General features: G+C 38.6%; 47 protein-coding genes and 1 riboswitch (2 of these 48 only partly in view). Of the genes, 8 read left to right on the top strand and 39 right to left on the bottom strand.

All coding sequences use genetic code 11. The annotated features are described in order from the left end of the window. From ACFQRG_RS11820 to refZ, 7 genes are all read right to left on the bottom strand, one after another. Window positions 1-1,224 carry the 5' portion of an amidohydrolase gene (locus ACFQRG_RS11820; protein ID WP_380966157.1) on the bottom strand. 375 nt of this gene lie to the left of the window's left edge, so 1,224 of the gene's 1,599 nt are visible here — the first part of the coding sequence; its start codon is at window positions 1,222-1,224; the stop codon falls past the left edge of the window. Window positions 1,225-1,367: 143 nt separating this feature from the next. Further along, window positions 1,368-2,939: an acyl-CoA synthetase MbcS gene (mbcS, locus tag ACFQRG_RS11815; RefSeq protein ID WP_380966156.1), complete on the bottom strand. Its 1,572-nt coding sequence runs from the start codon at window positions 2,937-2,939 to the stop codon at window positions 1,368-1,370. A 169-nt stretch (window positions 2,940-3,108) separates the two neighbouring features. Then, a complete protein-coding gene (locus ACFQRG_RS11810) occupies window positions 3,109-3,315 on the bottom strand; it encodes a small, acid-soluble spore protein, alpha/beta type (protein WP_380966155.1) in 207 nt (68 codons plus the stop codon). 287 nt (window positions 3,316-3,602) lie between these two features. Further along, window positions 3,603-4,808, bottom strand: a complete 1,206-nt coding sequence (gene thiI / locus ACFQRG_RS11805; RefSeq protein WP_380966153.1) for a tRNA uracil 4-sulfurtransferase ThiI — start codon at window positions 4,806-4,808, stop codon at window positions 3,603-3,605. Between the two features lie 5 nt (window positions 4,809-4,813). Then, window positions 4,814-5,956, bottom strand: coding sequence for a cysteine desulfurase family protein (locus ACFQRG_RS11800; protein WP_380966152.1), 1,143 nt, complete (start codon window positions 5,954-5,956; stop codon window positions 4,814-4,816). 172 nt (window positions 5,957-6,128) lie between these two features. Further along, window positions 6,129-7,805 (bottom strand): septation ring formation regulator EzrA, encoded by a 1,677-nt coding sequence (gene ezrA / locus ACFQRG_RS11795; protein WP_380966151.1) that lies wholly within the window; start codon window positions 7,803-7,805, stop codon window positions 6,129-6,131. Window positions 7,806-8,154: 349 nt separating this feature from the next. Continuing rightward, window positions 8,155-8,829 carry a forespore capture DNA-binding protein RefZ gene (gene refZ, locus ACFQRG_RS11790; RefSeq protein ID WP_380966150.1) on the bottom strand — a complete coding sequence of 225 codons (675 nt, stop codon included), beginning with the start codon at window positions 8,827-8,829 and terminating at the stop codon, window positions 8,155-8,157. A gap of 144 nt (window positions 8,830-8,973) precedes the next feature. Here refZ and ACFQRG_RS11785 point away from each other — a divergent pair, with 144 nt between their 5' ends. After that, on the top strand, window positions 8,974-9,453 hold the full coding sequence (locus ACFQRG_RS11785) for a GAF domain-containing protein (RefSeq protein ID WP_380966344.1): 480 nt from the start codon (window positions 8,974-8,976) through the stop codon (window positions 9,451-9,453). 233 nt (window positions 9,454-9,686) lie between these two features. Beyond that, window positions 9,687-10,289 (top strand): 30S ribosomal protein S4, encoded by a 603-nt coding sequence (gene rpsD, locus ACFQRG_RS11780; RefSeq protein WP_380966149.1) that lies wholly within the window; start codon window positions 9,687-9,689, stop codon window positions 10,287-10,289. A gap of 89 nt (window positions 10,290-10,378) precedes the next feature. Here the strand turns inward: rpsD and ACFQRG_RS11775 are convergent, their stop codons facing one another. The 12 genes from ACFQRG_RS11775 to ACFQRG_RS11720 all read right to left on the bottom strand — a co-directional run bounded on the left by ACFQRG_RS11775 (window position 10,379) and on the right by ACFQRG_RS11720 (window position 27,075). Continuing rightward, on the bottom strand, window positions 10,379-11,788 hold the full coding sequence (locus ACFQRG_RS11775) for an amino acid permease (protein WP_380966148.1): 1,410 nt from the start codon (window positions 11,786-11,788) through the stop codon (window positions 10,379-10,381). A gap of 273 nt (window positions 11,789-12,061) precedes the next feature. Then, on the bottom strand, window positions 12,062-13,345 hold the full coding sequence (gene hisD / locus ACFQRG_RS11770; RefSeq protein WP_380966147.1) for a histidinol dehydrogenase: 1,284 nt from the start codon (window positions 13,343-13,345) through the stop codon (window positions 12,062-12,064). Between the two features lie 76 nt (window positions 13,346-13,421). Further along, window positions 13,422-14,660 carry an ester cyclase gene (locus ACFQRG_RS11765; RefSeq protein WP_380966146.1) on the bottom strand — a complete coding sequence of 413 codons (1,239 nt, stop codon included), beginning with the start codon at window positions 14,658-14,660 and terminating at the stop codon, window positions 13,422-13,424. A 554-nt stretch (window positions 14,661-15,214) separates the two neighbouring features. Next, window positions 15,215-17,101 carry an amidase family protein gene (locus ACFQRG_RS11760; protein ID WP_380966145.1) on the bottom strand — a complete coding sequence of 629 codons (1,887 nt, stop codon included), beginning with the start codon at window positions 17,099-17,101 and terminating at the stop codon, window positions 15,215-15,217. A 446-nt stretch (window positions 17,102-17,547) separates the two neighbouring features. Then, the gene (locus ACFQRG_RS11755; protein ID WP_380966144.1) at window positions 17,548-18,453 is read right to left on the bottom strand and encodes an AEC family transporter; all 906 of its coding nucleotides are present in this window, start codon (window positions 18,451-18,453) and stop codon (window positions 17,548-17,550) included. Window positions 18,454-18,555: 102 nt separating this feature from the next. Next, complete coding sequence (locus tag ACFQRG_RS11750) at window positions 18,556-19,443, bottom strand: class II fructose-bisphosphate aldolase (protein WP_380966143.1); 888 nt, start codon at window positions 19,441-19,443, stop codon at window positions 18,556-18,558. Between the two features lie 12 nt (window positions 19,444-19,455). Beyond that, entirely contained in the window at window positions 19,456-20,190 is a 735-nt protein-coding gene (locus ACFQRG_RS11745) for a GntR family transcriptional regulator (protein WP_380966142.1), read from the bottom strand. Next, window positions 20,171-21,343: a diphosphate--fructose-6-phosphate 1-phosphotransferase gene (locus ACFQRG_RS11740; protein WP_380966141.1), complete on the bottom strand. Its 1,173-nt coding sequence runs from the start codon at window positions 21,341-21,343 to the stop codon at window positions 20,171-20,173. Before ACFQRG_RS11740 ends, ACFQRG_RS11745 begins: the two co-directional genes overlap by 20 nt. 23 nt (window positions 21,344-21,366) lie before the next feature. Then, on the bottom strand, window positions 21,367-22,707 hold the full coding sequence (sftI, locus tag ACFQRG_RS11735) for a sulfoquinovose isomerase (RefSeq protein ID WP_380966140.1): 1,341 nt from the start codon (window positions 22,705-22,707) through the stop codon (window positions 21,367-21,369). A gap of 126 nt (window positions 22,708-22,833) precedes the next feature. After that, window positions 22,834-24,873, bottom strand: a complete 2,040-nt coding sequence (locus ACFQRG_RS11730) for an alpha-glucosidase (RefSeq protein ID WP_380966139.1) — start codon at window positions 24,871-24,873, stop codon at window positions 22,834-22,836. Between the two features lie 52 nt (window positions 24,874-24,925). Next, window positions 24,926-26,314, bottom strand: a complete 1,389-nt coding sequence (locus tag ACFQRG_RS11725) for an MFS transporter (protein ID WP_380966138.1) — start codon at window positions 26,312-26,314, stop codon at window positions 24,926-24,928. A gap of 92 nt (window positions 26,315-26,406) precedes the next feature. Then, a complete protein-coding gene (locus tag ACFQRG_RS11720) occupies window positions 26,407-27,075 on the bottom strand; it encodes a DUF4867 family protein (RefSeq protein WP_380966137.1) in 669 nt (222 codons plus the stop codon). A 313-nt stretch (window positions 27,076-27,388) separates the two neighbouring features. On the opposite strand from ACFQRG_RS11720, the gene ACFQRG_RS11715 reads away from it, so the two are divergent. Together ACFQRG_RS11715 and ACFQRG_RS11710 are read left to right on the top strand one after the other, a co-directional pair. Continuing rightward, entirely contained in the window at window positions 27,389-27,958 is a 570-nt protein-coding gene (locus ACFQRG_RS11715) for an HD domain-containing protein (RefSeq protein WP_380966136.1), read from the top strand. Between the two features lie 348 nt (window positions 27,959-28,306). After that, complete coding sequence (locus ACFQRG_RS11710) at window positions 28,307-29,749, top strand: MDR family MFS transporter (RefSeq protein WP_380966135.1); 1,443 nt, start codon at window positions 28,307-28,309, stop codon at window positions 29,747-29,749. 85 nt (window positions 29,750-29,834) lie between these two features. Here ACFQRG_RS11710 and ACFQRG_RS11705 read toward each other — a convergent pair whose 3' ends face one another. The 10 genes from ACFQRG_RS11705 to ACFQRG_RS11660 form a co-directional block, all read right to left on the bottom strand. After that, on the bottom strand, window positions 29,835-30,602 hold the full coding sequence (locus ACFQRG_RS11705; protein ID WP_380966134.1) for a 3-oxoacyl-ACP reductase: 768 nt from the start codon (window positions 30,600-30,602) through the stop codon (window positions 29,835-29,837). A 14-nt stretch (window positions 30,603-30,616) separates the two neighbouring features. Beyond that, complete coding sequence (locus tag ACFQRG_RS11700) at window positions 30,617-32,086, bottom strand: acyl-CoA reductase (protein WP_380966133.1); 1,470 nt, start codon at window positions 32,084-32,086, stop codon at window positions 30,617-30,619. Then, window positions 32,083-33,177 carry a LuxE/PaaK family acyltransferase gene (locus tag ACFQRG_RS11695; RefSeq protein ID WP_380966132.1) on the bottom strand — a complete coding sequence of 365 codons (1,095 nt, stop codon included), beginning with the start codon at window positions 33,175-33,177 and terminating at the stop codon, window positions 32,083-32,085. Before ACFQRG_RS11695 ends, ACFQRG_RS11700 begins: the two co-directional genes overlap by 4 nt. Continuing rightward, window positions 33,161-34,522: a solute carrier family 23 protein gene (locus ACFQRG_RS11690; protein ID WP_380966131.1), complete on the bottom strand. Its 1,362-nt coding sequence runs from the start codon at window positions 34,520-34,522 to the stop codon at window positions 33,161-33,163. The genes ACFQRG_RS11695 and ACFQRG_RS11690 overlap by 17 nt, the downstream gene beginning before the upstream one ends. Window positions 34,523-34,590: 68 nt before the next feature. Next, window positions 34,591-34,686, bottom strand: a riboswitch (TPP riboswitch). Between the two features lie 155 nt (window positions 34,687-34,841). After that, window positions 34,842-36,023: a D-alanyl-lipoteichoic acid biosynthesis protein DltD gene (dltD, locus tag ACFQRG_RS11685; protein WP_380966130.1), complete on the bottom strand. Its 1,182-nt coding sequence runs from the start codon at window positions 36,021-36,023 to the stop codon at window positions 34,842-34,844. Continuing rightward, entirely contained in the window at window positions 36,020-36,259 is a 240-nt protein-coding gene (gene dltC, locus ACFQRG_RS11680; protein WP_380966129.1) for a D-alanine--poly(phosphoribitol) ligase subunit DltC, read from the bottom strand. The genes dltD and dltC overlap by 4 nt, the downstream gene beginning before the upstream one ends. 352 nt (window positions 36,260-36,611) lie before the next feature. Next, window positions 36,612-37,763 carry a D-alanyl-lipoteichoic acid biosynthesis protein DltB gene (gene dltB / locus ACFQRG_RS11675; RefSeq protein ID WP_380966128.1) on the bottom strand — a complete coding sequence of 384 codons (1,152 nt, stop codon included), beginning with the start codon at window positions 37,761-37,763 and terminating at the stop codon, window positions 36,612-36,614. Next, window positions 37,760-39,286 (bottom strand): D-alanine--poly(phosphoribitol) ligase subunit DltA, encoded by a 1,527-nt coding sequence (gene dltA, locus ACFQRG_RS11670; protein WP_380966127.1) that lies wholly within the window; start codon window positions 39,284-39,286, stop codon window positions 37,760-37,762. The genes dltB and dltA overlap by 4 nt, the downstream gene beginning before the upstream one ends. 15 nt (window positions 39,287-39,301) lie before the next feature. After that, window positions 39,302-39,448, bottom strand: coding sequence for a teichoic acid D-Ala incorporation-associated protein DltX (locus ACFQRG_RS11665; RefSeq protein ID WP_380966126.1), 147 nt, complete (start codon window positions 39,446-39,448; stop codon window positions 39,302-39,304). Window positions 39,449-39,657: 209 nt separating this feature from the next. Then, entirely contained in the window at window positions 39,658-40,902 is a 1,245-nt protein-coding gene (locus tag ACFQRG_RS11660; protein WP_380966125.1) for a serine hydrolase domain-containing protein, read from the bottom strand. Window positions 40,903-41,303: 401 nt separating this feature from the next. Between ACFQRG_RS11660 and ACFQRG_RS11655 the strand changes: the two genes are divergently transcribed. Then, window positions 41,304-43,316, top strand: a complete 2,013-nt coding sequence (locus ACFQRG_RS11655; RefSeq protein ID WP_380966124.1) for an FUSC family protein — start codon at window positions 41,304-41,306, stop codon at window positions 43,314-43,316. Window positions 43,317-43,359: 43 nt separating this feature from the next. On the opposite strand, the gene acsA is transcribed toward ACFQRG_RS11655, so the two are convergent. Beyond that, entirely contained in the window at window positions 43,360-45,078 is a 1,719-nt protein-coding gene (gene acsA / locus ACFQRG_RS11650) for an acetate--CoA ligase (protein ID WP_380966123.1), read from the bottom strand. Between the two features lie 153 nt (window positions 45,079-45,231). Between acsA and ACFQRG_RS11645 the strand changes: the two genes are divergently transcribed. The 3 genes from ACFQRG_RS11645 to ACFQRG_RS11635 all read left to right on the top strand — a co-directional run bounded on the left by ACFQRG_RS11645 (window position 45,232) and on the right by ACFQRG_RS11635 (window position 47,690). Continuing rightward, on the top strand, window positions 45,232-45,864 hold the full coding sequence (locus ACFQRG_RS11645) for a GNAT family N-acetyltransferase (protein WP_380966122.1): 633 nt from the start codon (window positions 45,232-45,234) through the stop codon (window positions 45,862-45,864). Window positions 45,865-45,942: 78 nt separating this feature from the next. Continuing rightward, window positions 45,943-47,094, top strand: coding sequence for an acetoin utilization protein AcuC (locus tag ACFQRG_RS11640; RefSeq protein WP_380966120.1), 1,152 nt, complete (start codon window positions 45,943-45,945; stop codon window positions 47,092-47,094). 134 nt (window positions 47,095-47,228) lie between these two features. Further along, entirely contained in the window at window positions 47,229-47,690 is a 462-nt protein-coding gene (locus ACFQRG_RS11635) for a MarR family winged helix-turn-helix transcriptional regulator (RefSeq protein ID WP_380966119.1), read from the top strand. A gap of 134 nt (window positions 47,691-47,824) precedes the next feature. Here the strand turns inward: ACFQRG_RS11635 and ccpA are convergent, their stop codons facing one another. The 9 genes from ccpA to ACFQRG_RS11590 all read right to left on the bottom strand — a co-directional run. Next, window positions 47,825-48,826: a catabolite control protein A gene (ccpA, locus tag ACFQRG_RS11630; RefSeq protein ID WP_380966118.1), complete on the bottom strand. Its 1,002-nt coding sequence runs from the start codon at window positions 48,824-48,826 to the stop codon at window positions 47,825-47,827. A gap of 250 nt (window positions 48,827-49,076) precedes the next feature. Continuing rightward, entirely contained in the window at window positions 49,077-50,159 is a 1,083-nt protein-coding gene (locus ACFQRG_RS11625) for a bifunctional 3-deoxy-7-phosphoheptulonate synthase/chorismate mutase (protein WP_380966117.1), read from the bottom strand. A 197-nt stretch (window positions 50,160-50,356) separates the two neighbouring features. Continuing rightward, window positions 50,357-50,710: a YtxH domain-containing protein gene (locus ACFQRG_RS11620; RefSeq protein ID WP_380966116.1), complete on the bottom strand. Its 354-nt coding sequence runs from the start codon at window positions 50,708-50,710 to the stop codon at window positions 50,357-50,359. A 112-nt stretch (window positions 50,711-50,822) separates the two neighbouring features. Further along, window positions 50,823-51,248: a DUF948 domain-containing protein gene (locus ACFQRG_RS11615; RefSeq protein WP_380966115.1), complete on the bottom strand. Its 426-nt coding sequence runs from the start codon at window positions 51,246-51,248 to the stop codon at window positions 50,823-50,825. Between the two features lie 111 nt (window positions 51,249-51,359). Continuing rightward, window positions 51,360-52,652, bottom strand: coding sequence for a UDP-N-acetylmuramate--L-alanine ligase (gene murC, locus ACFQRG_RS11610; protein ID WP_380966114.1), 1,293 nt, complete (start codon window positions 52,650-52,652; stop codon window positions 51,360-51,362). A gap of 188 nt (window positions 52,653-52,840) precedes the next feature. Then, entirely contained in the window at window positions 52,841-53,941 is a 1,101-nt protein-coding gene (locus tag ACFQRG_RS11605) for a nicotinate phosphoribosyltransferase (RefSeq protein ID WP_380966113.1), read from the bottom strand. A gap of 247 nt (window positions 53,942-54,188) precedes the next feature. Continuing rightward, window positions 54,189-56,600: a DNA translocase FtsK gene (locus ACFQRG_RS11600; RefSeq protein WP_380966112.1), complete on the bottom strand. Its 2,412-nt coding sequence runs from the start codon at window positions 56,598-56,600 to the stop codon at window positions 54,189-54,191. A 65-nt stretch (window positions 56,601-56,665) separates the two neighbouring features. Further along, a complete protein-coding gene (ytpR, locus tag ACFQRG_RS11595) occupies window positions 56,666-57,289 on the bottom strand; it encodes a YtpR family tRNA-binding protein (RefSeq protein ID WP_380966111.1) in 624 nt (207 codons plus the stop codon). A gap of 25 nt (window positions 57,290-57,314) precedes the next feature. Continuing rightward, window positions 57,315-57,671: the final stretch of a DUF1444 domain-containing protein gene (locus ACFQRG_RS11590; RefSeq protein WP_380966110.1), read on the bottom strand. Its footprint extends 447 nt past the window's final position; only the last 357 of its 804 coding nucleotides appear in the window; its start codon lies beyond the right edge, outside the window; the stop codon is at window positions 57,315-57,317.

The raw sequence follows: 57,671 nt of genomic DNA, 5'->3' as shown, positions 1-57,671 counted from the left end.
CGGCATACGGCTTTCCCCCAGCCGCTCAATAACCCAAGGGAAGTCGGATGTAACAAATTGAGGTTGAATATCAATGGTTACAGGCAGCTTTTTAATACGATGCCGTAAATCAACCGGTACAAGCTGGCCGTGAATGAGACGATCTCTCTTTCCTTTTGGCGGCGGATAGGCCTCTATAGCGTCGACAGCATATTGCAATGATAAGTCGCCAATCGCATGAATCGCTACCGCCATATGATAATCTCTGGCCTTGCGCACCAATTGTTTTAATTCTTCAGGTTCATGTATACAAACCCCGCTTGTTTCCGGTGCATCATTATAGGGATGTCTTAATAGTGCTGTTCTTCCGCCATAGGCCCCGTCAGAAAATATTTTCATTGCACCAAACTCAATATCACCTATCTTTGATTCACTTGTCCATCCAGCATGATGCATATCATCCACAACTTCATGATGGACTAATAAGTTAAGACGAAACCTTCTATCTGTTTGATTAAGAATCCGCTGATATGTATTCAATGTTCGGGTAAAACCGCCATAACTGTTCAGGTCTTCACTGTGCCCGCCAACACATCCAACAGACAGCAAATAATCAATAGATGTTTGGCATATTTGATCTAATTCCTCATCGGTAAGCGGCGGTATAACTTCAGTTAATAAAAATTTGGCTTGATCAAGCAATAACCCCGTCGGCATGCCATTCTCATCACGAACAATAATCCCTCCCGGCGGATCAGGGGTGTCCTGATCAATTCCCGCTTCGGCTAAAGCCAGTGAATTTGCCAGAATTGCATGCTGACATACCCGAGTCAATGCCATTGGGTGGTGCGGGGCAATCGTGTCTAATTCTCTTCGGTGAAATATTTTTCTATCCGGGAAATTATTTTCATTCCAAGCGTCTCCAAGTACCCATTGATTAGGTTTGGTTTCGTTAACCCGCTCAGCCAACAGCTGTATCATTTCCTCACTGGATGTTACCCCCGACAAATCAAGTCTTGATAATTTAAGACCATTAGCCAAAATATGTAAATGACTATCAACGAAGCCTGGAAAAATAGTATCAGAATGCATATTAATCACTTGATCAATATTATATTTATATTTGTTCTTAAGAACAATTTCTTTTCCAACCTCTTTTATCAAACCATTTTCAACATAAATGGCTTCTTGTACATCATTTTCATTTACCATCGTTCGAACTCGTCCAAGCCAGAGAGTTCCCATAGTTATCCCTCCTTTATGATTTCATGAGAAAAGGCCGATACAATGATCGGCATTTTTAGAAGATGTTCAAAAAGTTCGGGAAACATGACTGTCGAATTTCTTCGTTGTGTCGGCCCTGTTTGTCCTTCTTTTTAAACACGTACTTAAATCGATTCCCTTTGCCTAAGTTCTATTCTGCGGATCTTCCCTGAGGTTGTTTTTGGCAAATCTTTAACAAATTCAATTTTTCTTGGATATTTATACGGTGCTGTTAAAGTTTTTACATGATCTTGTAATTCTTTAACAAGATTCTTTTCACATGCATCATCTGGATTTTTTAATATAACAAATGCTTTGACAATGTTGCCTCTTATTTCATCCGGACTTGCTACAACGGCACATTCCTTTACTTTTGAATGCTTAACCAAAGCATCTTCAACCTCAAACGGTCCAATTGTATAGCCGGAGCTTATAATAATATCGTCTCCGCGTCCTTCAAACCAAAAGTATCCATCCTTGTCCTTTTTAGCTTTGTCTCCTGTTACATAATAATCACCGCGAAAAGCCGCTTTTGTACGCTCCGGATCTTTAAAATATTCTTTAAATAACGCCGGAGTGCTGCGGTGTACAGCAATATCGCCAATTTCACCGACATCAGCCGCTTCGCCTTCTTCGGTAATGATTTCGACTAAGTTCCCTGGCGTTGGTTTCCCCATTGATCCGGGTTTTGCCTCCATTCCTTTTACAGTCCCTACCAGAAGTGTATTTTCTGTCTGACCATAACCGTCCCGAACATCAATATCAAAGTATTCCTTAAATATATCAATAACTTCACGGTTTAATGGTTCTCCAGCGGAAACCGCGCTTCTTAATTTTCCAAGATGATAAGCAGATAGATTATCGACTTTTGCCATCAGCCTATACTCAGTTGGTGTACAGCAAAGAACATTAATTTCATATTTATCCAATAAATTCAAATAAACTTCAGGATCAAACGGCCCTTGGTATACAAAGCCTGTTGCTCCGCTCCCAAGTGTGGAAATAAACGGGCTCCAAAGCCATTTTTGCCAACCAGGTCCCGCCGTTGCCCAAACCATGTCGCCCATTTGGATATCCATCCAGCTGTTTGAGGCAGTACGAAGGTGAGCATACGCCCAGCCATGGGTATGTACAACGCCTTTTGGTTGGCCCGTTGTCCCGGATGTATAAGAAATAAATGCCATATCATCACTTCTGGTTTCTATTTGCGGTGTTTGGTCCTTTGATTGATTTTCCATTATCTCATCTAATGTAACCCATCCCGTTTTATTAATCGGACTGGTTGTCACCTTTAATAGGAGGTTCTTTTCATCCTGCTTGTCCACACGATCCGCAAGATCATCATGAATTAAAACGGCTTTTACTTCAGCATGTTGTATTCGATATGATAAATCCTTGGCACGCAGCATTTCTGATGATGGTATAATGACTAATCCGGATTTTAAGCTGGCTATATAAGCGATATATGTTTCAATAGATCTGGGCATCATAATCAGAATACGATCGCCTTTTTTTAAACCTTTTGAGAGCATTCCGTTAGCTAATTGATTTGAGCGTTTAATCAAATCAGCATAGGTAATCTCAGCCGTTTCACCCTTTAAATCTTCAAATTTCAAAGCTATTCTTTGGGGATCTCTAGCAAACGCTTCAATTTCATCTGTTAAGTTATAGATTTCCGGAGCAATAAGATCTTCCATGATAACTCCTCCTAAATTCAAGGTTAATCTTATTATATATAATTATAATAATATTTTGAAGATAGGAAGCAGCTTATTCTAGCTTTAAAAATAAAAAAACTAGATAATGATAGAACCAAAATAAGAGCGGCAACCGCCGCTCTTTTAGCCAATGGATATATGATTTTTGTTAAGCTTGAGGATGTCCAGCTCCAGCAAATTGTTGTTGTGCAGCTGCTACAAGACGTTTAGTGATTTCACCACCAACAGAACCGTTAGCACGGGAAGTAGTATCAGCACCAAGTTGAACACCGAATTCTTGAGCAATTTCCACTTTCATTTGATCAAGAGCTTGCTCAACACCAGGAACAAGAATTTGATTGCTATTGTTTGCCATTCTGTCTCACCTCCTTGTGAGTATATATTTTGCTTTTGAAGCCTTTTCAATTCATTATTTTCTTGGTAATTATTGAAAAATAATAAACAAAAAGCCATAAAAAACTGCACCTCCAATTGTTAGTTGTGTCTAATAATTGGGGTGCAATTCATTTAAAGCTGGCTTTTTTTATACGTTGAAGTATAAATTGGCTACAATGTTGAAAATCAACGAAGAAGCCAATTTTAAGTTTCAAATGATAGTGGGTGTTCCTGCGCCGAAGTTTATTCGAAGAAGTATCGTTTTCTTTACAATAATTCATCCATTAAGGATGTTTTATTATTTTGTTCTCTGAGATCAATCGTTTCTATTCCATCTATCGCTTCTTGAATCAATTCATTAATCGGGAAATCAATTTCAAACTTATTCGCATGTTCACGGTTAGGTTTAGTTTTTGGCGCGCTTGGCAAAAACAGTGTACAGCAATCTTCGTACGGCCTTATTGAAATATCATAGGTATTAATTTTATGAGCAATATCGATAATTTCAACTTTATCCATTGTTAAAAGCGGTCTTAGCACAGGTAAATTTGTTACTTCATTAATCGTATTCATGCTTTCAAGCGTTTGACTGGCAACTTGTCCTAAGCTTTCACCTGTAGCTATAGCTAACGCACCGCGTTTTTCTGCAAGCTTTTCGGCTATTCTAAGCATCATTCTTCTCATCATTGTCATTCGATAATTATCAGGCATTTTATCCCTGATTTGTATTTGAATATCAGTAAATGGAACAATATGAAGTTTTACTTGCCCTCCAAAATCATTTAACTTTTCGGTAAGGTCAATAACTTTTTGGCGGGCGCGCTCATTAGTATACGGGGGACTGTGGAAGTGAATAGCCTCTAACACCGCGCCCCGCTTTTGCATCAAATAACCGGCAACCGGGCTGTCAATCCCCCCGGAAAGCATTAGAAGAACTTTGCCGCTTGAACCTGCAGGCAGCCCCCCGGCTCCTTTAAAATCTTTTCCATAAATTCTTGTTTCATGCTCCATGACTTCAACACGGAGATTAATATCAGGTTGATGGACATCAACTTTAATATCTTCTGTATTTGTTAAAATATGTCCGCCAAGTGTACGATTTAATTCATCAGATCCAGTTGGAAACTTTTTATTTTTTCGCTTAGCTGATATTTTAAATGTCTTGATATTGGCCTCTTCACTCTTAATAATTTTTAATGCGCCTTGTTTTATACTTTCTAAGTCATTTTCAACCTTAATGGCAGCGCGAATTGTTTGTATGCCAAAAATTTTCGTTAATACATCAGTCACTTGTTGAATAGGCTCATTATTTAACTGAATCTCTATATCATCAAAGTGCCTTTTAAGTTTAAGTTGCGGAAAGGGCTTTAATTTCTCTTTAACAGTTACATATAACCGGTCAATAAATTTATTCCTGTTTTTCCCTTTTAAGGTTAGCTCGCCAAATCGGACGATCAAATAATCATAAATCACCAAGGTCACCCCATTACGAATTTCAATTGCTTTATTTTTTTATTAAGCGTATCTATAAAAGTTTTAATTTCATCTTCTTTAGTTTGGTATGATAAACTAATCCGAATCGCCTGAGCCGCCTCGTCTTCCGGAACGCCCATTGCTAGCAGGACCCGGCTTGCACCGCCTTCTTTGGAGGAACAGGCTGATTTGGTCGATACATATATTTCTTCTTCTTCAAGGGCATGGACTAAAACCTCTGATTTTATCCCTTTTACCGTCACATTCAAAATATGAGGTGCAGCATTCTCACTAGGTGTGTGAACAATCATATGTTCATTAGTATTAAACGCAGTCCTCATTTTATTTTGCAAATCTTGAAGTTTGCCCAAGTGGTGCTGATATTCTTCCAAGGTCAGCCTCAGCGCCTTAACCATAGCTGCAATACCCGGTAAATTTTCCGTACCTGCCCTGCGGTTTAACTCTTGGCTTCCGCCGGAAAACAGCGGAGATAAATTAACACCGCGGCGCACATATAATAAGCCTGTTCCTTTTGGACTGTGGAATTTATGACCCGAAATTGAACACATATCAATGCCGCTGTCAGATAGGTTAAGCGGTACCTTACCGATGCCTTGAACATGATCTACATGAAATAAAACCTTATTTAAGGATTTTAGATAATGACCAATTTCTTGAACAGGCTGAATGGTTCCTACTTCATTATTAACATGAATCATCGAAACAAGGATAGTATCTTCTCTTATTGCATCTTTAACAGCCTGAACTGATACTCTGCCGTCCTGTTTGACAGGAAGATAAGTAACATCAAAGCCCTCATTCTCCAATTGTTTAAAAGCATTATATCCCGAAGCATGCTCTATTTCTGTCGTGATGATATGTTTGCCTCTATTACGGTAGGAAAATGCAGCACCTTTAATAGCTAAATTATTCCCTTCAGTTCCCCCGGATGTAAAAGTTATTTCGTCGTCTTTAACGCCAAGGAGCTGTGCAGCTTGATGTCTTGACTTTTTCAGCATTTCTTCAGAAAGACTTCCAAGGTTATGAATAGAAGAAGGATTAGCAAAAAATTTCTCGGAAACAATCCGAAAAGTGTCTAACACTTCAGGCAAAGGCTTTGTTGTTGCACTATTATCCAGATAAATCATTTAAAAACTCCTTTAAATCTTGGCATGGTTCGGGAGTTTTTTTCAAAGCGATAGCCAAGATTATATTATTTTGTTCATTATTCTTTTTAAAAATCTTGTACTCAGCGAAATTTATTTTAACACATGATATCCCTTTAAAAAACCACTCCTGCTTAACATGCAGGAGTGGTTCTTATTCTTCAAATCTTTTTAATACGTCCGGCTCATATGGTTTAATAACCGATAAAGCAATTTCAAAGGCATCCTGATAATTGTAATCTCTAAAATATTCTTCTGCCCTAATTAATTCTTCACGGACGCGCGGATCACGATTTCGGTAACGATTGCCGTACTGGATCAAATACTCTGCTAATTGGCAGGCTTTAACCATTTCATGAGTTTTCTCATGGACGTAATTAACTTTATCGGTGGCATCATCGAGCACTTGTTGTACCGTTGCCATTTCAAGAGGCTTTTTATCAAGTTTTTCATGGACTTCTAATAACGACTCTTGTGCTTCTTCAAGAATTGTCGCATAAGAGTGCGGTACACCTGGCAAATTGCTTTTCTGTACAATCCTGCGTGATTCCAGTAATTTATGTTTTAAATCCTGAACCGACTCTTTAGCCACTAACTCGTCTTTTCTTAAAGTCTTAATTTTTTCTTTGAAATCGTCAGCTGAATCACGCAATGCACTTACTTGCTCCCGCATAGCTTCTACTTTTTCTAAAATAATACTGAAAGCTTCCTTCTTTTCTTTTAATACTTCATCTACTTCTTTGAAGTCTTTTTCAAGTTGCAGATAGGCATGATCAATATCATCATGAACTTTTAAATCATCTTTATCAATTTGATAAGTTTGTTGAACAACTTCAGTTTCTTTATCCAGCTCGTTTATTTTCTTCCGGACAATAGTTAAGTCCTGTTCCAATGTCGGTGCTGCTTCTAAAAGATGTTTTCGGCTGTATACTTCTCTTTCCAATTGTTGATATAACCAATCCAAATGCTCTTGAATATTATTTACACCTTCAGAAGCCTCATTAATTTCAGCCTGTTCTATATCTTTTTCGAACATTGCAAGCTGTTCTCCCATTTCCTGAAGCTGTTTTTCGATATCCAGATGCCGCAGCACGTAACCCTGTTCAATCATTTCATGATATCCTTCATGAAGTTCTTTAATCTGTTGAGGCAAATTAATCTGAATTTCTTTATACAAACTTGGGATTTCCACAATATTATTCAAAATGACAGATAATTGATTTTTTATTTGAAGAAGAATATCTCTCGCTTTTATGTAATTGCCATTTTCATTTTCTTCATGAAAGCTTTTTAAGTCTTGGCTGATTTGGTTAACAGCATTTTCTAAATAAGGGGCAGCATCCTTTAACTGACTCCGCTTTGTTATCAAATCTTTTTTGATTTGATGATATGCTTCATTGACTTCAACAATGTCTTCCCTGTTCTGCTGCTCGCTGTCTACAACTTCGTGAAGGTCTTTTAACATCGCCGCAATCCTTGATTCAACCTGATCAAGTTTCTCATGTACTGTCTTTAAAATTTGCGAAGCGCGTCCAAAACGATATTTGTCTGCTGCTTCCTCAGCACTGAACAGCATTGTTTCAACACCAGGAAGTTCAGTTGTGATAATATCATCCCAAATCTTACGCCAGCTTTCAAATTTTTTCTCTGTTTCACCAATAACGTTTAATTCTTTCACACGTGAAATTTCTTCTGTGATTTGGCGATTTGTAATGTCTATTTTCCATGATTCATACTTATCGATCTGGCTGTATGTTTTCCTCCTCATCCAAGTGCCGTAACCAACGGCAAGAATGAGTATTATAATGATTCCCAAGACGATATAAAACATATGGAAGCTTCCTCCATTCTTCCTATTCCAAAAACCAACATATAATATATGATTTTAACAAAGTTTGACGATAAAACAGATAGTTATGCACTATTTATCATACCATTTTATGAGCAATTTGCTAAGATATTTTCAAAATTTTTATTAATAAAACCTCAAAAATTGACGTTTAATCTATAACTTTACCGTTAAACAAAAAAATTGCAGTATAATAGGGTAAAAACAATTATCTAATAGCTGAATAAAGAAAGCTGAATTAAACATGGAGAATTTTAGAGGCAAAAAAAGAACCGGGGTCAAATATCCCGGTTCTGTGATCTATTTCATTTTAGTCTATTGCTTTATAAACTCATGTAGCCTCCGCCTTTAATCTTGGGTATTTCACTATTTGGCCGCGATGCTGCTCAACTAGTATTTGTTTGGTCCAATGATCAATAAAAGTAAGATAACTGCGGCGAAAATAGTCGTCTTTCGGCTGCATATAATAGACTTTTCGAATATACTGCGGCTGCAGGAAAGGCATTATAATCATGTCGCGAAACTGCATAACCAATAAGTCTATTGGCATGTTCTTAATCTGCCCTGTTTCAATGCCTGCTTCAAAAACTTTTTCAAACATATACTTTTCCTTCATAAGATATGTTGACATCAATTCTCTTATTAAGACCGAATCCAGTGTCATTTCCCTGTGTACAAAACGTGCCAAATAAAAATATTCTTGTTGATAGCGAATCAATTTATCAGCAATTTTCAGCAAACGCTCATTAATACCTGCTGCTGGTAATTCTGTTTCCGTAATTGCTTGTTCTAAGTGATGAATGTAACCTTCCAAGAAAGATGACATTAAATATTCCAAAAGACCTTTTTTGCCGCCAAAATAATACGAGACAAGAGCAACATTGACACCCGCTTCTGTTGCAATGGCGCGAACCGAAGTTCCATTATAACCGTTCATATTAAACAATCTAATTGCTGATTCAATCACTTCATCTTTCGTTTTTTGCCCTTTTTCCTTAATATTCAATGCTCATCACCTCGAATGTTCTCTATATTAAACATTCTAGGGCTTAAATACCTTTCCTCTAAAAACAACTCGACATTTGTACTGAAACTTTCATCATATTTTGATAAAATATTATTATTTAAACGTGAATTTGGAGGAATGATGATGTTTTCTGTCTCACAGTACAATGGCACGATAGATGAAAACTATCAGTTAGTTATAAAACAGCTGAAAGCTCTCGTCGAAGATGAACCTGATCGCATCGCAAATCTGTCAAATGCTTCTGCCTTGCTTAATCAATTTTTAGAAAAAATAAATTGGGTCGGTTTTTATTTATTTGATGGAAAAGAACTTGTTCTCGGTCCGTTCCAGGGACTGCCTGCATGCGTTCGTATTCCATACGGAAAAGGTGTTTGCGGAACGGCTGCAAGCAATGGTAAAACAATGCGAGTCGAAGATGTCAACCAATTCCCGGGTCATATTGCCTGTGATGCCGCAAGCCAATCGGAAATCGTTGTACCTATTATTAAGGAAGGCAATCTCATTGGCGTCCTGGACATTGACAGCCCAATCATTAACCGTTTTACGGAAACGGATCAGCATTACCTGGAGATATTTGTTGAAACACTGCTGCCTTACATCTAAGCTTGACAGCTTATGTCACGCAATATATAATGGAATTTGTGTAAAATGAGACAGCGTCCCAATACACATATAGAATTACCCTCTTCATTTTGTTCCTCATTATATTATAGAGGTGCATCGCGTAACTTTCACTGTCGAGCGAGGATGCATGAAAACAAAATGGCCTATATTGTGATATTGGTTTTCTGTCATTTTATGCAACTCAAATAAAATGACAAAGGAGGAGTCATATTATGGCTCGCTATACTGGTCCATCTTGGAAAAAATCACGCCGTTACGGCATTTCTTTAACCGGAACTGGCAAAGAACTTGAAAAACGTCCTTACGCTCCTGGAGAGCATGGTCCAAACCAACGCAAGAAACTATCTGAATACGGTTTGCAATTACAAGAAAAGCAAAAGCTTCGTTTTATGTACGGATTAAACGAAAGACAATTCCGCCGTTTATTCGATCAAGCAGGTAAAATGAAGGGTGTACACGGTGAAAACTTCATGATCTTACTTGAAGCTCGCCTTGATAACCTTGTTTACCGTCTTGGCCTTGCACGTACTCGCAATCAAGCCCGTCAACTTGTTAATCACGGCCATATTACAGTTAACGGTCAACGCGTAGATATTCCATCATACCGCGTTTCTACTGGCGATGTCATTGGTGTGAGAGAAAAATCCCGCAACCTTGACATCATTAAAGAAGCTCTTGAAGTAAACAGCTTCGTACCAGAATACCTTACATTCGACGAAGAAAAATTAGAGGGTACTTTCAACAGACTTCCAGAACGTTCTGAACTTCCTGCAGAAATCACTGAAGCGCTTATCGTCGAATTCTACTCTCGTTAATAGAGGAACCCCGCAAATGTTTGCATTTGCGGGGTTTTACTTTTTATGGCACAACTGATTTATTTATATTCCTAAAATGTTCTTGGTTTTTACAAAGAATGTTGATCAATCTCTTTTTCCTTCCCGATAAAAGTTCTATTCTTCTTTTGATAAAATAATAAATAGGATCCAACGGCAATAATTGTTATTAATGAGGTGAGAATGAACTGCAAACGCATAGAATCAATGAAGGCTTGTGCAATAAAAATGAAAAGCAATATGATAATAGTGAAATAAGTTAAATAGGGAAATAACCACATCTTCACTTTGAGAGATTCGGGATTATTTCTTTCTGCCTTTTTTCTCATTCGCAGATGAGAAAAAGCAACAAATAAATACATCAGTATTGTAACGCCGCCTGAGCTGTTTGCCAAAAAGACATATAAAGTATTTGGAGACAAGAATTTAAACATCGTACAAACATAAGAAAAGAAGACGCAAGTCAATACTGCCCAAACCGGTACACCTTTTTTCGTTAATCTTAATAATACACTCGGCGCGTCTCCCTTTTGGGCTAAGGAGTACAACATACGTGAAGAGGTATAGATCCCGGAATTGATAATAGACACCGCTGAACTAAAGACAACAATATTTACAATTTGAGCTGCCGCTGGTATATTCGCCATTCTAAATACACTTGCATATGGATATTTAAGTGCCTGTGTATCATTCCATGGAATAATAATAACAAGTATCGCTACCGAAAAAACAAAGAAAATGAGCAAACGCCAAACAACACTATTTATTGCTTTTACAACATTTTTCTTTGGATTTTCAGACTCCCCTGCAGCAATTGCCGCAACTTCACTTCCTGAAAGTGAGAACATAATAAAGACAACGCTTAAAAGAACAGGGAAAAATCCTTTTGGAATGAAACCGCCATCTCCAGTCAAATTAGAAATACCTGGGGACTTAACACCGGGCACAATGCCAAATATCATAGCTATTCCCAAACATAAAAATACAATAATGGTGATAACTTTTATAAAGGAAATCCAATATTCAAATTCCCCATAAGATTTAACCGAATACATATTTGTAATTGTCATTAAAACGGGCAGCGCCAAAGTACCAGCCCATGAAGGTATTAATGGAAACCAATCATGGATCATAGTTCCTGTTATCGTGGCTTCAATTGCAATAATAATAACCCAGTTAAACCAATATAACCAGCCAATGGTATAGCCGGCCCACGGCCCAATGGCTTGATATGCATATGTTGAAAAAGAGCCGCTATCGGGATTTACAGCAGCCATTTCTCCCAGCATCCGCATGACAAGAACCACAATCAAGCAAGCTATTAAATAAGATAAAATAGCACTTGGCCCTGCCGATTTAATGATATCGCCGCTCCCGACAAATAAACCGGAGCCAATAACTCCGCCAATAGCTATCATTGTCACATGGCGGGTTTTAAGGTCGTTGTTTAACTTTTTTTGTTGATCAGGCACACTCATCACCCTTCTTGCACGGAAATTTCTCTAATCCTAAAATTCACTTAATTTAACGGATAATTATTTCGATAGATTCTAAAATATTATTTTCCGTTATTCCCCAGTATTAACTATCTGCTTTCTATAAAAAGAAATGTACACACTTATTTTCCATATTAGAAAGCTAAAATGTGCACATTTCATTACTTGGATTAGATTCTTTCAATAAAGCATAAATGACGTTTTAAAGCTATATTTTACCAACGAATTTCTCCCAACTTTATCTTTTAATCTCTTATATCAGTTTCCTGTCTTAGATGTAACATTGTTCTCAGCTAAACGCAATGCAGCTGACAAATGATGGCCTTCTAAACCTTCAATTTCAGATTGTTCCGCGGCATGACTTGCCAATAATTCAATACCAGCGCCTGTAATTTCTTGATGAGTGACCACTTTAACATAATTTCCAACCCAAAGCCCTCCGGTATAACGTGCAGCTCTATCAGTCGGTAAAGTATGATTGGTTCCAGAAACCTTGTCCGAGAATACGACTGAACTGTCAGAGTTTAGGAAGAGAGATCCGTAATTATGGAGTCGATCCATAAGACTTCGGCTATCTTTTACATGTACATGAAGATGTTCAATGGCATAATCATTGCAAATATCCAGTCCTTCTTCTAACGTCTCAGCTACAATAACTTCTCCCATATTCGCCCATGAATCATGAGCTGGAGAGTTGGACGAGAATTCCTTCAGAAAGCGATCAACCTCTTGAATTGTTTCTTCAGCCATAGTTCGTGAGGTTGATACCATAATTGCACGCGCATAAGGGTCATGTTCTGCCTGTGCTAATAGGTCAGCAGCACATTTTTTTGGTTCCGCGGTTTCGTCTGCAAAAACGAGAACCTCACTAGGTCCTGCAATCAAATCGATACCAACTTTGCCAAACACCTGGCGTTTAGCTTCTGCTACAAAGCGATTTCCAGGTCCGCCGATAACATCCACTTCTGGCACGGATTCAGTCCCATAAGCCATGGCGGCAATGGCCTGAGCTCCTCCAATTGCAAAAATATCGGTAGCACCTGAGCGTTTAAGTCCATAAAGCACTGCAGGGTGAATGCCGCCTTTGTAGTTTGCAGGACTGCAGGCGATTATTTGTTTAGCACCCGCTACTTTTGCAGGAGCAACAACCATTGGTCCCGATGATAGAAGAGGAAAACGTCCGCCCGGGATGTATGCACCTACTTTTTCAACCGGAATAATGCGGTGCCCCATATGAATTCCTGAACCGAAATCCTTCTCAAGAGGTAAAATACAATTAAGCTGCGCCTCTGCAAATGCTGAAATCCTTTCTACCACACGGTCGATTAATACTTTTACATTTTCGGGAAGTTCACTTATACTTTTTTCAATTTCTTCTTCACTTACTCTAAGAGGGCGTACGGATTGACTAAATCGTTCCTCGTATTCCTTAACGGCAGCGTCTCCGTTAGCTTTTATATTAGAGATAATCTCTTTTACCGTTTTCTCAACTTCTTCTGAAAATGTTTGTTCATGACTCTCAGCCCTTTTTAAATATTCCATTTTCATTAGCTCCTTGTTTTTAAACATTTTGTCGGTCATTAATTAAAATACTAATTTACTTCTCCAAAGGAATCCCTTAAGATATCCCAGTAAAATTGCCATCATCTAAATATTTATTACTTTCATCGTTCTCTTCATTGTCAGTATCCAAATAAATTTGTCTTAAAACTTCCAATCCATCAAATAACAGCCATTCTTCTACGACTTTTTCATTTCTAATTCTTAAATGGTTGATTCCCGAAATTTCAATCGGTTTACCGCTTGCCTTGCCGAAATAGCCTTGTCCTTCATGCATACCTTGAATTCTCCAACGAACTGCAACATCCCAATCTTGTTCTGAATCTTTTTTGTTGCAGGTCACTCTGTCAATCAAGACTTTGCCATTTGGAACAGAGGCAAATAAACTGATAAACATCCCTTGAATTTCGTTAGAACCAACTAGGTCCTTATTACACACATAGTGAACAACAGCATTTTCTTCGTAAAATTTCCTCACGTAGTTAAAGGAACGCCTTTGCCAAATCTTATTAAACATTTCGAGAATAAAGTCGCCAATTTCAAACTCACTGGATTTTGGCACATAAATTTGTGGCGGAAGACCTGCCTCAGCCGTTTCCGGATTTCCAAAGTGAAGGTTAGGTGCCAGTTTTTGAGTACTTTTAGCAAGCTTCTTAGCCACTTCAACCGGATCATATCCCAATTGCTGAACGAGGTGATAAGTATCCATCACAAGCCATTCTTCATAAATCTTATTTTCATGGATTAAACAATCGGCTGTCGTTCTAAACATAACTTTTTTTCCTGTGGCAGGGCCATATAGACTGTCTCCTGTATTTGTCGCTACTGATCTGCCGCGGTGGGAAGTAAAAAATCCATCTTTATCATTACCGGACCATATGACACTCCACCCTAAACCTTTTCTATCGGGAAAAGCATGAAGAGTCTGCAATGTGCCTGAAATCACTTCATTTACCCCATGACTATTAATTAGACCTTTGTGAGCCTGAACGCCAGTACTATAAGTATCATAAATCAAGCCTATGTCCTTTTCCTTCCATATTTGACGTGTAATTTTTACAATGTAATCAACAATATTGTTATAATCGCCAAAACCTTTCATGCTTTGTTTTTTCTTTTCGCTGTCGCTGATATTTAAGTAATCTTGGTCATCTTTATTATCAATGCTGTTTACCTCTTTACTGTCTGCGTAAAAGACAATATTACTTTTGAAAGTTGCTTTGTTATTATCATTATCTATATTTCTGCTATTTTGTTCCTCAATGATTTCAGAGTTATTGTTGTTCTTTTTATCCATGCTGAACCCATCCTTTTAAAATAAATAATATTTAATAAGCTTAACTTGACATCGTTCTTTATTATTAAAACCTTGTATCCCAACGATATACTTAACGCTAAACTCAAACGTTGAATACGTATTCAACATTTGACAAGTTTCACCTCATCTGCCTTTTCAAGCAAATTAATTGTAAACGATTCCATTATATTAGTTAAATAAGTTAAGTAAACAATATTTTTGCTAGTATGATCGAACAGCCTATTTCAAAGGTTTTATAAAAAAGCCTTATATACAATCACCTTCTAATTTGAAAAAATAACTGAATACGTATTCCTTAATACAAATCCATTATAAATGGTGGGTTTCCCATTGTCAATGCATTCATTCATTTGTTACCCTTAAAATTATTCCAATTAGTAAGAATTATTTAAAGCAGTAATATTGAAGCTTACTAGTTTAAGTTTCGGGAATGATTAAAATGAAATCGCATCTGAGAAACCCACCCGTACAATGTTACAATGGAATCAGGGATAAATTTCATAGTCTTTGTACTTTTTAAGTACTCTAAATATCTATCTTGCTGAAGATACGGCAGTCCTCATCATTTCTTCTCTCTTTTTATAGAAATCTAACAAGTTGGCTTGTTCATACGAATATGCAGTCTTAATTAGAACATCTTCTCTATAATGGTTTGCGATTAATTGAAGACCAATTGGAACGGTTTTATTAAATAAACCACCAGGAATAGAAATCGCAGGATGACCAGTTACATTAAATAAACTGGTAAATCGAATCAAACATTCATCAACAGATTCCAACTCTCCTTCTAACATTATCTCTTTTAGACCTATTTCAGTTGGAATGACAGGTATTGTTGGCGTTATCAGAATATCTACATATTCAAAAAGCTGAGTTATTTTACTAGTTATTTGCTTTCGTTTGTTTAAACCATCAATGTAAGCGTGAGCAGACATTGATTTACTCTTATCAAATGTCTCCTTAGCGCCTTCACTATATTCGTGTAATGATGACTTTATTAGATCTCTATGGACATAACCAACCTCTGAAGTACATATAGCGTGGGCAATTTCTCTAGGATCTTCAACAAAAGGTATATCAATTTCTATAAGAATTGCTCCTAAGTTCTCTAATTTTCTTAAGGCTTCTTTATATACATTTTCAACATGGATATCAAGCCGTTCATTAAAGTATAGCTTAGGTACGCCAACTCGCATTCCTCTTATGTCGGTATTACAATTTTTTTCAAATGATTTCTTCGTCATCGCTTCCAAAATAATAGCTAAGTCTTCAACATTTCGGGCAATTGGACCAATATGGTCAATTGTATTAGATAAAAGAATGCCGTTTGTGTTAATGAGATCGTGCGTCGGCTTTAATCCAACAACCCCATTGCATGAAGAAGGAACCCGAATAGAGCCCGCTGTATCTGTTCCGATTGAGCCCATACAAAGATTAGCTGCAACAGCAACAGCTGAACCGCCGCTGGAACCACCGGCTGTAACACTGGCATCCCAAGGATTTATAATATCTCCGAAAAAGGGATTTTCTGAGGTAATACCAAATCCAAATTCATACATATTGTTTTTCCCAATATTTACGGCACCTTCAGTTTCAAGCTTTTGGACAACATGTGCATGTTTTTCAGGAATTTTTAATCCCATGCTTGCGGCAGCATCCATTATTGCTAAGGCCATTTGATCTGAAATCGCAAAAAAGGCAGTTGGCGTTTCTTTTTCGACCATTAATTTTTTCACAAAACGATAAACATCTTCTTGTGAGTATTCCCCTTCATATACAAACGATTGCCGGAAAGGAAGGTTATATTTTTTTAGTGCTTCTTGATAGCCGGCGTAACGCTGATCAACCGTAAAATATTTCGACGGGCCTGCAATAAAGGCTATTTTTCTATGCCCCAATTGAACAAGATGCTCCATCGCCAGAAGCGCGCCTTTCTTATTATCCAAAACAACATAATGCGAGTCAGTATCTTCAACGGTGCTGTTATGCAAGATAACTGGAAAGCCGGAATCATAAAGGTCCTTTACTGTTTTGCTGTTGCGGCTGACCGATGAAATAATCACCCCGTCCACACGCTTACTTAAAAGTGTTTGTACAGCGTGATCCATGTTGCTGTCAACATGATTGGTATTACTTATGATAATGTCGTAACCCATTTCCTGTGCCCGTTGTATCATAATCTTGGCTGACTCTGCGAAAAACGGATTGGAAATATCACCTACAATCAGGCCAATCGTATTGGATTTATTGGTTACCATACTTCTTGCAACTGAATCGGGAGTAAATTTCAATTCCTCTATGGCGTCTAAAACTTTTCTTCTCGTTGCTTCTTTTACTTGGGGATAGTTATTCAGCACTCGCGACACCGTGCTTTGTGAAACATTGGCCAATCTTGCAATATCATTGACTGTTACTTTCATTTTTTCCTTCCCTCTTAAAACATTATTGAATACGTTTTCATTTTATCCAATATCATATTTAATGTCAATATTAAATATTCAAACACTTTAGGAATTGGTTCTATTAGATAATGACAACAATTTCTATCTAAGAGATTCTTTTTGTTTGAAAGATATTATTAAAAATTTTTTGGTTTAATTAACATTTAATAAAGAAACCGATTCTTCTTTTTTTGGAATCGGTTTTTAACGTTATAGTAATAATTAATAGTCGATGAAAGTCTTTTCCAAGTGAGTGCCAAAACGCTTGACAGCGGACAGGGCAATATTGGAAAACACTAGGATTGAAACCCTGTGATAAAATAAATACTTATAAGCGCGAGCAACTATGTTGGCCGTGTTATTAAGTAAATCGTGCCCTCTTAATAAAAACTCTCCAATAACAGGTTCCCTTAATTTTGAAAGGATTAATTTAAAAGAATTAAAATAATCGGCAAAGTAATGACACTTAAACAAGTGCTTAATAACGTTGAGCTTGAAACAAAATCAACTTCTGTATTAAACTGAACCGCAAACATTGTTGTATTAGCAGCACTTGGCATTGCTGCCATAAGAATCATAATATGCTTTAAAGCTGAGTCTACAGGTAAAATCAGTGTTAATAGCAATGCAATCAATGGCGAAATTACTAACCTGATAATCAAGGAATAAGACACCTTCTCTAAAACAACATTTTTCAGAGGAATTTTGGCCAACTGCATTCCTAATATGATCATAATCGTTGGTATGGCCGCATCCGCAACCATACCAACACCATCTGCCATGGGTTTCCCGATTGGTACATGACAAATATTCAATAACCCGCCGATGATTGCTGCATAGACCATCGGCATTCTAATGACAGATTTAAAAGCGGTTCTGAATCCCCCGCTGCCTTGTTCTCCGCCTCTCGCCGCAAAATAAATTCCTACCGTAGACATAACCAGCTGCTGAACAATCATCAACACAACCGCATAATTCAATGCTTGTTTTCCAAAGGCGAATAAAACTAATGGCGTCCCATAATTTCCGTTATTCATAAATACTGAAGAAAGAATCATGCCGCAAATTTCCTTTTGTGTATAACCTCTAATAAGACCAACGGCGAAAACGATCAGAATGAGAACCACACATAAAACGACCGCATAAAGAAGAATATAAACATGATTAATCGTAAAGTGTGTTTTATAAAACGTTCGAAAAACTAAGAAAGGCGACATTAAATACAGAGCCATAGTTGATAAATTTTTTGTTTCAAAACCAAATAATTTTTGTCCTACAAACCCGATACCAAAGATCATAAATATTGGTATCAATAGTCCGATAAATTCCATTTCAATGTCCTCTCTTAAAAACTATTAACTTTTACGATAATATTTTTCTGGTTTTCATCTTTTCAGATCAATTGATGTTATCATTTCATAATACCCTTTACGTTATAATGTTACGACCTTTTTGCTTAAAAATTCTTCAGCTTTTCCTGCACTGCCGAATAAGTTAATTTTCTCTTTTACTTTAAATTTCATTTCTTCTCTGGCATGACCCAGACTAACTGCTAAATGATATTCCTCAGGATTTTCAGCGTATGTCGCTTGTATGCCCCTTGTAAAAGCTTGTCTTAATTCAGTATCAACATTAATTTTGGCTACACCGTTTAAAATAGCCAGTTTAATTTGACCATCAGGTACATCTGAGCCGCCATGAAGAACAATTGGGCGGTTAACCTTCTCAGAAATATCTTTTAACCTTTCAATAGCAAGCTTAGGAGGTCTTTTATAAATGCCGTGCGCTGTGCCAATTGATACCGCAAGATAATCAACCTCTGCAGCTGTTGCAAAAGCATAAGCTTCTTCTACCGTTGTCAACATGGCATCTTCTTCTGCAACTGTAATATCATCCTCTGTTCCGCCAATTTTGCCGATTTCTCCTTCGCAACCGATATTCAGGGCGCGGGCGATTTCTGCAACTTTTTTTGTTATTGAGACATTTTCTTCAAAAGGCAATCCTGAACCGTCAAACATGACCGATTGAAAGCCCGCTTGAACAGCCTCCATTGTTTGTTCGAATTGTCTGCTGTGGTCCAAGTGAACAGCAACGGGTACTGATATATTTTTAATAAAAATATCTATCATTTCCTTCATTGGCTTTAAACCAATATGTTGGATGACCTTCTGACCAATCATAACCATAACAGGGGATTGTTCTTCTTCCGCAGCCCCCAAAATCGCTTGAAGCGTCTCAACATTATGAGCGCTAAAAGCACCTACAGCGTATCCATTTTGATATGCATGATCTAAAAGTTTTTTCCCCGATATATAAGGCATTTATAACTCCCCCTAACGTTTCAGTTCAATATCATAATGATAAAAGTCACTTCGATATTTTGTTATCGCAAACTCGATTGGTTTGTCATCCAATCCAAAGCTTATCTTTGTCATTTGCAGCAATGCTTCCCCCGGTCTGATACCAAGAAGATCGGCTTCTTGAATAGTAGCATTTAAAGCAGATATTTTTTCCGATGCCCTTTTCAAAAATATATTATTCTTTTCTAATATGTCATAAAAATTCACTTTATTTAAGTCGCATTGATTCAGGACTTCCCCAATTGACCGAGGCCAGCATGTTCTTTCTATAGCAACCGGTGTTTCATCGGCGAATCTTATTCTTTCTATTAAAAATATCTTTTCATCTTCCGGCACTTCCAATTGTGCTTTTTCCTGAAATAAAGTTTCACTAAACTGCGAACGTAAAAGCTTGGAATGAGGCGTCAAACCTTTTTCCATTGCTTCTTCAGCGAAGCCTCTTAATTTCCCGAGGCTTCCAACAAGCTGCTGGGATTTTACAATTGTGCCTTTGCCTTGCTTCTTTTCTAAAATTCCTTCTTGAACAAGCATAGAAATGGCTTGGCGAATCGTTGTTCTGCTCACGTTAAATTCATCCATCAGCTCTTGTTCTGTAGGAATAAGCGTATTAGCGGCCCAAATGTTGTTTTGTATACGATGAATTAATATATCTTTGACTTGAAGGTATAGGGCAATATTTTTTTTTGGATCAACAGATAGTTTGCTCATGTTTAATTATTCTCCTTTTCAAAGAGGGAGGATAATTAATAATGTCATCTCCAATCAAAGGTTCTAACCATTTATAAAATCGATCCCTATGTGTTAGAAACTCTATCGGCAACAACTTTTCTCCTCCGTTAGCAACACGTGTCAATGATTGCGGTTCTAATATATAATTATATCCGATATGTTGTTGCCTTTGAATAGATACCATCACACCACTTTTTCCTGCTTTAATCCATTCCGCAGCTGTATGTCCCGTCTTATAGGCTTCAAGACGATCCTGAAATGAAACAGCCATTGATGAACATCTCTGATGCATCCCCAATATCTCCGCCCTTGCAGCTAAGCCCAGTTCTTGCTTTACCAGCTGTTCTGCGTCTTTAGATATGCCGCCGAGTACAGAGCGGCCATTAAAACTGGCGAATTGTGTTTGAGATTCTCCAGCAAAATTAAAACCCTCACTCATTACAATGGTCGCCATTCCATACTCTTGAACAATTTCCTTCACTTGACTTAAAAAATGACCTTTTTCAATCTTGTCTTCAGGTAAGCAAATCAGATGGGGCCCATCTTCATCGCTTTGTTTTAATAAACCAGAAGAAGCGGCCAGCCATCCGGCATTTCTCCCCATGGTTTCTAAAATTCTAACTTGTTCAAAATTTTTCATTGATTCTAAGTCACTGTTAATGTCTCTCGCCGATAAAGCAACATATCTTGCTGCACTGCCAAACCCTGGCGCATGATCTGTTCCGCACAAATCATTATCAACCGTCTTTGGAATGCCTATAACCTGTAAATCGTATCCCATCAGCCGGGCTTGCTGGCATATTTTATCAAGAGCTGCCATTGTCCCATTGCCGCCAATAAAGACAATTGTTTGAATATCATTTTTTATGAGATGTTTCACGGCTTGAATGATTTTATCATCGGTTAACTTATACCTTCCCGAACCAAGACATGCTCCAGGTAGATTCTTAAATTCTCTTACCCTATTAAGCATTTGTCCTTCCAGGTTAATCAATTCGTTATTAACAAGACCCTCATATCCATTTTGTATTCCAAATAATTGCGCATCCTCATTGATAGAATCTAGAAAACCTACCAATGATGCATTAATGACAGCGGTCGGTCCGCCGGATTGACCAATTGCAATTTTCACAGATACCCCCCTCCTCCTCTTTATTATCTATATACAAGTGTTTCTAATCCTAATTGTCTTCCAAGTTCAATCAAAGGCTCAACAACATCGTCATAAACAAGCGCATAATGCGGCTCGTATCCGCTGTTCATTAATTCATACAACGTATCATTGACATCAGTTGCAAGAGCAACTTCCACAGACGTTCCGCTAAATGGCTGAGGTTTGTCTAAAGCTTCACCTTTTAAAATTAACAATCTGTAACCTTCAGATGTATAACCTACCCTAAAGATTGTAACTCCTCCCGGCTTTAGTCCGAATTCCATAGTCAGCCCCATTTTTCGATTCGGATGAACGCCAGCCTGTGCTCCAGTAGCCGGATGGGCCAAAGAGTATGCGCCCGCACCGCAATGCCAGAAGACAACCGAATTATTGTCTTCATCCACATGAACAAGATCCCCTAAGTAGGTTGCTGAACCACCGCTTAATTCTTGCAATATAAACATTGAAACAGCACCATGAATATCTGATTCACAGGAAGAAACAACACCATCTTCAGTAAAATGGGACAGCGTTGAACAAGCGGCAGTTCCTAATTCAGTAAAAAAGTCTGGCCAACATCTAATTGCTAATCCTTGAATATGATGATTATGAATATAATTTTTTACATAAGCAGTAAACTGCGCAAACCTTTTTACTGTCTCATCTGTTTTTACGAGATCCATAATCTTTTGTTCAGCTTCTTCAACCAACGGCTTCCATTCTTCTTCTTTTAAATCTTTAGCCTTTTGAAATGCATCAAATAAGTCCATTTTATGAATTTGCACGCCGAAAGTTTGTTTTAATTCGTCTTCATTTGTATCTGAAAAGTAAAATCCAGGCGGATGTTCACCGATAACACCTATGGTTAATTGACGTAGCTTTTCTAACACTTGATTAACTTTGAGCTGATTTGTAAGCTTATCTTTTAATTTTGGTTCATCTGGGTTGCCAAAGACAAAGGCAAATGGATGATTGTTATTTTTTAAAACATTGCAGGTGCTATTTCCGCCGGTTAATGAGTTTAATCGAAGCCGTCCGCCGACACTTGGCTCCCGGACTGACCAGACAATGACTGGTTGATCAAATTTTTCTATTACCTTTGCTATAAATTCCCCGTCTGCAAAAGTAACACTTTGATAAATAATCGAATCGCATCCTTTTTCAGCTATTACTTCAAGAAATACTTCCAATTCTTCTACAGATGTCAGAATCCCTTCCGGTTGATAAACGTTTTGACAAACATCTGTTAATAAATCCATGCTTTGACGCCTATACTTTTCACCGGCATCTAAATCAAAAGTTTTTCGGCCTATAGGAAGATAAGCAACTGAAGTTTCTAACATTATGATCCTTCCTTTTTCTATTAGTTTCTAAATACATCATTACCTTTTGTAACATCATAATTATCTTTATGCATTAAACTATGGCACTTGATATAAATAATGTCAATGATTATTTAAGCTGTTTTTTTATATTTTGGAAATCATTTGAAAAAGGTCAGCATATGGCGAGTTCTTTCTGTAAAAGACAGCCGGGCAGCCAATTGGTGCGTTAACTTTTACATCTCCCCCCATATACTCTTTTCCTGTCCATATATGAATCCATTGGTCATTAGGTAAATAGACTTCCCATTCAGTTACACTGCTTTTATAAACAGGGGCCACTAATAGATCTCGCCCAAATAAATACTCGTATTGAATGTTATAAGCCTTTTCATCATTTTCGTAGTGCATAAATAGTGGACGTTGAACAGGAATACCTTCATCAGCATTGGCCTTTACAAGTGTTTTAATATAAGGTTTTAATTTGACGTAAATATTTGTCATTCTTGCTAAATGTTCTAATGATTCATCATCATCATCGAATTGGAAACAATCATACGGCCGGTTGCCTTCATGAGTTCTCATCACAGGAGTAAACGCTCCCATCTCGGCCCATCTCATAAAAAGTTCTTTTGTTCTTTTATTGCCATGTAAGCTTGTGTAACCGCCTATATCACTGTGATGCAGACCATTACCGCACATACCTGAAGATAAAGCGGCTGGTATGACAGAGGCTAATCCATCGTCTAAACTCCAATTGACACTTTGGTCTCCTGCCCACAATAATGGACAATAATTTTGCGTCCCTGTATATCCCGCTCTCATAAAATAGACAATATCACCGCTTCTGCCAGCTTCCCTAACAGCCTCATCATTAATTTTCGCCCATAAAACCGGCCAAGCATTATGCATTAATTTAGCAGATTCTGCACTCGCAAGTTCGACATCTGTAGGTAAATATTCACCAAAGTCAGCCATCCATCCATCTAACCCAAAGTCAATTAAATTTTCTTTTATAACCTGCCTATACCATTTGCACGCTTCAGGATTCGTAAAATCAACGACACCGCAATCAAATTCCCCAAAATCAACAAGGTAATCTTCTCCCTTATGATTTTTGGCTAAATATCCTTTTTGGCTCGCTGTTTTGTATAAATCGCCATCAACAGCAACATACGGGTTAATATAACCTAAGAAGCGAATCCCCTGCTTCTTCCAATCCCATATTTTTGTATCAAGTTCCGGATATATTTCCGGATTCCATTTCCAATCCCACATTAAGCGTTTACCAAAGGAAGTATTCCTTATCCCTTGCCAGTCCTGACACCAAACACCGCCGACTTTAATACCTTTGTCTAAAGCACGGCTTAGTTTTTCCTCAACAACTGATGTTCCGCCTTGGATTCCGAGCCAAATGCCATTGTAAGTCCAATCAGGCAACTCCGGCTGGCGTCCAAACAAGTCTGATATTTTCTTAACGAGATCTATAAATGTTTCAGCTTTATCAAATAAGATAAATTGAGGAATATTCCAAACCTGCAGTTCATGAAAATCTTCATGACTAAAATCAAAGTCTGCATATGCCGTCGTTTCAACATGGCAAAAGTATTTATCGCTGGAAATATAGGTTGGCTGCGGATAGTTTGTATTATAATAATCACCGCCTGCCTTATCTTTAACATCTGCTTGCCATGTTGTGTAGGTATTTTTATTTCGGCCGACACCGGGCTCAGATGTCCAAAGCGGAAAATGCTTACCCCGTAAATTAAAATAAGATAATTGTTCTCCGCATCCATACACTTTTTCATTTTGATATGAATTGATTCTGATCCATAGTCTGTTTACATCGTCTGATACATTATTAAACTCTATCTTTAACCTTTCTCTGTCCTGTTTAATTGTTAATATTATAGCGGCTTCTGTATTTGAATGATTTGAGAAAGCAATAGTCACCTTGTTATCATTCACGGATTCAATCTTGGTATATCTCAAAGCAATTCTTTCTATTAAATAATCCTCTATTTTGAAGTTACCCCGATACATTTCAATATTTTCTTCACCTTTTCCAATGAAAACAACAGGGGAAGTTTTAGTATGCTTCATCAATTTAAGATTGCCAAAGAGTAATTCAAACCCTCCATCTATTTCATTGACACTAAAAATCTTTTTTTCTGTTTGATTAATCATGTTAAATCCTCACTCCATCCAGTACTTATACTATAGGTAAAATTCAGATAATTTAAATTCCATTTCGACCATTAAGTTCAGCTACAATTTTATTAAATCTCTTATCCGAAAGTTTATAGAAAAGTCCCATAACAACTATTGTAGCTATGGCTAAAACACCAGGATATATAAACATAAGGCCTTTAATACCTTCTATAGCCTTTACGCTTTGCACAGCATTAGGTACATATCCTACCATCCCTAATACTAATCCTGGAACAAATCCGGCAATAGCCTGAGAAAGCTTCCGGAAGAAAGTATAGAAAGAATAGACAACACCCTCAGATCTATTGCCTGTTTTCCATTCTCCATATTCGACAGCGTCAGATACAAGAGCCCAGTTTAAGCTATTAACAAACGAACTTCCAAAGAACGCCAAACAGGCAAATACAATAAATACAACCGGATCTTTAGCGAAGAAATAAGCTGAAATATCCCCTATTGCCCAAATGGCACAACCTATCATATACGTCATTTTCTTGCCAAACTTTTTGGAAAGAAATGGTACAAAAACGACGCCAATGAATACACATCCCATACTGAAGAAACCCATATACGGTACTATAGAAACGTTTTTAAGAACATATTGGCAATAATAGACTTGTACTGCAAGTTTTACATTGAATGCAGAAAATGTAAACAAATTCACAAGACATAAAACCATGAGCGGCGCATTTTTAAATAGAGACTTATAGTTTTCCTTTAGTGATGTTTTAGATTGTTTTGGCCTTTCTTCAATATATCTCTCTTTAATGTTAGCATAGCAGTATATTTGTATTAAAACACCAGCAATAGCAAAAATGGATACTGCTATGAGATACCCCATCGACGTATTGTGAACGCTTAAAACAATCGGCATAAATCCTACAGTGGTAATAAGTAATCCTAAGTTGGAGCCTGCCTGCCTAAATGATGCCAATTGTGCACGTTCACTTGCGTCTTTAGTCATAGCAGGCATCATAGAGCCATAAGGCACATTAGAAATACTATAAATTGTTCCAAAAATCATGTAAGTGACATATGCCCAAATGATTTTACCCGTCAATGAAAAGTGCGGTGTTGTGAAACTTGCTATAGTAATAAGCGCAAGCGGCAATGCAGCAAATAATATAAACGGCCGAAATTTATCTTTTGGTCCAATATTTTTCCGATTATCAACCCAAGTACCGACAGAAATATCAGAAATAGCATCCCAAATTTTTGTGACTAAAAAAACAGATCCTGCTATTGCCGACGGTAATCCTAATGCGTCTGTGTAAAACTTAAGCAAGTAAATCTGACCTAAATCAAACAAAAAGTTATTTCCAACGTCCCCCATGCCGTAAGCAATTTTTTCCCTTAGTTTTAGCTTACCAGTCGCTTTCTTTTGCTCATTAATATTTTGAGAAACAACCTGACTCATAACGAATACCCCCAATCATAGATTCTAGCCCGCTACGGTCAATCTATATTTTGTTAATCACCTTAATGGAAACGCTTTCTAAGTTTCGTTAGTTAATAAAGTATCTTTAAATTTTCCCCTTTAATTCCGGGATATGCACCTTGATCTATAAGTCTAGCGTTTTCGGGATGAGCTAACAGCCATTTGTTCTTCATAAAAAGAAGTTTATCTTCAAAACGATTTACCGGAAAGCTGTCTACCAGCTTTTCATTTGTACCTTTTGGCAGTACGACAACACATTTATAACCGTTATCAGTTACTTTGCAAGGTGCAAAATGCAAAGTGGTTTGATAAATTTCAATTGCTGTACCTTTAGGGATAAAAAATCCCTTTAATTGCTCTACAGAAATTTCGTTGTTCTCAATGTCACGAATATGACCTAAAATTAAAAACATATCAGTGATTGCAATATTAACTTCACTGCTCTTGTGATATTCTAAACCGTTAAGATTTGAGTTCCTTCCATTACTATAGCCGATTTGAATATCCATACCCCCGTATAAACTTCTAAAATAGCTTTGAAATTCTGGCAAATCTATCTTCGGATAACTCGGTACATAACAATTCCCATGTTCCGGCAGCTCACTATCTTCCATCTTATCATCAAATACCGTGAAATTTTCCTTAATAATTTTCCCATAAATTCCAAAGGTCTCATCATAAACATCGAAACATTTAAGTTGTTGATTTTTTTCCTTTATCGTTTCAAACAAAATGGACATTTTCTCACCCCTCAATCATATTGTAACGTCATTACCTTTAGTTGAAATGTCATAATCTTTACTTAATTATATGTAATCGCATTCAAAAAATCAATATATAATTTCGATTTGGTTGAAATATTATTAAAGTTAGAAATTAAACATCCTAAAGTTCTTCTATTAAATAGTCCCCTGAAATGCCGGTAAGATATTATTTAAGGATTCCTTTATGAAAATCAAAATAAAGTTTTTAATCATACTTAATGTTAAACTAACAGAAAGAATTGCTTCATAGCTGCAACATTTATTAATTTCTTATTTGGAGGTTGATAATATGGAAGAATACTCTTCCGTTATTTCATTTATCAAAGAAATAGAGCGATTAAAAAATAATACAAGAACAGCTTGGACAAGTAAGGGAAAAAGAGAAAGTATAGCAGAACACTCATGGCGGCTCACGATGTTTTGCATGGTTTTAGAAGAACATTTCCAAGATATAGATTTCGGCAGAGTACTTCGTTTATCTTTAATACACGACCTCGGTGAGGCCTATGAAGGGGATATATCAGCAACAGTTCATGCAGATTCCGAAACGAAGCTGAAAAAGGAAGAGGATGCTCTTATAAGACTAACAGGATCTCTCCCGGAAAAAACTCAGCAAAAATTTATGGCATTATGGCAGGAATACAATAAAGGCGAGACAAAAGAAGCCAAGCTGGTAAAGGCACTTGATAAAATAGAAACGATTATCCAACATAACCAAGGTGTTAATCCCCCGGATTTTGACTACCTTTTCAATCTTGAGTACGGACAGAAATACGCTATGTTCCACCCAATCATCCAAACCATTAGAGAAATCGTTGACCAAGAAACGCTTTCTCGAATAAACAATAAAGAAACATGAAGGATAAAGTTTTAAATGAATGCTTAAATTTTGTCCTTCATACGGCTAATGAAGGACATTTTGCCTGATATTATTTGAAAAAATGTCTTTCATCACTCATATCCTTTTAATATTTAGGTAACTGCATTTCAATGCGATTCCTTCTCTTTTTTGAAAATGCATTTTAAACTCGTAACTGAAGTTAGAATCCGCTGCGAGTTTTTCTTTGTTTTTAAGATAGACATTACGGTAGTGCTTAAAGCACTGCATTACCCAATTTTTTATGTTATATTTTGTTTATTGTGTTTTTCTGGAGGTACCCCTTGATATCAAAAATATCTTTATATATAGAAAGAAAGAGGTGGAAAAATGACATCACAAAATTACAATAGGAAATTGATTGTGACATTGCTGCTGACTGGGGCGTTTATTGCTATTTTAAATCAGACGACGATGATTACAGCTATTCCTCCGATTATGAAGGAAATGCATGTCAGCGCCAATTCTGCTCAATGGTTAACAACCATTTTTATGCTTGTTAATGGTGTGATGATTCCAATTTCAGCTTTCTTAATTGAACGCTTTACATCGCGGCAGCTTTTTATTTGTGCGATGAGCATTTTTGCCTTTGGAACGTTAATTGCCGGGATTGCACCGAACTTTGCTTGTCTAATACTTGGAAGGATTATTCAGTCAGCCGGTGCAGGGATTATGATGCCTCTGATGCAAACGATCTTTTTATTAATTTTTCCGGTTAATAAGCGCGGTCAAGCGATGGGGCTCGTTGGTCTCGTTATTCAATTTGCGCCAACTATAGGGCCAGCCTTGTCAGGTTGGATGATTAATACCTATTCCTGGCGCGTGATGTTCTTTATTATTTTTGTTATTGCTCTTGTCATTATTGGCATTTCTATTAAAGCTATGCAAAACGTTACAGAGCAGACCTATCCGAAAGTTGATATCTTATCTATTATTCTATCGTCGTTCGGTTTCGGAGGATTGCTTTACGGCTTTACCAGTGCAGGTAATTACGGCTGGGGGAATATTGCAACCATTCTCACCTTAACGATTGGCGTTATTGCTTTAGTGATATTTATCCTTAAACAATTTCGGCTCGACCACCCTATGCTGGAATTCAGGGTATTTAAATATTTCATTTTTACACTGACCACCATGATAGGGATGATCGGGTTTATGGGCCTTATAGGGATAGAAACATTAATCCCGCTCTATATGCAAAATATGCGAAGCTATACAGCTATGGAATCCGGATTAGCCATTTTACCGGGAGCGCTCGTCATGGGCTTGATGTCACCGATCACGGGTCGAATTTTTGATAAAGTTGGAGCAAAATGGTTGACGATTATTGGATTAATCATTGTTACCCTGACAACAGTGCCTTTTGCAAACTTAACGACGTCTACATCGTTTGCTTTTATCGCCATCTATTATTCAATTCGGATGTTTGGATTGGCAATGGTGATGATGCCCGCGACAACAGCCGGCTTAAATCAATTGCCTAAGCGGTTAATCCCGCACGGTGCAGCAATGAATAATACAATGCGTCAAGTCTCCGCTTCGATTGGAACAGCGATTATTGTAACAGTCATGACAACAACAGGCGAGGCTGCGAAACATGATCCAAGTATTTCAAATCCAATGATTCATGGCGTTAATGTTGCCTTTATGGTGATCACTATACTTTCAATTATTGGGGTCATTTTAGCTTTCTTTTTAAAGAAAACTTCCCCTCCGGAGGAAGAGAGCGGGAGCAGAGAAACCAGCAGGCGTAAAAAGGTGGTAAGAGGTTAATAGTAAAACAGGGGTTATTCCCCTGTTTTTTTTGCCTCAGTTATTTTAAAATGACTGCATTTATATTTTTCTAATGAATGGCGGCTTAACCCATGACTAATCCGCCATCAACACGAATACATTGTCCAGTTATAAACGAAGCCCACTCTGAGGCAAAAAACAGCGCACTCCCAGTAATGTCCTTTGGAGTCGTCAGTCTGCCCATCGGCGTTAACCGGGTGATAGCTTCCCGTACATCTTCTTTTGTTTCACGGCTTGAGTCAGTCGGATAAGTTAAACCTGGAGCTATACAATTTACTGTAATGCCGAACCTGCCTAATTCTGCAGCAAGATTACGGCTAAATCCAAGCAACCCGGCTTTTGCGGAAGTGTAATCATGATAAGGTATCAGAGGCAGGTCGATTAAGTTTGTAACAATATTAATAATACGGCCGCTGTTTTGATTTTTCATATGAGGCATGACGGCTTGACAAACATGAAATGCTCCGCCAACAGCGCCGTCTATTTGTCTCTGGTAGTCTTCCCACTCGATCTCCCATGCCGTTTTCCGCGTTTTTGGGTTAAAAGTGTAATGAGGAAGGGCATTATTCACAACAACATCAATGCCTCCGAATGAATCTGCAATCTCGTTAACCATTGCTTTGACTGATGTTTCATTCATGACATCCGCTTGCATCGGCAAAGCTTCCCCGCCTTGTTGACAAATCTCTTCACTGACCTTTTTAGCTTCTGCTTCACTTTTTAAGTAATTAACAATGACGGATGCACCTTCTTTGCCGAAAGCTTTAGCAATCTCAGCGCCTATTCCGCGGCTCGCACCGGTTACAAGAACAATTTTTCCTGTAAAATCCATTTTAAACGTCTCCTTTATTCAGCATCTGGATCATAATTCTCAGCATCTTGTTCCGCATTCTTTTCAATATCTGTCCATTTGATTAAATCAAGGAAGTTCAGCTGTCCATCGTGGTGCCATCCGGGTTGAGTATGCAGCATTTCTCCGATTGAACAAATCCGGTTCACACCCGCTTCGCCCAGCTGTTCGGCAAGCCGAAACAGTCTCTCGGGACCTACAGCAACACCTGCCGTTTGTAAATAGCGCCGATACGGTTCTAAAAATGAAATGGAGTCTTCTAAAATTGTACATTTAAAAACATGGACAGTCCGATTCAACGGCGAGGCCGCAAAGGCAGTTTTGTTATGGTAAATGACTGTCCAGCTTGTCCCCTCTGAACTGCCATATACAGCATCTTCCGATTCATTCAGCGCTTCAAATTCATATTTGCTGCGGACGGCACGAATGGCAAGTGCCTCTTCATTTGAAATCTCGGCTCTCGGTTTCTTTTCATGATAGCGCTGAAGCTCTTTGGCTAAGAGCTGCGCAAATTGCTTGGGAGAAACAGCACCGCCCTCCTCAATAAAAACAGAGTGAGGAGAAACACATCCCTGTTGGTCATAAACCGAGATATCTTCTGCCAGACGATGGGCTACCTGATTATAACGGTCTGGGGTCAGTGCTTCTTTACCTGCCATGGCAAAACTTATTTTATGACCGTAACTTAAAAATAACTTATGGTCCGGAACCCGGCTTCTTACCTTTTCGACAGATTGACTTGATCCGTAAACAATTACAGCTTCAGCCTCAGAAATCACTGATTCCTCAAGTTCAATGTTTCCGCCTTTCCATGGCAAAACGGCAAGACAATCAGCGAAATCCTGATTGACTTCGGCCAATGTCTGTGCAAACAAAACAGGCATTAACGGTTCAGAAGACGAGGTTTTTCCTATGTTCGCCGATTTAATAAGCAGTCCCATTATCATGCTCCAAATAGGCAGCCCCGGAACATTGCCTGAGAAAATATGAAAAATGAGCTTAGGGCCGTATGCCTTGCTAAAACCACCTGTTTTACGGGGGCGAAATTCATCAAGCACTGCGGGGTTATCGAATTCTTCGTCAAGAAAACGGAGAAGTTCTTTTTTTCGAAATGTCCGCATAAACCGTTTTAATTCAAGACGAATCATTTCTTTATGATAGCCTGTGATTACCGGCAGCCATTTTTCTGCCAATTGCCTAAAAGGATAATTTGGATCCAGCCATTTCTGTACAGCGCTATCTATGATGTCAACAACTTCTGCTATTTTTAAATTCAGGAGACAGTTTCGCCGATTAGCTTTAATTGTTTGAGAGAGTTCTGATATATCTCCGCTGGAAAACACCGGGAACCGTAAAATTAAGTTCTCATATTCTGATTCATAAATCCGTTCGGTGAACGATGTTAACTGAAACCCTTTTGGCACAAAATAAGCGTCTATCACTTGCGCCCCCTCTTTATCTATCATTGTTGCTGAGCCTCCATTAATTGATCAACAGATATTGAACATCCCCGGGCTTCGGACCCTTCAGCCCGGCCAAGCAAAGTCAAACCATCCGCTGTTTTATATCCCATATCTTCAGTTAAAATTGCGAGACAAGAATTCCAGTTTGCCAGATCATAATGAGCAAGAATTCCAATTTCACCGTCTTTTAACGGTTCAAGCGTTTCAGGATGGAGGACAAGCGTCTTTAACCAGGAAGCGCTGGACATTTTCGTATTCAGCCGGTCACGGAACACAAATTTTTGATCGTAAATTTGCGAGCTTAATTCGGTCATACCGTACATGTTAATGCAATCTTTTTGACTGATAGCGAATGTTTCCTCGAAGGATAAATAGAGCTCTTCTTTTTTTACCTCACGGGATTGACCTTTAAAACCTCCCGTGTCAAACAGCCTGCTGCCGGATGCAAGTTTAAACCGGTTGCCATGCTCCTTGCAGTAATCAAGAAAATGCACATAAGCAAAGGAAGCTCCCATTAGCATGACGGGTTCTTTCCTTTCTTCACTTTCCTTAAGTGCCTTTACCAAACTATTCATATCCAGCCCGTCTTTATTAAAGAAATTCCGGCTGTTTTCATTGCCGAAATGTTTTACCGCCATTGTTAAATACCGTGACAACGATGAGTTTTTATTCAAATCTTCTCCCGGTGAAAGAACAAAAATGGCTCTCTTTTTTCCATCAGGGACGACAAACTGTTTAAAGCCGGTCATCATTGAAGCATCCCAGACTTGCAAAGAAGGATGATGATTTTTTCCGCGTTTTTCAGCATTTGTTGTTCCGCTTGTCATAAAAACGGCCTCAGCCTCTTCAGCCGGTTCGCAAGACAGCACAAGCTCTTTAAACGCTTGAATTGGTATAACCGGTATTTCCCTCCAATTTTTTACTGTCAGCGGGGTTTTCCTTCGCTTTTGGCAAAACTTCTTATAAGGAAGATTAAACTTAAATTGATAGGTAAATAGTTTTAGAGCCAGCTCATTGAATCGTGATTCTTCTTCATTTGACTCCTCAATAAAAGTTAAGATTTGTTCGGTTATTTCTTTAGATTCTTTCCTCATTATTTTTCCCTCTTTCTTTATTTATCCCCAACCAGCTAGGAATATTGACTAACACTAATTGCAGCAAAATAGCAGTAACGGCACCTACTAAAATCGTGTTGCTAAGGAATTTCCCTAAGAAACCATGAACATTGGTAAAATAGTTTGGGAGCGCGATGGATAATAAAATCGACAAGCCTGCAATCATGAAATTCGCTTCAGTTTTCTTCATTTTTCCAAGAATATTAATACCCGTAAAAATAAGCGATGCAGCCGCCGGCAAAAAGATCCCGCCAACAACAGCGTCAGGCGTCACAGCAAGCATCGCTCCCGCCTTAGGAATAAAACCAAGTACAAGAAAGATAATCCCGGCTGCCTTAACCGCATGCCGTGAGCCGACGCCCGTTAATCGGATCAAACCGACATTTTGGCCAAATCCTGTCGTCGGGAAACCGCCGATAAGCGTTGAAATGATTGAACCAATCGATTCACCGGCAAATCCCTTTCGAATCCGTTTGTTATCTAACGGGGCGTTCACCATTTCTGCCGCAGCATGATAAACACCCATAGCTTCAAATACTGCCACAATATACGCAAAGAAAAATGTCCCAAATGAGACCCAGTCAAATTTAAGCGCACCATAAGGAAGTATATGGGGCAATCCAAACCAACCGCTTGTTGCGACCTTAGAAAAATTAACTTCCCCAAGCAAAAATGCGATAACATCACCGGCAACTAGAGCGATGAGAAAAGAATACGAACGAAGCATGCCTGTCCCAAATACAGATAAAAACAGGACAATTAATGAAGTAGCAACTGAGATTGTCAGCGTTTTTCCATCAAGAAAAGTTTTCGATCCCGGGTCCCCTCCTAAATAAAGTGACAGTGTAAAGCCGGATAGTGCAACGCCGACAATTAAAATCACTGAACCGGATACGACTGCTGTAAAAAAAGATTTCAATTTCCCAAGCAAGCCCGTAATAGCTAATATAAAAATGATGATTCCGCTTAACACAATCCCCCCGCCGGCAGCTGCCAATCCGTTAGCTTTTCCGGCAGATATCATAAGTGAATCAAAAGCGGCCGACGGACCTTGAACAACAGGTAATCGTACAAGCCGTGTTGCCTGTACAAGCGTGACCAAGCCCGCTGCAATAAAAATGGCATTCACCATGTTTGCGGCTAAGGCAAACGACAGCCCGATCATCGCAGTCACAAACACAGGATCAAGCCAAACGTTTGAAACAAAGACATGCTGCAAACCATATAAAAATCCTCGAACCGGTGATAATTTTTCTTCCAAACCAACTGTGACTATTCCTGAGTTATCCGAAAGTTGTTCTTCCGTTTCTATCTTTTGTTGCATAAAATATCCTCCCATCAAAAAAAGCCACCCGGCAAGCGGGTGGCTTCAATATATACAAACTGTATAAATATAAATCCACGCCACTTCCCTACGCTAGTGTTAACTAGATCAGGTTCAAAGGGTCGAATCACTTCTCTCAGCTTAAAGCTCCCCTAGTGGTGACTTTTCTTTTTTTCTGTATCGTACACCTATGTTTAAAATTCGTCAAACTTTTTATATCAAATGAATATTTTTCGGGTTTTTATTTTAATAATGGATGACTTTTGACGTTTCTTAATGATCATCATAAGTTTAAAAACGGTGCCAGCAGGCACCGTTTTTATAATTTTCCATTAGGACTGTCGTAGAATTTTTTGATCGCTTGATCAACGTAAACCCAGCCCTTCCAGCCGAGATGCATTGTATCCTTTAAAAAGTACTTGTCATATTCATGGCTTGAGAAATCCGCCACCGGAAAACCAGCCTTTTCTACTTGCTTGCGGACTCTGGCATAGTAGTATTGCCGCGTCTTCTTAGGGACCCCGGCATAATCGTACCAGCGGCCATTCTCTGGAACAGAGATAAACATTGCTTTTGCATGTTTTTCTTTTAATAAGTCCAGCACAAGCTGCAAGTCACCGTACTCAGGTGAATGATAATACCTTTCATGCTTTCTATATCCCTTTAGATGACTATATTTAGGTTTTATTTTCTTCCAATAATGATTGTTAATACCGTAAGTGTTAGAAGTACTGTCTTTTTCACCCATTAAATCGCCGCGATGACGGAGCTGTTTCCAAGAAAGATTTTTTAAGCTTGGATCAACATTAGGATGATGGGGATGAACAGAGAAAGATTTTATCGTATCTCTCCACATGAGCACCCTATAGTCAAATTCTCCATACGCCTTCTCGCCCAACAGCTTCAATTTATTTGTCTGATTACTATAACCGATTCCTTTTAATAAATAAGCCAGATTCTTATCTTTTCTAATAAATTTAAATTGCAGTAACCGCCTGGCAGCGCGTTTCTTTAATGAAGGGTCTATGTTTTTGTTAAATACGAAATCATAGGCCTGCAGTTTTGAAAAGTTTGGATCAAAATGCTTTCTATCCAACCCCTGTTGAGCAAACCATTGCGGGGATAGGATAAAGACAATTTTCCTATTTTTAAGGTCATTTGACATGGATGCAAAGTTCAAAAAGTGAACGAGTGACTGCATACCGCCGCGCCCGACTAGAAATGGGGTGAACCCGTCAGGATTGACTTTAAAATAGTTAGACGGGTGGAAAGGATCTAAACGCAAAAGTTCAGATGACCCATAAATAGGAAGATATTTTTTATCATCCATTGCTTTTTGTTGCAGGGCTATACCTTGAAACATATTTGGATCCAAGCTCGTTGCCGCCTGGTTTACCTTCTTATTGCTTATAAGCGCATGCTGTACACTGCCCGGCGTAAACAATAAGGCAAGGAAAATGATGATGGCCAAGATTAATGGGCCATACCTCGGTTTTTTCATTTCATTTCAGCCAACTTATTAATAATAAGGTTAGGTGTCGCCCATTCTTCGCGATCAAATTCGGAAATCGATACCGGAATGCCTAGTTTATCTTCAATTTCGACTAAAAGATTGACAGTTCCAAAGGAATCCAAAATGCCATCTTCAAATATTTTTACATCAGGATTTTCCTTAACAATATCGTTTTCACAAACATCTTCAAGAATATCTAATACTTGTTCTTTAAATTCAGCCATTGTTATACGTCTCCTTTTTCAATGAAAAGTTCTATATTTTAATGGTGTTCAAAAGGGAGGACAAACAGGGCCAACACTGGCTAAAAACGTCGCGTCCATGTGACAACGCCAGTACTAGCACGTCCTGTGCGTCGGAATTTCGAGGCGCGGCAGTCCACGAGGACCGGATCGACGAGCGATACTTCTCGAAACACTACGAGTTGCGACGAGAAGTCGGAGATGCCTCTGTGAATATGCTGCAGCGCAGGAGCACAGGTACATCTTAGAATTGCCCGGCACGTGAGGACCGCAGTGGCAACGCAACGAAGAAATTCGCCTGCAATGTTTCCCGGACTTTTTTGAACATCCTTTTTTAAGTGAATAGTCTTCCTGAGAAAATAAGAAGGCTAAAACATACAAAGTTAAATGTAATCACAACAGATAAGACATGCGTCAACTTATTGTCCGGCCAAAATTTATGCTTCTTGTTTTTCCGCTCAAATACATCAAAAAAGATAAAATAAAAGGTGTGAAGCAAGCCATAAACAATATAGTGCGGAAAAGGTCCGTGCCACAATCCCATAACGAAGAAATTTATAAAAATCCCTATATAGGATGTTGTGTAACGGTTTTTAAATACTTTCTTTTTGGTCATCGTAAATACAAACCGCATAAAAATATAATCTCTAAACCAAAAAGATAATGTCATATGCCAACGATTCCAGAAATCCTTGATGTTACGGCTAAGAAACGGCTTATTAAAGTTTTCAGGGGTCTTAATCCCGAGTAAATAACTTGTGCCAATAGCAAAATTACTGTAGCCGGCAAAATCAAAGAACAGGTACATACTGTAGGCATACATATAGATGACAATACTCAAGAACGTATCTTGTTTGAGGTACCCGGACATTAGGATATGCTGATTAATAAGGTACCCGATAATGAATTTGTAAAGGAACCCTTGAATAATACGATTTATACCGCGGTAGAGAAGTTCCTTATATTCCGCAGACGTCGGCGTATGTTCGATATCCTTTTCGAACCGGCGATAACGATCAATTGGTCCGGATGAGATTGTCGGGAAAAATAACAGGAAGCGAAGGAAGCGGTATACAGAAACTTCCTTCAGCTGCCCATCACGGATATCAATGATCATTTGAACGGCCCTAAAAGTTAAATACGATATGCCAAGGAAGCCGACCATGCTCAAGCTTTTGAAATACGGTGCAAACTTAACGATAACCAGCGGCAAAATGGATAGCGCAACCGTTAAATAGAACATGCTGGTTGGATTATTTTTTTTCCGAACAGGTAAATATCCCTTAATTAATACAACTTGCCAAATGACAAAAATGATTAACGATATAGCCTGTGCCGGCTTATTATAGAAAGTGAGCACGAGAAAAAATATTGCGACAACCGAATTATACGTTTTAAGTGATTTTCCATTAAGTCCTGCAATGATTGACGGGATGAGCAGTATCGCTAAGATGATAAAATAGTAAAATGTTGCATAAGGAATCATACGGTCATTGTTACCTCTTTCAGTAACGCTTTGCGATCTACCTTACCGTTAGCAGTCATTGGAATGGAAGATTGGTAAACGAATTTTCTCGGAATCATATAGGCTGGCAGTTCAGCTGCCAATTCTTTTTTAATCGCCGATGTTAACTGAAATTCCTTTTCAAATTGATGCTCATTTGGAACGACGATCGCTAATAGATGGTCGTATGCATCATTTCTCTTTATCGGCAATACAACAGCGGCATTAACATAAGCACTTGAACGAAGATGATGTTCAATTTCTTCAATTTCCATACGATATCCGTGTAATTTAATTTGGTTGTCCATCCGGCCGTGGCAGAAAAGCATGCCATCTTCCAATACCCCGGCATCTTTTGTTCTATAGGCCCGCTCGCCATTTATAGTCATAAATGCTTTTTCCGTTAACTCCGGAGCACTTAAATAACCTTTGCTGACACTTGGGCCGACAATAACGATTTCTCCCTTTTCACCATCGGCTGCTAATGAGCCGTCTTCTTTCATAATCAGAATTTGGCAGTCGCTCTTACAATAGCCGACCGGAAGAGAATCGTATTTTCCGGTCATTTCCTTATCAATGATGACACTCGTAACGGCAACTGTTGCTTCAGTTGGGCCGTATGAATTGATAATTTGTGCTCCAGGAAATCTTTCTAACAGCTGTCTTGCTAAATTGTTTGGTAAGACCTCCCCGCAAAATAAGAAAGTATTAAGGGAAGGAAGCATTTCACTTGAGAAGCCGGGAGCCATTAAGCACATTTCCGCAAAAGACGGTGTAGAAGTCCAAACTTCGATATTTGATTGTTCGAAAGATGCAAACAGTTCCTTTGGTTTCGCAATCATTTCTTTATCAATGGCCCAAAGCGTTCCGCCTGTGACGAGACTTGGATAGAGATCCATAACTGACAGGTCAAACGAAAACGGCGCTTGGTTCAAGAAAACTTGCCCTGATTGTAATCCAAAATCATTTGTCGCCCATTTTACGAAGCTTTCCAAGCAATTTAAGGTAATCTGAACACCTTTTGGATTGCCTGTACTGCCAGAGGTATAAATAATATAAAAGTTATCCTCGCCTCGAACAGCTTGTTCCGGCATTGGCATATGCCCTTTACAAGTCTGGAATATTTCATTTAATTCAAAAGGATTAATTGATCGAATTTGCAAACCGTTTATAGTCAGTGCTTCTTGAGAAATCATAAGCTTTGCCCCGGAACTTTCGATCATACGGTGAATACGGTCTTCCGGGATAGAGATATCAACTGGTATATAAGAATGTCCGGCTTTTACTGCTGCTAAAAAGCAAATGATCATTTCTGGCTGCATATGTCCATGAACTAAAATAGGTGAATCATCGTTCGGGTATTCTTTAGCAATCCAATAAGCCAGTGCATCGGAAGACTCTTTAAGCTGACTATAAGTCATCTTTTGGTCTCTCCAAACAAATGCTATTTTTTCAGGAGTCTCTTTTGCCCAATTGTTAATCTTTTCGATTAAATTTAAATTCATTCTCATCATCACCTTTTAAAATTCATTATAAATAAATGGAGCCGAATGAGTGGCTTTCGCGCCATACAACCATACTAGAGCAATAATGATCACAAGATAATAAAGAGTTTTAACAAACCATTGTGTGATCGGCCGTGACCAAAGTTCTTTGATCGTTTTCATACTTCCACTCCTTGATATAAGGAAAACTATTCTACATTTTTCACAAGGTTTTTTTGCTTTAAAGGTTTTTTTGCTTTAAAGCTTTTTCATTATATAACATCCAAGACACATATTTTACCCTTTTTCCAATAATGTTACCTTTTTGTAACCACTAATCAATTGGCACTATATTCGATAAACCCTTGCCCTGATTGAAAAAATAGAACCTTTTAATTTTGGACAGCCTGTTTGTGTACAGGTCCAGGTGCTGGATTGGCAAGAACAGGCTTGGATAATTTAATATAAATCGTCTTATTCAAAAGACCTAAGTTTTTTATATTATTTTGTAAATTAGAGAGCAAGACAACATACTCGCTGCCGTCCTTTTGGAAGCCATTCATTGCATTCCAACCTGATAATACGCCATGATTTGAGTAATTAACCGGTTTGTAATACCATCCCCTGCGATTGATATACCATCCAAAACCATAATAATGTTTAAATGGTGTCATCATCTGTCGATAGCTTTGCGGCGACAAGAGCTTTCCGGTTGATAAGGCCCGGTCAAATTTATACAAATCTTCAGCCGTCATATAAATATCACCGCAGCCAAATACCTGTGAAAAATCAGGCATAATTGGGTTATATGCCAGTCCGGACAGTTCTTTATAACCGACAGACGGATATTTTTCTTTTTTTAGCTGGCTGCCGAATCCTGAATCTTTTATTCCTGCCGGCTTAAAGATATGTTGTTTTATATATTCATGCAATGGTTCCCCGCTTATTTTTTCAATGACATAGCCGAGAATAGAGTAGTTGGCATCATTATAGTCAAATTGAGTGCCCGGTTGAAATTTTAAATACTCGGAGCTTAACCCGATACTTTTTATTAAAGCACTGGTCGATACTTTTTGTTTTGTTTCAAGATGTTTTCCTATTCCGGATGTGTGTGTTAATAAATTATATATTTTTATTTTGCTTGCATTTGGAAAAGAAGGAAGATATTTTGACAGCGGATCATTGACGTTTATTTTCCCTTCCTGCTGGAGCTGCATTAATGCTGTCGCAACTATTGGTTTGGTAATAGAGCCAATATAATAAACAGTCTTCGGATTGTTTTTAATTCTCTCTTTAGCATTTGCAAATCCGTATCCTTTATTTATAACGACTTTTCCATTCTTCACAATAAATGCTGTTCCATTAAAATGAACTTTTTTTAAATATCTGTCTAAATCTTTATCGTGAACAATGTTGGCAGGTGCTGAATTTGGCCGCATTTTTCCTATTTTTTTGATATTATCATGGTGCGGTTTCTCTTTTAAGTTAAGAGGAGCTTCTGTTTCTAAATTTTTTGCTGATAAATGCTTTGAATATAAAAAGAAGGTTCCGGTCCCGATAATCCCTACGGCGCAACAAAAAATCAAAAATCTTTTAAATGGATTTTTCCTTCTTTTCTTTCTTATTCGCTTTTGCATTTTTACCTCCAATTTTACATCTCTTGTGATTAAATTAAGGAGAAACAAATATACACAAAGATACCATAACCGCTTCTTTAAATGATTACAAAAAAATGACAAAGTCACTTTTAAAAAAAGAAAGACACTATCACATATTGTGATAATGCCTTATTATTCCCCTTATTTAAGCTTTCCATTTAAATAATAAACCGCCAGCTGCGTACGTCCGTTACATTCGAAGTCTTACGGACGGTTGCACCGGGACAAACGCCTAAAAACCCTATCGAATGACTGATCACTCAATAGGGTTAAATATTTTTAATAAAAGCCAAACTAAAACGCCTTGATTTTGACTTCATTCAGACTTTGTATCTATAATTAATGAGTTAATGTTTTTTAATACAAACTAGGTGATATATATGAAGAAACAAAAGAAACTGGCCTATGCAGATCCGTCAAAATCTCTGCGAGGCGGAATATTTGAAGAATCAAAGAAAAACGAGGTATTTACGCCGCCTCCGCCAAAACCCCTTGGTTTCAGAGCGGCTTTCAAGCACCGGCAAATACCGTTTCCATGGCTAAGAGCTATGGGTGCCGGGTTAAGCATTGGCTTACCGCTTTTGATAGGCATTGCCTTTAACCATTTTGTTTGGGGATTGCTTGCCAATATGGGCGGTTTTACTTTTCTTTATGCCAAAAGTAATGAGACGTATGCCAAAAGAGCTGTAAAGTTATTATTTGTGGCTTGCGGTCTCGCCATTTCGTTTGGTTTAGGAACATTTTGCGCGCCTTCACTCTGGATGACCGCTATTGCAATAGGTATTGTCAGTGCAGGTGCGACATTCCTTTGCGGTGCCTTTAATGTCACCCGCCCCGCCGGATTTTTCTTCGTCATGGCCTTCGGTATTGGTACAGGGCTGCCAATCAATCCCTCACAAGCGCCATTGAACGCTATACTTGCCTTTGCCGGAGGTATGTTGTCATGGTTAATTGCCATGGCAGGATGGCTTGTTAAACCTCATGGGCCGGAGACCAATGCTGTGACAAATGCTTTTAGGGAAGTATCCGCATTTATAGAGGCCATTGGGACGCCAAAAGTACATGAAGCAGAACATCGTGCGGCCGTTGCTCTGCGAAATGCCGAAGATGCTGTAACTTCCAGCATATGGCGGAGGCAAAACAAATATTCTGATCGGCTTCTTCTGCTAAAAAGAAAAGCTAATGCCTTATTTCTTGCAGGGATAGAGCTTGCCGGAGAAAAAAGCGGGGCTATCCTTCCCGAATGTCCTGCCGCAATCCGGGCGATTGCTGATACAGTTGCAGATCCTCTTAGAGCCGCCTCTTTAAAAATTCCTGAGCCTGAGAAGTCTACAAAGGCGAGAAAACAAATATACGCGGAATTATTGTCTGCAGCGGCCATTGCGGAAGGTAAATATTCAGAAGATAAGTTGGGTATACAGTTTTATCGCCGGCGCAGCCTGCGATCTGTTTTTCAAAGTGCCTTTGACATGAGCTCGCTTGTCTTACCTTCAGCTTTCCGTAATGCTATTGTTGTCGTTATTGCAACACTTATTGCTCATGTTATAGGCAGCGAGCGTCCTTACTGGGTACCTATTTCCTGCGCTGCAGTACTGGAAGGCATGACGTTCATCGGCATTTTCCACAGGACATTGCAAAGATCGATAGGAACGATGGTTGGTATTATTATTGGCGCTCTTATCCTCACTCTGGAACCGCAGGATTTCACTGTTGCCTTATTAGTCATGCTTCTTCAATTTGGCGTTGAATTATATATCCCCCGTAATTATGGGGCAGCAGTTACTATGATAACGCCATTAGCGCTTCTCATTGCTGAAGCCGGACAATCGTCTCTTACGACGCAATCTTTAATTGCTGACCGGTTATTTGATATATTGCTTGGCAGTGTGATTGGGTTTATCGGAGGTATTTTGTTATGGAGGCGGGCGGCTTCACTTCGTTTACCTGCTGTTATTGGTCATACCATTCGTTATGAGGGTAAAATTTTATCTAGTTTGTTTGATAAACAAGAGAATGTTAACCAAACAAAATTATTAAAAGATCAACAAACCCTTGAAAGCAACCTTGTACATTTACGTACTGTTTATGACAACGCCATTAATGAATCAACCCGTCCGAGGCCGGAACTCGAGTCGCTTTGGCCTGCGGTAATAGCTGCCCAAAAGCTTGGACAATTATTAATAGCTATATATAAGCATCATACTGCAATAACCCCCGTTCCTGTCAGGACAATTGAGCAAATTAATGAGGCATTCCACGAACTGGAGACCGCGGTCATTGAGAGACGCCGCCCTAAACAATTAAACTTACCTGTGATTCCCGAATATCCAAGAATTAATATGGAATTACAATTATTACATCAATGCTTAGAAGGCATTCATACGGAAAAATAATTATAGTCTGTCGAGAATACCTCGACAGACTATTAAGTTTACATTAATCTTCCATTGTTGATAAATCGCCTGTCGGCAAATCTAACTCCCAAGCTTTTAAAACCCGTCTCATAATTTTTCCGCTTCTTGTTTTCGGCAACTTATCACGAAATTCAATTTGTCTCGGTGCTGCATGTGCCGCCAAACCTTTTTTAACAAACAAACGGATATCTTCTTTTAATTCATCATTTGGTTCATATCCTTCACGAAGACCAATGAACGCTTTGATAATTTCGCCTCTGACAGGGTCAGGTATGCCAATAACCCCTGCTTCAGCTACAGCCGGATGTTCAACAAGCTTGCTTTCAACCTCAAACGGACCGACGCGCTCACCGCTCGTCATAATAACATCATCAATACGTCCTTGGAACCAGAAGTAACCATCTTCATCCATGTAGGCGGAGTCACCTGACACATACCAGCCCTCAGGCGTGAAATAAGAATTATATTTTTCTTCATTATTCCAAATGGTTCTCATCATTGAAGGCCAACCTTTTTTAAGTGCTAAATTACCCATGGTATTAGGCGGGCATTCATTACCATGATCATCAACAATAGCAGCGGTTACACCAGGAATCGGTTTGCCCATTGATCCGGGCTTTAACGGCATCGATGGATAGTTACAGATCATCATAGCACCGGTTTCTGTCATCCACCACGTATCATGAATTCTTTTTTGGAAAACCTGAACTCCCCAGCGGACAACCTCAGGATTAAGCGGTTCACCGACGGAAAGAATATGACGTAAACTTGATAAATTATATTTTTCCAAAACATCCTGACCCGCACCCATCAGCATCCGGAATGAAGTTGGTGCACTGTACCAAACGGTAACACCGTAGTCTTCAATTGTTTGGTACCAATCTTCCGGCTTAAAGCGCCCCCCGCGAACCACGCTGGATGCACCGTTTAACCAAGGGGCAAATATACCGTACGATGTGCCTGTTACCCAGCCCGGATCAGCCGTACACCAGTAAACATCATCCTCTTTCAAATCAAGGACGTATTTTCCTGTTTGATACTGCTGGAGCATGGCGTTATGGACATGGAGAACACCTTTTGGTTTGCCGGTAGAGCCTGATGTATAATGAAGAATCAAGCCGTCTTCCCTGTCAACCCATTCAATATCCAATTGATCGCTTGCATCCTTCATCCATTTATGAAAATCAATAAACGGCCCTTCTTCTTTAACATCGTCGCCAACGATCACTACAGTCTTTAGATGTTCAAGATCTTTATACGGAACACGATCTACTAAATCGGGTGTTGTTATAATTACTTTGGCTTCACTGTCTTCGAGGCGGTCTCTGACAGCTCCTTCCATAAATGCTTCGAAAAGCGGCCCGACAATAGCCCCTAATTTAACAGCGCCCAATAGTGCTGTATAAAGTTCAGGCGATCTTGGCATAAAAATAAACACACGGTCGCCCTTTTCAACATCAGCGGCTCTTTTCAGCACATTAGCGGCTTTATTCGATAACCTTTTCATTTCTGAAAAAGTATATTTCTCGTTTCTTTCGCCATTTGAATAATATAAAGCGACTTTATTTTTTCTTTCGCTTTCAGCGTGCCGATCGATAGCTTCATATGCAATATTTACTTTTCCTGTTTTACTCCAAGTAAAGGCTTCTTCAACTTTTTCCCAGTTAAATTGCTCCCTCGCTTTATCGTAATCTTCAAGATTATGTTTCCCGGAACTTGCTGGTAATGTTTCATATTCCATTATCATTTCCTCCTCACTTGAAATCGTATACAGCTATTATATTATAAAACTAGATATTTCTCAAAATTTTAAATTACAATTATTTTACGGATTGTAAACCCTTACAGCAGAAGGGTATAATAATAGTGATTGATTAGTTAGGGGGTAACCCGATTGAACCATATAAAAACATACAACGCTATGACACTCGCAACACCTAAGGGAAAACTTGTAATAGAGGGGCCTATCCCGAAATCGCGGCTTGAAACCTATCAATTTCATGATGACTTAACAGCTTTCCGCCCCGCTCAGGAACAGTTTGAGGCCCTTAAAGAAATTGCCGATTTGCCTGATGGGCGCATCATTATCGCCAGAAACCATAATAAAATCATCGGTTACGTCACATACCTTTATCCAGACCCTTTAGAAAGATGGTCTGAAAGCAATAATCCTTATCTCATTGAGTTGGGCGCTATTGAAGTTATACCTGATTTTCGAAAATATAAAGTTGGTAAAGGTTTGCTAAACGTCTCAATGATGGATCCATTTATGGATAACTATATTATCATCACAACGGAATATTATTGGCATTGGGATTTAAAAGGAACAGGTTTATCTGTATGGGATTACCGCAAAGTAATGGAAAAAATGATGCAAGCAGGCGGTTTGGAAGTGTTTGCAACTGATGACCCGGAAATTTGTTCACACCCTGCCAATTGTTTAATGGTTCGTATTGGGAGCCATGTACCTAAAGACGCCATTGAAGATTTTGACCATTTGAGATTTAAATATAAATATATGTACTAGTTTGGAAGTTGGAAGTTGGATATTAGATTAGAGAAATGACAAAAAATAAACTGACATAAAGAAAAGGAAGTACAGCCTATGTATAAAAGTGCATTTGTATATTCAAAAGAACTTTTAAATTATAAGTTTAATGATCATCATCCTTTCAATCCCTTAAGGATTGAGCTAACCATTGATCTATTAAAATCATGCGGGGCCCTTAACGATTCGATGATTGTTTCCCCCCGCAAAGGTTCCGAAGATGATTTGCTTATGATCCATGACCCCGCTTATATTGAAGTGGTTAAACAAGCCAGTCTCCCTAATAGCAAGTGCCCAAAGGCGAAAGTTTTTGGATTGGATACTGAAGATACACCCATTTTTGAAGGGATGCATCAAGCCGCTTTGGATGTTGTTGGCGCCACTTTAACATGTGTTGATTTAGTCATGGAAGGAAAAGTTGATCATGCATTAAATATCAGCGGCGGCCTTCATCATGGTATAAGAAACCGCGGATCAGGCTTTTGTGTATATAACGATGTTTCCATTGCTATTAAACATTTAAGGGAATGTCATAACTTAAGAGTGTTGTACATTGACACTGATGCTCATCATGGAGACGGCGTCCAGTGGTCCTTCTATGAGGATGCTGATGTTTGTACGTATTCCATTCACGAAACCGGGCGCTACTTATTTCCGGGTACGGGTGAAACAACCGAAAGAGGCACGGGAAAGGGCTATGGATATTGTTTTAATATTCCTGTTGATGCTTTTACAGAAGATGATTCCTGGATCGAAGTATTTAAAGAATCAATCAATGAAGTGGCTTCATTTTTTAAGCCTGATATCATCGTATCTCAACATGGCGCTGACGCCCATTTTTATGACCCGCTTACACATTTATGCCTTTCAATGAAAAGTTACCAGGAGATTCCCCGCATCATCCATCAGTTAGCTCATCGGTATACGAATGGCAAATGGATTGCTGTTGGCGGAGGCGGATATGATATATGGCGGGTTGTCCCTAGAGCTTGGTCATTATTATGGATGGAGATGAGCGGATTCGAGCGCGATGATGATGAATTGCCTATTGAATATGTGAAAAAATGGGAGAAAACTGCAAGGAAAATGCCGGATAAGTGGCTCGACCCTGTTGACAGCTACCCGGCCATTCCCCGCCATAATGAAATCACTCAGAGAAATCAAGTAGCTCTGAGACAATTGCTGCAATCTATTTACAGAACAATGTAAAAAGTTTTGGAACCCCGCGCTGGATCAATCAAGGCGGGGTTCTGACATTTTTAGATTGCAAAGTTGACATATGATTTTTATAGTTATATAATTGACTCGAATTCGAGATATAGAAAGCAGAAAGGTTGAACAAAATGGATATAGAAAAAAAAGAAATGAAGCAAGATAAAGATCCATCCTTACACCTTATGGTTGTCCTTTCTCATGCTTATAAATCCATCATGGATTATGCGAAAAAAGATATTAAACAATACGAAATTAATTTTACAGAGTTCGGTGTTCTGGAACTTTTATATCATAAAGGACCTCAGCCTATTCAGCAGATCCGGCATCGTATACTTCTTGCCAGCGGCAGCATCACATACGTTGTTGACCAGCTCGAAAAAAAGGGATATCTAAAAAGAAGACCTTGTCCAGATGATAGAAGAGTGACTTATGCTGAACTAACAGACAAAGGGAATCAATTATTAAAAGAAATTTTTCCAAAACATAAGCAGGCATTAAAAAGTGCCATGAGCGGTCTTGAAGAAGAAGAAAAAGAAACATTAATACTTTTACTTAAAAAGCTTGGTATCAGTATCAAAGAACAAAGCTAAGACTTGAATTGACGCCTCTGGAGCTTGTGACGTGAAGAGACAAATCCATTTAACTTGAGTATAGCTGAATTCCTTTTTCCCAGTATTACATTTTGACAAGAAGAACCGGAACAAAAAATTCCGGTTCTTTTATGTTATTTAGTTGAATCCCTAAGTTCAATCCGGTGAGGAAGCACGACAATATGGTCGCTTACTTCTTCATTGCTCATATATTTTGTTAACAGACGCATGGCGACTGCACCGATATCATACATTGGCTGCACAACACTGGAGAGTGTCGGCCGAACCATTTGCGCCAGTCTTGTATTATCACAGCTTATGACCTCAATATCATTAGGTACATTCAAGCCCTGATCTTGAATTTCATGAATGACACCAAGCGCCATTTCGTCTGTTCCGGCTAAAATGGCTGTCGGTCTTTCTTCCAGCTGCAAAAGATGGGCTGTTACTTCTTTTGCCGTGTCATAAGTGTAATCGCCTTCAGCAACATATTTCTCATCATAATTTAAACCGCCTTCTTCAAGCGCCTTTTTATAACCATTTAATTTATATACACCGTTGATCGGATCATCAAGGGGTCCAGATACAAAAGCGATATTTTTATGATTATTTTCAACGAAATGAGAAACAGCATCGCAAACCGCTTCTGCATAATTAATATTAACTGAAGGAATTTCTTTATGCCCGTCTACTGTTGCAGCCAATACAATTGGAACCGGTGACTTTTTAAATTCTTCCACATGCCTGTAGGTAATTTTTCCGCCCATAAAGACGATCCCATCAACTTGTTTGCCCAGTAATGTATGTATTAAATGGATTTCCTTATCCGGATTTTGATCTGAGTTACAAAGGATAATATTATACTTATACATCGTTGCAATATCTTCGATTCCCCGTGCCAGTTCAGAAAAGAAAATACTTGAGATATCCGGAATAATAACGCCTACTGTCGTTGTTTTTTTACTTGCGAGACCCCGGGCCACTGCATTTGGACGATATCCTAACTTTTCAATGGCATCCAAAACTTTTTTTCTTGTCGTTGGTTTAACATTGGGATTTCCATTAACCACCCTGGAAACGGTCGCCATTGAAACCCCCGCTTCTCTCGCCACATCATAAATTGTTGCGCTCATCATCTACGTCCTCCTCATAAAACTATTACTAGCGTCTTTTTACTTTTTATTATAACCAGAACTATATTAATCTTAACGACTGAGTCAGTTTTCATATATTAAGTTCGATTATCTCATTATTAATGATACCCATTATTTCTATCATTTTAACAGTAACTAGTCAATAAATATTTGTCAAAATATAAAACATAATAATAGTACGTATAAAAAGTGAGATCCCCTGCCTTTGAAAAGGCAGGGGCATCCAGACTAATTATTTTTCATTTGTATGAAGACCGTATTTCTTCAGCTGCTCAACAAATTGGTCAAATTGCTCTAAATCCATTTGCTGTGCTGCATCCGATAAAGCTACTGCAGGATCAGGATGAACTTCAGCCATTATACCGTCAGCGCCGATAGCAAGTGCCGCTTTTGCAGTTGGAAGAAGCAAATCCCGTCTTCCTGTTGAATGGGTTACATCTACTAAAACTGGCAAATGTGTCTCTTGTTTTAATATCGGAACAGCCGAAATATCTAATGTATTTCTTGTTGCTCTTTCATAAGTCCGTATCCCGCGTTCACATAAAATAATATTTTCGTTTCCGGATGAAATAATATATTCCGCTGCGTTCATAAATTCTTCAATTGTCGCTGCAAGACCCCTTTTTAATAATACCGGCTTATTTGATTTACCGGCTTCTTTCAGCAACTCAAAGTTTTGCATATTTCTTGCGCCAATTTGAATGACATCAATATACTCTTCGGCTGTTTCAATATCTTTTGGTGAAACAATTTCACTGATAACAGACAAATTATATTCATCTGCCACACGTTTTAAAATTTTCAAACCTTCCAATCCTAATCCTTGAAAATCATATGGAGAAGTTCTTGGTTTGAAAGCGCCGCCTCTTAATAAAGCCAGTCCATGTTTTTTTAAGCTTTCGGCAACTCTTGCGGTTTGTTCATAACTTTCAACAGAGCAAGGACCGGCAACCAGACGTTGTATCCCATCGCCAATACTATCCTGATTGACTTGAACAATCGTATCTTCCGCCTTTTTCCGGCGTGAAACTAACAGTGCTTTTCGATGATCATTTTCTTGTAATTCCAAGCCGGCTTTAAAAATTTCCTTAAAAATATGCTGAAGGGTTCCGGTTTCGAATGGGCCTTCGTTATTGTCTGCAATATGATTTAGCATTTCCCTTTCACGAATAGGATCAAAACTTGGCAGCCCATGAACCTTTTTGAGACGGCTGATATCTTTGACTAACCCAGCCCTCTCATTTAACATGTCCCTTAATTTGAGATCGATCTCATCTACTTTTATTCTAAGTTTATCAATTTCTGCCGTACTCATGCAATTTCTCCTCCATCCATCTGCACTATCAAAACTTAGCGTTTTTTAATACAATCTTCGGTACTTCTTTTCGGGTAAATAACAACTCTTATTATATCGTACTTTTATCGTTATTTTAATTAATTGATTTCATTAAAGAAAACTGGGCATCGCCCAGTTTTCTATAGAGGACGCAGGTTTCGCCTCTTTTTTATTGCTTATTTGTTTTCATCATAGTCTTTCGGAAATGAATGTTCCTTGGAATCCTTAGAGCTGCCAACCTCCACGCTCTTTCTGTTTCCTCGAAGTGAGCCTTGCCAGTCCTTCATTTTAGTGACAACATTAGATGACTGATCAGAAACTGTCTTAGCAATACTCGAAGATTTCTCCAAAGCTAATTGTGCTAAGTCATTGCTTTTCTTCTTTAACGTCTGCGATTGCACGTTAATACCGCTGCGAATTTCTTTGCCAGACTTAGGTGACAGAAGTAAAGCTGTCAAAGCACCGGCGGTACCGCCAACTAAAACACCAATGACAAAACCTTTTGCACTGACTTTTTTCTCACTCATCATTCATTTCCTCCTTTTAAAATTCACTCGTTCCCGGGGCGGTAAAAATGCCCTAGGAAATCGAGATGATTACCTAACATTCAACATAGATGAAAAACCCATTAATGAAAACTTTTTATTCTTTTTCAACAGCCTTCTTTGCTCTCCACTTACTCCATAATTCAATAAATGCTTGACCCCATTGTAAAGTTTGAGCAACTTGTTCAGAATGTTCTTCACTTTTTCTAGTGACAGTGGCTGTAATATTCTGTACCGATTCATTGACGCCTTTAATTGTTCTGCCAATGCCGCCAACTGATTCAAAGATTGGATTAAGATGCTTCGATTTACCTTCTACATCCTCTAATAGTTGATTGGTATTATGTAAGAGTAGTGTTGTCTCTTCCGTGATACCGTGCATTTGATTTTCAATACTGCTCATTGTTTTTGCAACATTATCCAATGTTTGCTGCGCTGAACGCAGAGTCTGCGATACAAAATAAACTAACACAGCAAACGCAATGGCCAACACTGCAACAGCTAAATAAAGAATGATTATCACGTTGGAACCTCCTTTTTTTCATACACTTCCCTTAATAGTGTTTAATTAAACCAAGTATATTATTACTTTCTTAAAGCAAAAAAGAAGATAAAGATAAATCATTTTTGTCGTTTACAGGGCTTCATAGGCTGTTTGGAATTTCTGAATATCACCGGCACCCATAAACAATAAAACACTGTTATCATATTTTTTCAATTCATTGACTGTATCTAAGGTCAGAAGGTCAGCACCCGGGACCCTGTCCTGTAAATCTTTGATCGATAATTTCCCGTCATGTTCCCTTGCTGAACCAAAAATATCACATAGATAAACATGATCAGCGTCCTTCAGGCACGCTGCAAAGTCATCTAAAAAGGTCATTGTTCGTGTAAAAGTATGAGGTTGGAAAATTGCAATCAACTTTTTATTTGGGTATTTCTTTCTGGCCGCTTCAATAGTGGCTCTAATCTCAGTCGGATGATGAGCATAATCATCAATAAGCACTTGAGTGCCATGTTCTTTTTCGCTGAAACGCCTTTTTACGCCTTTAAATGTTGCTAAACGGCTTTTTAACAATTCCAAAGGTACATTTTGATAATGGCAAAAAGCAATAACAGCTAATGCGTTTAAAATATTATGGTCGCCGTAGCCTGGAATTGTAAAGTTCCCATATAAGTCATTACGTACAAAGACGTCAAATGTAGACCCTTTTTCAGTTGTTTCCACATTTCTGGCTTGGAAGTCGTTTTCTTCATCAAAACCATAGTAAATAATCGGTACATTTGTTTTAATTTTCTGGAGCTTCTTATCATCTCCGCAAGCAATAATCGCCTTTTTAACTTTTAATGCCATTTCCTGAAAAGCATCAACAACATCATCCAAACCCTTATAGTAGTCAGAATGATCAAAGTCAATATTTGTAATAATACAATAATCAGGTTCATAAGCCAAAAAGTGGCGTTTATATTCACAAGATTCAAAGATGAAATATTGGCTGTCTTTTTGACCGTGTCCTGTCCCATCACCTATTAAATACGATGTAGGAGCAAAGCCTTTAAAAACATGGGCCAATAAACCAGTCGTTGATGTTTTTCCGTGAGTACCGGTAATCGCTACGCTTGTAAACTTTTTTGTGAATTCTCCAAGAAAGTCAAAATAGCGGTGAACAGGCAGCCCCATTGATCTCGCTTGAACAATCTCTTCGTGTTCATCAGGAAAAGCATTCCCGGCGATAATCACTTGATCATCTTGAATATTATTTTTATCAAAAGGCAATATTTTCATTTGCTTTTCTTCTAAAGCCTTTTGAGTAAAAAAGCGTTTTTCAACATCAGACCCCTGCACATCCTCATTCATATCATGAAGAATTTGGGCCAAGGCACTCATGCCTGTTCCTTTGATTCCTACAAAGTGGTACTTTGTCATAAAATGACCTCCAAAAAACCTCTCTATTGTTGCTTATAGACACTATATGCCTAGTTAGAACGGTTTGTTATTACTTTTATTTCCTTAAAGAGGATGTTCAAAAAGTCCGGGAAACATAACTGTCAAATTTCTTCTTTGCGTCGCCGCTCCGGTTCTGTTTGTCCTCCTTTTTGAACACACATTTAAAATTATAGCTTAACCTTTTCAAGCCGGGGATTTGGCTGATATTTTCTTCCTTCTTTTGCTTCCGGTTTACCGTTAAGTATCACATTATCTCCAGTAAAGCCTATGTTAATTTTCAACAGACTGCTTCCGACGCCATACATATCAACCGGAACATTGTTTTCTTCAAAGTATTTTATTTTTTCCATGGTAAACCCGCCGCTTGCCACAATTTTAACATGCTGATAACCTTCTTTATCCAGCGCCTCACGCAAAGCAAAAATAAGGGCCGGATTAGTTCCCCTTGGATCAAATTTACCAAGAACATCAGGATTTCTAAAGAAATATTTATCAACCATGTTTTTTGAAGTATCAATTCGTACGCCTTTAAGTTTATCGCCGAAGACTCTTGCCACCTTTAAACTGTCTGTAATGACATCATTATTATAATCGACAAGGGTAACGAGTTCATCGTCCGGGTAGCTTTCATGGTAAGCTTTTGTCGCTTCGACAATATCTCCCTCAAACAATTGAATCAGTGCATGCGGCATTGTGCCCATACCATGCTTTCCCCACCATTCATTCATAGCATGAGTGGCTTGGGCTGTTGAACCGCCGACATAAGCAGCATAACCGTCGCCGGCTTGCTGGGTATAATGGTCGTCGCGATCTCCCATGAAGATAACGGGCTTTTGAATACCTGATTGCCTTGCTGTTTTGACAACATTATAGACATGAGTTGCCACAGATGTCCTTCTCGCAAGTATACCATCAAGAATGCCTTCTAAAAAGCCGAAATTCTGATATGGTCCTGTAATTGTCATAACTGTTTCATACGGTGCAATCTTGTCTCCGTCTTTTAACGAGTAAAGCTCTAAACTGTCAGGGTCTTTAGCAAAAGTTTTAATTAATGCGATCACTTCATCGGTTCCGCACAAGACCGCATCGTTTTTTTGAAAAAACTGCATGGTGACAATATTGTCCGGTTTGTACTTTTTGGCAATCTCACATGATTTTAAAAAATAGACCGCGGAAAACCACCCTTCGCCAACCCGTTCATCAAATTTGAATGTACGGTTCGTAAGCCTTTTGATTTTCCCTTGAAGTTTTAACTCAATCTCCTTCATGTTACAGTTATTCTCCCTTATTAAGTCACTAATAGTGCTCGAAACATGTTTCCCGAAACTTATCGAAAAACTATCCGTCATCTATTTTAACCTTAATAAGTCAGATTGTAAAAATAATTATTTTTCTTATACAATCCAAATTATCTCTTGGCAGCACGAAAGAGGTTCCGTGCAGTTGCCATGAAAGATCTGTAACTGACCATCAGCGGCGGATGTTCAAAACCCCCGCTGATGGAAGATATACTTTTTATAAAACTTCATGACCAAGCACTTGTTCTTCAAAGCTTTCCTTTGCCATCAAAACTTGGCGCGGCTTACTTCCATTCGCTTCAGAGATAATCCCCAGACTTTCTAGTTGATCAACCAGACGTGCGGCACGATTATAACCTATGCGGAATTTTCTTTGCAGACTTGATACCGAGGCTTGCCCCTGGTCAATAACAAAGTAAGCAGCCTCTTCAAACAGATCATCCTCTTCATCCATTTCTTCATATTTAGTTTGCTGCATATCTTCTTTGTCAAACAAATACGGCGGCGCATCCATTTGAGCCAGCGCCTCTGTCACCCGGTCTATTTCTTCATCGGATACAAAACAGCCTTGCAGCCGTCTGGATTCACGCGCCCCATTTTCCGCGAAAAGCATATCGCCTTGTCCTAATAATCTTTCAGCACCGCCGGTATCAATAATAGTTCGGGAATCCGCCTGTGACGACACACTGAAGGCAATTCTTGTCGGTATATTGGATTTGATAAGTCCCGTAATAACATCAACTGACGGCCTTTGGGTAGCCAAAAGCAAGTGGATGCCTGCAGCCCTGGCTTTTTGTGCGATTCGGCATATTGCTTCTTCTACATCCTGCGGGGAAACCATCATCAGATCCGCAAGTTCATCAATAATAATAACAATATACGGCATTTTTTCCCCGTCAATCGCCTTTTGATCAATATAATTATTATAACGTCCAATATCACGAACACCTGCACCGGCAAACGTTTGGTATCGCCTCTCCATTTCATCAACAGCCCATTTCAATGCAAGCGATGCCTCTTTAGGCTGCGTTAAAACCGGGGCTGCTAAATGCGGCAGCTTTTGATAAGCAGCTAATTCCACGACCTTTGGATCAATAAGAATTAAACGCAGCATATCAGGTGAAGTTTTGTAAATAAGACTTAAAATAAGCGAATGAATACAAACACTTTTTCCTGAACCGGTTGCACCGGCAATCAGACCATGCGGCATCTTCGCAAGATCAGTTACAACATTTTCGCCGGAAATGTCTTGGCCGAGAACCGCAGCAAGCGGCGACTTATGTTCTTTAAATTCTTGTGAGTCTAATAAATGCTTTAAGTACACAGGCTTTCTGATATCATTAGGTATTTCTATTCCAACCGTACTCTTTCCCGGTACCGGTGCTATTCTAATTTGTTTCGCGGCCATGCTCAGCTTGATATCCTCTGTCAAGTTAATGACTTTATTAACCTTCACACCTGGCTGAAGACGAATCTCGTATCGTGTAACGGCAGGTCCCTGCACATGGTCGACAATTTCAGCTTTAACCCGGAAGTTTTCAAGTGTTTCTTGAAGAACCTTCTGCTTTTGCAGAATCCAGTCCTCTTCCTCATGCGGCGGCGTCTCAGGCGGTGCATCCAACAATGTTTTCGATAAATGAAAAGGAACGTTATCAGGATCGGGTTCATCAAATTCTTTTAACTCTTGCTTTTTAGTGACCCGTGACGGTTCACCTCTTTTTAACCCTCGGTCCTGACGTTTTACATCCAAATTTTTCTGCAAGGCATTTTTATCAGATCTAAACATTAAAACATTATAAGGAACCTTCGAAGAACGGCGGCGCGGTTGATGCACAGGAACATTAGGATATTTTTGTTCATTAGTTTCTTGAGTTTCTTGCTCATTTGCCTGATTAATAATTTGGTGATCTTCACTATTTAAGTCATTGTCTTTTTTGGCTGGTTCACCATTATGTAAATGGCTATTGGTCATTTCATGTTCGGCTTTAATTTTCTTATCGTTTTCTTTAAATTTAACAGGATAATCTGTATTTATTTTTACAGGATTATTGGTTGAATCCTCCGCGTCATCGTTTTGTTTATTAACGTCCGGCCTTTCTTTTGTTAATTCCCTTTTAGACCTTTTGTCATTCAATAATTCCCTCAGGCTGGAAGGGCCTTTCTCACTTTCAGAAAATGTATCTTTTTGCACGGCAGGCGGCGCATATTTCTTTTGGACTTTTTGGCTTGAGTTCTTCAACTGACTGCCGGTATTCATATTGTTTGAACGTTTGGGCGGCTTTCTGAAACCGTAAACTGGCGACGGCACTTCAGTCGGTTTAAAAGGTTGTTTTTTCGGCACTGCATCTTCATTTTCATCATGGATTGGAGTCTTTTTCTCATTAAGATCGTATGCGGGACGCTTAAAGGTTTCAAAGGAACTGGATTTTTTTTCGGGATATTGATGAGTCATTCTGACATGAACACGCCGATTTGGATCCTCCAATCGGCCATATTTATCATTACGCCTTGATATCGGCTCCTGATATCTCTTTCTAAATTCTTCTTTCCTTTCAGTGTCTTCTCCAGATTCACTAATATCAACATCATCATCATCTAAACTAAAAAATCTTTTCCACCAGCTTGACAAAGGTTTCACCTCTTTTCAAAAATCCTTTTTATGTTCAAGTATGAGAAGAAAACCACTAGTATGAACTAGTGATTTTCTGTTAACGCAAAGAAATTCCCGCCGACAGGTTGATTGTTATCAAGAACAAGAATTCCCTTTTTCTCAGGGGCATTCGGCAAATCCAGTTCCTTAGCAGAACAAATCATACCGAATGAAGGAACCCCTCGAAGTTCAGCTTCTTTAATTAACATACCGCTTGGCATGACGGCGCCTACTCGTGCCACAACAACTTTTTGTCCTTGTTCAACATTCGGTGCGCCGCAAACGATTTGTAAAGTTTCATCGCCAATATCTACTTTACATATGCTTAGCTTATCAGCATTTGGGTGTTTGCCCTTTTCAAGGACATGTCCAATAATAAATGAAGGACGGTCATCATATGTTAACGTGTCAGTAAAGCCTTTATCTTTCAGAAGCTTATTAAAATGATCTACAAAACCTGAATTAACAGCGACTGCGCCATTTTCAGATTCGATATTAAGATATTTGGAAGCGTTAAATAAATTATATCCTAATGTTTTTTCTGACTCCGCATCAAAAATCCGTGCCATATCACCTTTCTTTTCAACGCCGCGAACCTCTGCATCTTGTGAGGACATTTGGATCATTAACGTGTCTCCTACACCTTCACGATTGTAAAAAATATTCATCAATATTCCCCTTTCAATATCTATCCTAATCTTCGTCTATTGGTTTGTTTTTTGCTAAAATAAAAATTGGTTCCAATCCCTTATCGCCATACAAAAACGGAAGTGAGGTAATTGGAATATTTCCATTTGTAAAAAAGTGCATTGTCATTTGCCCTAACACATCATAGCCTCTATCATTTACAATATCACCAAAAACCAAAACATCCTGATGCGGTACAGCGACCGTCAGCTGCCCTTTCGCCTTCTCCTTCATATCGTCTAACAATTGCTGGTTAAGAATTCTGCTGGCATCATAACCATCATTGTAATTGATAAAATAAAAGTCATTTCCGGCAACGACATCTTTTTTCATTTCATTAGGCAACGAGCGGAGATTGAAACT

This window comes from Scopulibacillus cellulosilyticus (assembly GCF_042665295.1).
In the GTDB taxonomy this organism is placed as follows: Bacteria; Bacillota; Bacilli; order Bacillales; family Sporolactobacillaceae; genus Scopulibacillus_A; species Scopulibacillus_A cellulosilyticus.
This window is presented reverse-complemented; position numbering and strand designations above follow the sequence as displayed.

What these genes read in the sequence shown, in the direction of transcription:
- mbcS (WP_380966156.1), bottom strand. Translation starts at nt 2,939, where the DNA reads ATGGAAGATCTTATTGCTCCGGAAATCTATAACTTAACAGATGAAATT.
- ACFQRG_RS11810 (WP_380966155.1), bottom strand. Translation starts at nt 3,315, where the DNA reads ATGGCAAACAATAGCAATCAAATTCTTGTTCCTGGTGTTGAGCAAGCT.
- ACFQRG_RS11800 (WP_380966152.1), bottom strand. Translation starts at nt 5,956, where the DNA reads ATGATTTATCTGGATAATAGTGCAACAACAAAGCCTTTGCCTGAAGTG.
- ezrA (WP_380966151.1), bottom strand. Translation starts at nt 7,805, where the DNA reads ATGTTTTATATCGTCTTGGGAATCATTATAATACTCATTCTTGCCGTT.
- ACFQRG_RS11785 (WP_380966344.1), top strand. Translation starts at nt 8,974, where the DNA reads ATGTTTTCTGTCTCACAGTACAATGGCACGATAGATGAAAACTATCAG.
- rpsD (WP_380966149.1), top strand. Translation starts at nt 9,687, where the DNA reads ATGGCTCGCTATACTGGTCCATCTTGGAAAAAATCACGCCGTTACGGC.
- hisD (WP_380966147.1), bottom strand. Translation starts at nt 13,345, where the DNA reads ATGGAATATTTAAAAAGGGCTGAGAGTCATGAACAAACATTTTCAGAA.
- ACFQRG_RS11765 (WP_380966146.1), bottom strand. Translation starts at nt 14,660, where the DNA reads ATGGATAAAAAGAACAACAATAACTCTGAAATCATTGAGGAACAAAAT.
- ACFQRG_RS11760 (WP_380966145.1), bottom strand. Translation starts at nt 17,101, where the DNA reads ATGAAAGTAACAGTCAATGATATTGCAAGATTGGCCAATGTTTCACAA.
- ACFQRG_RS11755 (WP_380966144.1), bottom strand. Translation starts at nt 18,453, where the DNA reads ATGGAATTTATCGGACTATTGATACCAATATTTATGATCTTTGGTATC.
- ACFQRG_RS11750 (WP_380966143.1), bottom strand. Translation starts at nt 19,443, where the DNA reads ATGCCTTATATATCGGGGAAAAAACTTTTAGATCATGCATATCAAAAT.
- ACFQRG_RS11745 (WP_380966142.1), bottom strand. Translation starts at nt 20,190, where the DNA reads ATGAGCAAACTATCTGTTGATCCAAAAAAAAATATTGCCCTATACCTT.
- sftI (WP_380966140.1), bottom strand. Translation starts at nt 22,707, where the DNA reads ATGTTAGAAACTTCAGTTGCTTATCTTCCTATAGGCCGAAAAACTTTT.
- ACFQRG_RS11730 (WP_380966139.1), bottom strand. Translation starts at nt 24,873, where the DNA reads ATGATTAATCAAACAGAAAAAAAGATTTTTAGTGTCAATGAAATAGAT.
- ACFQRG_RS11725 (WP_380966138.1), bottom strand. Translation starts at nt 26,314, where the DNA reads ATGAGTCAGGTTGTTTCTCAAAATATTAATGAGCAAAAGAAAGCGACT.
- ACFQRG_RS11720 (WP_380966137.1), bottom strand. Translation starts at nt 27,075, where the DNA reads ATGTCCATTTTGTTTGAAACGATAAAGGAAAAAAATCAACAACTTAAA.
- ACFQRG_RS11715 (WP_380966136.1), top strand. Translation starts at nt 27,389, where the DNA reads ATGGAAGAATACTCTTCCGTTATTTCATTTATCAAAGAAATAGAGCGA.
- ACFQRG_RS11710 (WP_380966135.1), top strand. Translation starts at nt 28,307, where the DNA reads ATGACATCACAAAATTACAATAGGAAATTGATTGTGACATTGCTGCTG.
- ACFQRG_RS11705 (WP_380966134.1), bottom strand. Translation starts at nt 30,602, where the DNA reads ATGGATTTTACAGGAAAAATTGTTCTTGTAACCGGTGCGAGCCGCGGA.
- ACFQRG_RS11700 (WP_380966133.1), bottom strand. Translation starts at nt 32,086, where the DNA reads ATGATAGATAAAGAGGGGGCGCAAGTGATAGACGCTTATTTTGTGCCA.
- ACFQRG_RS11695 (WP_380966132.1), bottom strand. Translation starts at nt 33,177, where the DNA reads ATGAGGAAAGAATCTAAAGAAATAACCGAACAAATCTTAACTTTTATT.
- ACFQRG_RS11690 (WP_380966131.1), bottom strand. Translation starts at nt 34,522, where the DNA reads ATGCAACAAAAGATAGAAACGGAAGAACAACTTTCGGATAACTCAGGA.
- dltD (WP_380966130.1), bottom strand. Translation starts at nt 36,023, where the DNA reads ATGAAAAAACCGAGGTATGGCCCATTAATCTTGGCCATCATCATTTTC.
- dltC (WP_380966129.1), bottom strand. Translation starts at nt 36,259, where the DNA reads ATGGCTGAATTTAAAGAACAAGTATTAGATATTCTTGAAGATGTTTGT.
- dltB (WP_380966128.1), bottom strand. Translation starts at nt 37,763, where the DNA reads ATGATTCCTTATGCAACATTTTACTATTTTATCATCTTAGCGATACTG.
- dltA (WP_380966127.1), bottom strand. Translation starts at nt 39,286, where the DNA reads ATGAATTTAAATTTAATCGAAAAGATTAACAATTGGGCAAAAGAGACT.
- ACFQRG_RS11665 (WP_380966126.1), bottom strand. Translation starts at nt 39,448, where the DNA reads ATGAAAACGATCAAAGAACTTTGGTCACGGCCGATCACACAATGGTTT.
- ACFQRG_RS11660 (WP_380966125.1), bottom strand. Translation starts at nt 40,902, where the DNA reads ATGCAAAAGCGAATAAGAAAGAAAAGAAGGAAAAATCCATTTAAAAGA.
- ACFQRG_RS11655 (WP_380966124.1), top strand. Translation starts at nt 41,304, where the DNA reads ATGAAGAAACAAAAGAAACTGGCCTATGCAGATCCGTCAAAATCTCTG.
- acsA (WP_380966123.1), bottom strand. Translation starts at nt 45,078, where the DNA reads ATGGAATATGAAACATTACCAGCAAGTTCCGGGAAACATAATCTTGAA.
- ACFQRG_RS11640 (WP_380966120.1), top strand. Translation starts at nt 45,943, where the DNA reads ATGTATAAAAGTGCATTTGTATATTCAAAAGAACTTTTAAATTATAAG.
- ACFQRG_RS11635 (WP_380966119.1), top strand. Translation starts at nt 47,229, where the DNA reads ATGGATATAGAAAAAAAAGAAATGAAGCAAGATAAAGATCCATCCTTA.
- ccpA (WP_380966118.1), bottom strand. Translation starts at nt 48,826, where the DNA reads ATGATGAGCGCAACAATTTATGATGTGGCGAGAGAAGCGGGGGTTTCA.
- ACFQRG_RS11625 (WP_380966117.1), bottom strand. Translation starts at nt 50,159, where the DNA reads ATGAGTACGGCAGAAATTGATAAACTTAGAATAAAAGTAGATGAGATC.
- ACFQRG_RS11620 (WP_380966116.1), bottom strand. Translation starts at nt 50,710, where the DNA reads ATGATGAGTGAGAAAAAAGTCAGTGCAAAAGGTTTTGTCATTGGTGTT.
- murC (WP_380966114.1), bottom strand. Translation starts at nt 52,652, where the DNA reads ATGACAAAGTACCACTTTGTAGGAATCAAAGGAACAGGCATGAGTGCC.
- ACFQRG_RS11605 (WP_380966113.1), bottom strand. Translation starts at nt 53,941, where the DNA reads ATGAAGGAGATTGAGTTAAAACTTCAAGGGAAAATCAAAAGGCTTACG.
- ytpR (WP_380966111.1), bottom strand. Translation starts at nt 57,289, where the DNA reads ATGAATATTTTTTACAATCGTGAAGGTGTAGGAGACACGTTAATGATC.